The sequence below is a fragment of the Pseudomonas sp. CF161 genome, assembly GCF_000416215.1.
Classification (GTDB): Bacteria; Pseudomonadota; Gammaproteobacteria; order Pseudomonadales; family Pseudomonadaceae; genus Aquipseudomonas.
Genome location: NZ_ATLP01000038.1, coordinates 224,933 through 272,805 on the forward strand (window position 1 = coordinate 224,933; position 47,873 = coordinate 272,805).

A 47,873-nucleotide genomic window follows, 5' to 3' on the forward strand; every position below is an offset into this window, starting at 1 on the left:
CAAGATCCCCGAGGCTTATGCCCACCTGGGCTCCCTGGAGTTCGCCAAGAAACTGCTGGCCGAGGCCAAGGTCTGTGTCTCGCCAGGCGTAGGTTTCGGCGAATACGGCGATGACCATGTGCGCTTTGCCCTGATCGAGAACCAGGACCGTATCCGCCAGGCGGTACGCGGTATTCGCGGCATGTTCCGCGCCGATGGCCTGGTCGGTAAAAGCGCCTGAGGCCTGAACCCCAGCCACAAAAAAACCGCAGCGATGCGGTTTTTTTATGCCGGAGCAGCCACCACTCGGGGCAGTGGCTGCAAGCGTGGTTCAGACCACCAGCGACAGCAGCAGGATAAAGATCAGGCCCACCACCGAGAGGATGGTTTCCATCGCGGTCCAGGTCTTGAAGGTTTCGGCCACGGTCATGTTGAAGTACTGCTTGACCAGCCAGAACCCGGCGTCGTTGACGTGGGACAGGATCAACGAACCGGCACCGGTGGCCAGCACCAGCAGTTCACGGTTGACGCCCGGAATCATCCCCACCACCGGCACCACAATGCCCGCGCCGGTAATGGTGGCCACGGTCGCCGAACCGGTGGCAATGCGGATCACCGCCGCCACCAGCCAGGCCAGGAGGATCGGCGAAATCTGGGCGTTGACCGCCATATGCCCGATCACATCACCCACGCCGCTGGTCACCAGCATCTGCTTGAAGCCACCACCGGCACCGATGATCAAAATGATCGCAGCGGTGGGCGCAAGGCTCGCATCCAGCAGCTTGAGAATGCGCTTGGAGTCGATGCCCTGGCGCGCACCAAAGGTGTACAGCGACAGGAGCAAGGCCAGCAGCAGTGCCGAGATCGGGTGACCGATCATGTCCATCCAGGTGCGGAAGAAGTTGCCATCCGGCAGGGCGACGTCGGCGAAGGTTTTCAGCAGCATCAGGAACACCGGCAGCAGCACGGTCACCAAGGTGATGGCGAAGCTCGGCAACTCGGCCGAATCCGGCTCGCGGGCCAGTTGGTCGACCAGTTCCTGGTTGGCGTGGCCCGGAATGTACTTGGCAATAAAGGTGCCGTAGATCGGACCGGCAATGATCGCCGTCGGCAACGCCACGATCAGACCGTAGAGAATAGTTTTACCGATGTCGGCACCAAACACCCCGATCGCCAGCAACGGGCCAGGGTGCGGCGGCACCAGGCCGTGCACCGCGGACAGGCCGGCCAGCAGCGGGATGCCGATCTTGATGATCGATACACCGGTGCGCCGAGCGACGATAAACACCAGGGGTATCAGCAGCACAAAACCGATTTCAAAGAACAGCGGGATGCCCACCAGGAACGCGGCGAACATCATGGCCCACTGCACCTTGTCCTTGCCGAAGGCGCGGATCAGGGTCTGGGCGATCTGATCCGCCCCGCCCGATTCGGCCATCATTTTGCCGAGCATGGTGCCCAGGGCGAGGATGATGCCGACAAACCCGAGCACGCCACCGAAGCCGTCTTGGAACGCCTTGATGATGGTGCCGATGGGCATGCCGGAGGTCAGGCCGAGAAAGGCCGAGGCAATGATCAGGGCAATGAACGGGTGCAGCTTGAACTGGGTGATCAGGACGATCAGCCCGATCACCGTGACCACTGCATCGAGCAGCAGGAACGTCTCGTGGGACATGCCAAACATTAGGGGTGTCTCCTGATTGTTGTTGTTATTAAAGCGGGTAATTCGCCAGCCACCAGGACAGCGCTATCTATTGAGATCGAATTCATACCGCACGTTTCAAACCGTGTTCCAGCCACCAGAGGTGGGCTTGTTCGGCCAGCTCGTCGACGCTGTGGTGCGACGCATCCAGGGCCAGGGTCAGGGCCTCGCCTACCGGCGATTCGAGGGTGGCGAACTGGCTGTCGATCAGGGTCGAGGGCATGAAGTGGCCAGGGCGATGGGATACCCGGTCAGCCGCCACTTCGGGCGTCAGCTCGAGGAATACAAACCCCAGGCCCGGCGTGGCGCTGCGCAGGCGGTCGCGGTATTTGCGCTTGAGCGCCGAACAGGTCAGCACCGGCATCTGACCGGCGGCCAGGGCGCGGCGCAATTCATCGCACAGGCTGTCGAGCCAGCCGGCACGGTCGTCGTCGTCCAGGGGAATGCCGGCGCTCATCTTGGCGATGTTGGCGGCAGGGTGGAACGTATCGCCTTCAATGGCCGTGGCGCCGCTGTGTCGGCATAAGGCCTCACTGACACTGGACTTGCCGCAGCCGGCAACGCCCATGATGACCAGGGCGGTGATGGGTTGACTCATGTAACACCTCAACACGCAGACAGCGCTACCTTCGCTCTTGGAAACTCTAGTGCAAAAATAGTTTCTGCCGACGCCTTCTTGTCATTTTTGTGGGTTGCCGCGTATATAGGCCCCGAAACCAAAGAGCGCCGGTCAGGCAACCCGCGCTCACACATTTGCAGCTGTTTCGAGACAGCGCTACCTTAGTGACTTGAATTTTGTTTGGCAAGCCGTCTGATGACCACTCACAAGAACGATAAAAATACCCGTACCACGGGACGCCCTACCCTCAATGAGGTTGCACGCCTGGCCGGGGTCAGCCCGATCACCGCGTCGCGCGCCCTGCGTGGCATCAGCAGCGTGGCCGCTGAACTGGTGGAAAAAGTCCAGCAGGCCGCCCTGGAACTCAACTATGTGGTCAACTCCGCCGCCCGCGCCCTGGCCTCGGCCCAGGGCCACTCGGTGGTGGTGCTGGTGCCCTCGCTGTCCAACCTGTTGTTTATCGAAACCCTGGAAGCCATCCATCAGGTGCTGCGTCCCAAGGGCTTCGAAGTGCTGATCGGCAACTACCACTATTCCCGCGACGAAGAAGAAAACCTGCTGCGCAACTACCTGGCCTATCAGCCCCGAGGCCTGTTGCTGACCGGCTTCGACCGCACCGAGAGCGCTCGCCGGATGATCGAGGCGAACAATATTCCGTGCGTGTACATGATGGAACTGGACCCCGGCGCCGGCCTGAACTGCGTCGGTTTCTCGCAATTGAACGCAGGCGAAACCGCTGCCGAACATCTGCTGTCCCGTGGTCGCAAGCGCCTGGCCTATATCGGCGCCCAACTGGATCAACGCACCCTGCTGCGCGGCGAAGGCTTTCGTCGGGCCCTGCAAAAAGCCGGCTTGTATGACCCGGACCTCGAACTGCTGACCCCGCGCCCGTCCTCCGTGGGCCTGGGCGGCGAGCTGTTTATGCAGATGATGCACAGCCACCCCCAGGTGGACGCGATCTTCTTCGGCAACGACGACCTGGCCCAGGGCGCGCTGCTCGAAGCCCTGCGCCACGGGATCAAAGTGCCGCAACAGGTGGCGATCCTGGGGTTCAACGACCTGCCCTCTTCGGAGTACATGGTGCCGCGCCTGAGCAGCATCAGCACCCCGCGCGAAGCCATCGGCCGCCGCGCCGCGGAGCAGATGCTGACCCTGATGGCCGGCAATACCGTGGCCAAGCCGGTGGTGGACATGGGGTTCGAGCTGCGGGTGAGGGAAAGCACCTAGGCGCTGTCATCGCTCAGCGTGGCGAGTGGTCGAGCGCCGGATCCTCACCACTCATCAATTGCACAAACGCCAGGGCCGCCTTCTGCAGCGGCTGGTTTTTCAGCCACACCGCGTGCACCGGCAGCAGCAAGCCGTTCTCGATGTTCTTGAACCTCAGGCGCTTGAGCCGGCCGGACGCCAGCAGGGGTTCGATCACCGACAGCGCAAAATTGCCCCAGCCCAGGCCGGACTCGACCATATCCAGGGCCATGGCCAGGCTGTCGGTGCGCCAGAACGACTCGCCCACCAGCGCCCGACCATCGCTGATCGGCAAGTCCCGACTGGCCACCACCACCTGCCGCGACTTGATCAGTTCTTCCAGATACAGCGGCTCGTCCGGGCCGGCGAAGGGTGAATGCCGGGCCGAGACGCAGGCCGTCATTTGCTCGCTGCCGACGAACTGGAAAAACTGCCGCGCACTCACCCCCAACTCGGCGAACGCCACCGCGACGCTGACCCGCCCGCTGTGCAACAGCTGCAGCACGTCATCCTGGGGCGCGGTCAGCACTTCGACATCCAGCAACGGGTAGCGCTCGGCAATCAGCTTGATTGCCGCCAGCACCCGGCGCTTGTCCAGATCATCCACCACACCGATGGACAGCCGGCTTTCCAGCCCCAGGGACAGCTCGATGGCGTGCACCTGCAATTGCCTGAGCTGGTCGGCGATCAACCGCGCATGGGGTGCCAGCGTCAAGGCCAGGGAGGTGGGCACCGGCTCGCGGTGGCTGCGATCGAACAAGGCATAACCGAGCTCGGCCTCAAGGTTGGCAATGCCCATGCTCACGGCCGAAGGCACCTTGCCCAGGGACCGGGCAGCGGCGGAAAACGAGCCGCGCTCAAGCACGGCGAGGAATAACTGGATGCTGTCACTGGAGAAATTCATCGGCGCAACCTATCAGAAAACCTGAAAGCTACTGACTTTTTCTGTCAGTCACATTGAAGCTATCTTTTGCGCCCTTCGCCAGCCACCCGCAGCCAACAGGCTGGCCTGATGCATTTGAAACAGAGGAAAAACCATGCAAGGTGTGAAACGCAAACTGGTGTATGTGGCGTTGTTCGAAGTGTTCGGCATGACCTTCTCGGCCCTCGGCCTGGCCCTGCTGTCCGGCACATCGCCCCACAGTACCGGGCCGCTGGCGGTGGTCATCACCAGCATCGCCGTGACCTGGAACTTCATCTACACCAGCCTGTTCGAGCGCTGGGAAAGCCGCCAGCCCTCCCGCACGCGCACGGTGAAACGGCGCATTGCCCATGCCGTGGGGTTCCAACTGACGCTGATCGTGTTCCTGATCCCATTGATCGCCTGGTGGATGAACATCAGCCTGGCGCAGGCGTTCCTGCTCGACCTGGCGTTGATCCTGTTTATCCCGTGCTACGCCTTTGCCTTCAACTGGCTGTTCGACCGGGTGTTCGGCCTGCCCACCTCGGCCCTGCCGGACCCGACACCCCAGCAGGCCAGCTGAGGCGCAAGCGTTAGCAACAGACAGCAGCACGCCGACGCTGGTAGATTTCGCGAGCCACGCACAGCCAAGGACGCGTTATGGGAACCCGCAAGATTCTCGGTAAAGCTTCATCGATCAATGTCAGGAAAGTCCTGTGGACCTGCTCTGAACTGGATCTTTCATACGAACGTGAAGACTGGGGCAGCGGCTTTCAGTCGACCCACAGCCCACAGTTTCTCCAGCTCAACCCCAACGCCCAGGTGCCGGTGCTGATCGATGACGCCGGCGCGTTGTGGGAATCCAACACCATCTGCCGCTACCTGGCGCACCACAGCGACCTGCTGCCCAGCGAGCCACGCGCCCGGGCCAGGGTCGAGCAATGGATGGACTGGCAAGCCACCGAGCTCAATCCAGCCTGGAGCTACGCCTTCGTCGCCCTGGTGCGGCAGAACCCGGAATACCAGGATCCGCAGCGGATCGCCGACGGCATTCAAGGCTGGAACAGCAAGATGGCGATTCTTGAACAACAACTGGCGGCCACCGGGGCTTACGTCACGGGCGCGCACTTCAGCCTGGCCGATATCGTGCTCGGGCTGTCGGTCAATCGCTGGCTGATGACGCCCATGACCCGCCCCGACTACCCTGCGGTCATGGCGTATTACCAACGCCTCGAGCAACGCCCGGGTTTCCGCCTCCATGGCTGCAACGGCATCCCGTGAAGCGGCGCAGCCCCTCGCAAAACCACAAAAAGAGACTTTCATGAACGGACTCAACGTACTGCTGACAGGCGCCTGCGGCAGGATTGGCAAAACCTTTTTCCAGGCCTCCCACGAGCGCTACCGCTTCACCCTCACCGATCGCATCGAGGCGGATTTCGAGGTCACGGCGCCCCACCGTTTCCTGCGCCTGGACCTGACCGATCCCCAGGCCTTGGGGTCGCTGCTGGAGGGCATCGACGTGATCGTGCACCTGGCCGGCATCCCTCACGCCACGGCGTCCTTCGACGAGTTGCTGCCCAACAATATCCTGGCCACCACCTACCTGTTCGAAGCGGCGGTGGCCGCCGGCTGCAAACGCGTGGTGTTCGCCAGCAGTGCACAAACCATTGAAGGCTACCCGGTGGACCGCCAGATCACTCCGGGCATGCCGGTGATGCCGGCCAACCTGTATGGCGTCAGCAAATGCTACGGCGAAGCGCTGTGCGCCTTTTATTCAGCCAAACGCGGTTTGTCGAGCATTGCCCTGCGCATCGGCGCCTTCGAGTTCGCCGAACACCACGAGCTGACCACCACCCGTGACTTGAGCGCCTGGTTGAGCCCGCGGGACGCGGTACAGCTGCTGCAACGCTCGGTGGAAACTCCCGGGGTTCAGTACCTGATCGGCCATGGCATTTCCAACAACCGCTTCAAGCGCCTGGACCTCAGCGAGACCACCCGGGTCCTCGGTTATCAGCCGCAGGATGATGCCTTTGCCGAAGACTTCGGAATCGGCATCAGCTACTGACCACCCGCACGCGGCGGCCATTGCCCCTGGCAGCTGCCGCAAAGCGGCAAGGCTTGTCCGCCCTGGCCCTGACAAGGACCGCGAAAGTCACTCAAGCCCTTGATATATAAGGACCGGATTTATCGGTATGTAAATTGCTTGTTACCCCGCATAGCCATTACCACCAGGTGCCCAATCATGTTGGTCAACGCACAGAAAAACATCGCGGTGCAGCCCACCCAGCGATCCGATATGGACCCGACCACGGCTGCCGCCAGCGCCCTTTACAGCGGCATGATGCAAAACGTGCAGAACGCCGCGACGTTCCAGGCCGCCCAGGCCACGCAACAGGCCAGCAACACCGTGACCGACAATGTCGACGCGGCGTTCGCCAAGACCCGCGTACTGCTGCAGGCCACCCCGCCGACCACCAGCACGCCTGAAGCCACCACCGCGACCCAAAGCGCCGCGATGACCGACTTCAAGGACTACATGAGCAAAAGCCCCGAGCAGCGGATGCGCGACAGCGTCCTCAAGGAACTGGGCCTCACCGAAGACGACATAAAGAGCATGCCGCCGGAGCAGCAACTGGCCATCGGCAAGGAAATTGCCCAGCGTATCGAAGACAAGATGAAGCTGGCGCAGACCGAGAAAGCCGAGAACGTGACCACGCCGCAAGTCGCGGACACGTTTCTCGCTGCGCTGTAATCGTCACCGCATTGAAAAAGGGTTCCCTCGGGAACCCTTTTTTTGTGTGCCGCCGCGCGCTATTGCAGCTGCAAGGTCGAGTTGAACTGGCTGATGGCATCCACCACATGCCGCGAACCCTGCTGGATTTCCAGGATCACCGAACCGGCCTCGTTCGCCAGTTCCACCCCGAGCCCGGTGCGGCTCAGGCTTGATTGCATGCTGGTCACCGCGCTGAGGGACAGATCGTGGTTCTTGCGCACCACCTCGACAATCTCCAGGGTCGCCTGGCTGGTCCGCGCCGCCAGGCTGCGCACCTCATCCGCCACCACGGCAAAGCCCCGCCCGTGCTCGCCGGCCCGGGCCGCCTCGATCGCCGCGTTGAGCGCCAGCAGGTTGGTCTGGTCGGCAATGCCGCGGATGGTCTGGACGATGGTGCCGATGATGTCGGACTGCTTGCTCACCGCGTCAATGCTGCGCGCGGCTTCGTTGAGGTCGCGGGAGATCTCCTCGATGATCTGCACCGTCTGCTGCACCACCTTCGAGCCCTTCTGCGCGCAGGCGTCGTTCTGCACCGAGGTGCTGTGGGCGGAGTCGGCAGCGGTCTGCAAGGTGTTCATCTGCTGGGTAATGTCGCTGGCGAACTTGACCACCTTGTACAGGCGGCCCTTGGCATCGAACAGCGGGTTGTAGGACGCCTCGAGGAATACGGTCTGGCCGTATTTGTTTTCCCGTTCGAAACGGTGGGAGTGGTACTCGCCGCGATTGAGTGAAGCCCAGAACAACTTGTAGGCCTGGGACTCGGCTTCGGCGCGATGGCAAAACATGCTGTGGTGCTGCCCGACGATCTCGTTCAGCGAATAACCCATGGTCTTCAGGAAGTTTTCGTTGGCGGTGAGGATCTTGCCGTCCGGGGAAAACTCGATAACCGCCATGGACCGGCCGATGGCGTTGAGCAGGCTCTGGTTTTCATGTTCGGTGTGGATCCGTTGCGAGATGTCCGCCGCCACCTTGATCACGCTCTGCACCTGCCGATCGGGGCCCAGCACCGGCATGTAACTGGCTTCGAGCCAGATCTCGTGGCCGCGCTTGTCGAGGCGCAGAAAGGTCCCGCTGATGGGCTCGCCGCGCGCCAGATCGCGCCAGAGCTTGGCGTACTCCTCGCTGCGGTAGAACTCTTCTTCGCAAAAAATCCGATGGTGCTTGCCGCGAATCTCGTCAGCGGTATAGCCCATGGTCTGGCAAAAGTGTTCGTTGGCGTCGAGGACGATGCCATCGGGGGAGAACTCGATCATGGCCATGGAACGGCTGATCGCCGCCAACTTGGCTTTGGCCTCGGTCAGCGCACAGGTAAATCGTTCAATTTCAAGCAGGTCAGACTTGTGATGTAAATTAAACATGTTGTATCACCTTCAACGCTGTCTTTTGATTGACGGAAGTTCCAAGTCTTTCAATTGATCCACCACATTGTTTCCTTGAACATGGCAAGCGTCTCGCTCCACGGGAGAGAGTGTGTCAGGTGATAAATGATGTTTAATCGGAGTGTCCATAGAGCAACGCTCTTATCAAGCCATCCTTTTCTTGATGACCCGTTACCGGGCCCAACCCAACATTGCAAATAACTCCATTTAATAAAAACTCCGTCAGATCCCGGTGCCTTAGTTGCGCACTCTTGAGGCTGTTCACGTATTCAGGCGCGTTGTTTCATAAATGTTACATGCCGGTCGACACCTGAAAACAAGCGGTTGATATGGCGACCGACATAAACCATTAGCGCTGAGCATAGACAGGCATGGCATCTGCGCAAGGCCATTAGTCAGCCAGTATTGGCAACTTTCTCCAGGCTCTAAAACCCTTCGCAAACTAACTAAAGGCCAACCATTAGTGGCGGATCAGCCGTCGAGCATATCCAGCAATGCCTGTACCGCTAACGAAGGCGGCCGCCCGGGTGCCGGCACCAGGGCAAAGCGGCGATCGATCGGCACACTCAAGGGCAGTATCCGCAGGCCCTGGCGGTTGTCGGGCAAGGTGCTCTGGGGCACCAGGCTGACCCCGACCTGTTCGCGAACCAGGGTGAAGGCGCTGTTCCACTCACGGACCTCGACGCGCACATCCGCCAGCACGAGCCCGGCGTCCAGCGCCAGGCTCCGGGCGTTCACCGAGCAGCCGCCCGTGGCCAGCACAAAGGGTTGTGCCACCAGTTCCGCCAGGGCCAGGCCCTGTTCGTGCGAGCGCCGGGCCAGGGCATGGCCGACCGGCAGCACCGCCACCCAGCTGTCGAGCCCCAGCAATCGCGCCTGGCCGCCCGCAGGCGGATTGAGCACCACGCCCACATCCGTCAGGCCGGCAGCGAGCAGCGCCTCGACCTCATCATCACTGACCTCCAGCGCCAGCACCTGGATGCCCGGGTACAGCTGATTGAAGCGGCGCAGCAACGGCGGCAGAAACGTCGCCAGCACCATCGGGAAACTGGCCAGGCGGATACTGCCGCGCTGAATCGGCCGCGCCTGATCCGCGGTTTCACGGATGGCCTGCAATGCCGCGAGCATCAGCCGCGCCTGCTCCAGCACCTGGAAGCCGATCGCGGTGGGCAGGGTCTGGCGGTTTTCCCGGGTGAACAGCTGCACCCCGAGCGTATCTTCCACCAGCGCCAGGGCCTGGCTCGCGCCCGATTGCGTCATGCCCACCTGTTCCGCGGCGCGGGTGATATTGCCGCTGTCGGCGATCGCCACCAACAGCCGCCAATGCATCAGGTTCATCATGCCAGTAGCTGACCTTATGGGAGTTTGCTGAAAGATTAATTTTACCCAGAGCACCCAGGACTATGACACTGATTCAAACGCTCCCCTCCCCCCTGAGTGCACTCGATGAAGCTCTATTACGCCCCGCAAGCCTGCTCCCTCGCCGCTCATATCGTGCTGCGTGAACTGCAACTGCCATTTCACGCCATCCGTGTCGACAACCGCAGCAAGCTGACTGCCGACGGCGCGGACTTTCTCGCCATCAACCCCAAGGGTTACGTGGCCGCCCTGCAACTGGACAACGGACAGGTGCTGACCGAAGGGCCGGCGATCTTGCAGTACCTGGCCGACCTCAAGCCCGACGCCGGCCTGGCCCCGGCCAATGGCAGCTGGGAGCGGGTGCGCCTGCAGGAGGACCTGAATTTCATTTCCAGCGAGGTCCACGGTGGCCTGGGCTGGCTGTTCAGTACCCAGCTTGACGAAGAAGCCAAAGCGCTGCTGCGCCATAAGTTGTTCAAGCGCCTTGACCTGCTGAATCAGCGCCTGGAGCAGCAGGACTACTTGCTGGGCAGCCATTTCAGCGTAGCCGATGCCTATTTGTTTACCGTGCTGCGCTGGACCCTGGGATTCGCCATCGATCTGGGGCAATGGCCAGCACTGGCGCGGTTTCAGGCACGGATCGAGGTGCGCGACTCAGTCAAGGTCGCGTTGGCGGTGGAGTTGGCGTAACAGCGTGCACAGAAGGTTTTAGCGCGGGAGGGAAAGACTGGCAGAGAGGCAGTGGGTGAAAGGATATGAAGCCCGCCAGGCGGGCTTCATCAAGTGCAATCAATGACCGAAAACATTCACTTCGGTTTTTTTGGTTTTCTTGTCCGCGCGCTTTTCATCCGCTGTTTTAGCCGGCTTTTTCTTCACGCTTTTCTTTGAGTTCATACCTTTGGACATGATGCACACTCCACTGATGCGGGATAGACCTTGAGGTATACCACCTATAGTGCGAGCGAAGTCCTTTATAATTGCGCGCCCTCCTGCAACCCGACCCGAAAAGCCCATGCCCAGCGTTCAAATCAGCCCGTTAAGCGACGACCTGCGGCCGTTGCTGAACAAGTTTTACCGTGACCATGACTCGTCCATGCGCGCCAGCGATGGGGAGCTCTGGGTCGCACGAAGCGAAACCATAATCGGCGGGCTGAGTGTAAAAAAGGTGTCGAAGGGGTATTGGCTGACGGGGCTGTTTGTCGACCCGAATTACCGCGGGCAAGGCATCGCCAGGCAACTGGTGGCCGAGGCCAGGGCCCCCCTCGACGGGCCGCTGTGGCTGTTCTGTCATCCGGACCTGCAAGGCCTGTATGAGTCCATGGGGTTTGCCTGCACTTCGGTGCTGCCCCAAGCCATGGCCGAGCGCCTGGTTCGCTACCGGCGCAACAAGGCGATGATCGCTATGGGCATAGAACCGTTGGTTAGCAGCACTGAAGATTTGGTCACATAAGGCCGGAGGGACTGCGTGTTAGCCTCGGGGCAAACCGCCCCTCTCAGGACCCGACATGAAACCCACGCTTCTGGCCTTATCCCTCGCTGCCCTGCTGCTCCCCGCCGTCAGCCATGGCGCCGAAAACGCCCCGATGACCTCGCAACACTATGCCCAGGTCCTGGCCGGAAGCTGGCGCGCGCCGGCCAATTCGGCACGGGATGTCTATCGGCATCCGCAGCAGACCTTGCAGTTCTTCGGCCTGCGCCCGCAACAGACCCTGATCGAAATCACCCCCGGCGCTGGCTGGTACAGCGAGATCCTGGCCCCCTTGCTCAAGCAAAAGGGGCACTACATTGCGGCCCTGCAAGCGCCGGCCAGCGGTGAATACTTCAAGAAGGCGGCGGACAGCCTGCGGCAGAAATTCGCCGCCGATCCCGAGCACTATGCCCAGGCGCGCTTCGTCGAATTCGACCCCAAGGCCCCAGTACTGGGGCAACCCGGCTCGGCCGATACGGTGCTGACCTTTCGCAACGTGCACAACTGGGTCATGGCCGATACCGCACCCAGCATGTTCCAGGCGTTCTTCAAGGTATTGAAACCCGGCGGCGTGCTGGGGGTGGTCGATCACCGGGCTAAAGACGGGGCTTCCCTGGAAGACATCAAGCACAGCGGCTACCTGACCACGGCCTATGTGGTGCAACTGGCCACTGATGCCGGTTTTGTCCTGGATGGCCAGAGCGAAATCAACGCCAACCCCAAGGACACCAAGGATTACCCCGATGGGGTCTGGACCTTGCCCCCGTCACTCAAACTGGGTGAACAGGACAAGGCGCGCTACCTGGCGATCGGCGAGTCGGACCGCATGACTCTGCGCTTTATCAAACCGGCCAAGTAAGCGACACCGCCGGGGCCAGGAGATCCGGCACCGGCGGCACGAGGGAGGATTGAGCGGCCAAGGGGCATCCCCTTTTTTCAGCTCACTCGTCCGAACCGGGATCGAGGTCGGGGAACATCACCTCGGTGAAGCCGAACTTGCTGAAGTCATCGATCCGCGACGGGTACAACCGCCCGATCAGATGGTCGCATTCATGCTGCACCACCCGCGCATGAAAACCCGAGGCAATGCGCACCACTGGCTCGCCCTTGGGGTCGAAACCTTCATAACGAATGTGCTGATAACGCTGCACCGCGCCGCGCAAACCGGGTACCGACAGGCACCCTTCCCAGCCTTCTTCCAGGGTCGGGCCCAGTGGGGTGATCAACGGGTTGATCAGAATGGTCTGAGGCACCGCCTCGGCATCCGGGTAGCGCTCGCTGTGCTCGAAACCAAAGATCACCAGTTGCAGGTCGACCCCAATCTGTGGCGCCGCCAGGCCAACCCCGCCAACGCTTTCCATGGTCTGGAACATGTCGTCGATCAGTTGCCAGAGCTCGGCGCTGTCGAACATTTCGGGCGGTACCGGGGGGGCGATGCGCAGCAGGCGTTCATCGCCCATTTTGAGAATTTCACGAATCATGGTCAGGCTTCATCAGTGTCCGGCTTGAGCGAGTGGTCCCGACCCAGTCCCGAAACGTGTTGTTTTTGGGAGTCGTGCTCGTCGGCAACCTTTTCTCCAGGGTCTTTACCTTCGGCCGACATGTGTTCGATCACCGCGTTCATTTCCGCGCCCAGCAACAGCACTGCCGAGGAAATATAGAAATACAAAAGAAGGACGATAATCGCGCCGATACTGCCATACATGGCGTTGTAGTTGGCGAAGGTCTTTACGTAGAAGGCAAAGCCCAGAGACGCGACGATCCACACCACCACCGCCAGCACCGAGCCCGGGGTGATGAAGCGAAATTCCTGCTTCACGTCCGGCATCACGTAATAGATCAGGGCCACGGCGACCATCATCAGGATCACAATCACCGGCCAGCGCAGGATGGTCCATACGGTGACAATGAAATCCTCCAGCCCGACTTGCCCGGCAATCCAGGCCATGACCTGCGGCCCCAGCACCATCAGCGCTGCCGCGGCGAGGAGCATGCCGGCAATCCCGATGGTGTAGAAAACCGACAGCGGGAAGCGCTTCCAGATCGGTCGCCCCTCAACCACGTCATAGGCGGCGTTCATCGCGCTCATCATCAGCCGCACACCCGCCGAGGCGGTCCACAGGGCGATGACGATACCCACCGAGAGCAATCCGCCCTTAGATTGCTGCAATTGGTCGATCACCGGGTTGACCTGCTCCAGGGCCTGGGGCGGCAGCACCAGTTCCGACTGCAGGCGCAGCCAGCTGAAGAAGTCCGGAAGGTGCAGGAAACCGATCAGCGCGATCAGAAACAGAATGAAAGGGAACAGTGAAAACAGCATCTGGTAGGCCAGTGCCGAGGCGTAGGTCGACATTTCGTCGTCGACGAACTCTTTCACCGTGCGTACCAGCACACGCTGCAGGGACAGGCCTTTCAAATGGGGGAAAATCATAGCGTCTCCTTTCGCCGCAAAAAGTCAGGGTCGGTGGCGACTCAGAGGCCGTTTTCTACATCAAATTAGCCCAGTTGGCGACTTTGAACCATTTCGATTCATTGGCCCACGCGGCAGCCGACAAAAAAACGGCCATCCCTGGATGGCCGTCTTACTGCATCGAGCCGCCCGAAACATCAGGCCTTGTCGATGGTTTTCTTGACTGCATCCTTGGCTTTGCCCACGGCTTGCTGGGCTTCGCCTTTCTTCTCTTGCACCTTGCCTTCCACCTGCAGCTTGGTGTTATCGGTCGCTTTGCCGACACCTTGCTTGATGTTGCCGATGGCTTCGTTAGCCAAACCTTTTGCCTTATCCGCTGTGCTGCCCATGGTATTTCTCCGAAGAACAATAGTGGGTTTTGGTCATTACGTAAGGATTGACCCGCCAGTGTTGCGCAGAGTTTCAATTATTTTTTGCCGCCGCCAGCAGGCGTATTTTTCGCCGCTCGGGCAGGTAGCGCTTTATGTTTGCCGGCCAACCCACGAGAATGCGCAACGTATTCAGGCTGTGCGCTGAAGATCCAATCCCGTAGGAATGTTATGAAACTCGATAAAAAGCTGGCCATTGCGCGCAGAAACCAGGAACTGGGCGGTGCAGTACTGGGCGTCAACAACTGCCACTTCGCGGAGCTGAACCGCAACAAGAACATCTGGTGGTTCGATATCCCGGTCAGCCGCCTGGCCATCGGTCAGTACGAATGGGTGCACCTGCTGCTGCACAATCCTGGCACCGACCAACTGCTGCACCTGAAGGTGCCGACGGTGTTCCTGCGGGAAAAACTCGAAGGCCTGGTGATCCGCAACGAGGGCAAGCGCAAAGCGGCCCTGAGCCTTGAGCTGAGCGCGGACAAGGATTCGTTGCTCAAGGACGTGCGCCCGGCAGGCACCGGCGTGAGCTTCGCCCAGTTCCAGCTGTAAGCCTGGGCAGCGCCCACAAAAAAGCCCCGCCTCTGCGGGGCTTTTTCATGCAGCCTTCGGCTTACTTCTTCAGGCCGAGCTTCTTCAACTCTTCATCACGCAACTCGCGACGCAGGATCTTGCCCACGTTGGTGGTCGGCAACGCATCACGGAACTCCACGGCTTTGGGCACCTTGTAACCGGTGACGTTGGCGCGCATGTGGGTCATCACCTGCTCTTTGGTCAGGGTCACGCCCGGCTTGACGACGATGAAAATCTTGATGACTTCCCCGGATTTTTCATCCGGAATACCGATCGCCGCGCACTGCAACACGCCTGGCAACGCTGCCAGCACGTCTTCCAGCTCGTTGGGGTAGACGTTGAAACCGGAGACCAGAATCATGTCTTTCTTGCGGTCGACGATGCGGATATAGCCGTCTGGCTGGATCAGCGCGATGTCACCGGTTTTCAGCCAACCTTCGCTGCTCATGACTTCGTCGGTGGCGTCCTGGCGCTGCCAGTAGCCTTTCATCACCTGCGGGCCCTTGACGCACAGCTCGCCGATTTCCCCCAGGGGCAACTCTTCGCCCGCATCGTTGATCACGCAGCACAGGGTCGAAGGCACCGGAATGCCGATGGTGCCGACCTGGATATTCTGGCTCGGGTTGACCGTGGCCACCGGGCTGGTTTCGGTCATGCCGTAGCCTTCGCAGATTGGGCAGCCGGTTACCGCTTTCCAACGCTCGCCCGCCGCCAGCTGCAAGGCCATGCCGCCGGACAGGGTGACTTTCAAGGCCGAGAAGTCCAGTTTGCGGAACGCTTCGTTGTTGCACAGCGCCACGAACAGGGTGTTGAGGCCGACAAAACCGCTGAACTTCCACTTCGACAGTTCCTTGACCATCGCCGGCAGGTCGCGCGGGTTGCTGATCAGGATGTTGTGGCCGCCGATCAGCATCATCGCCATGCAATGGAAGGTGAAGGCATAGATGTGGTACAGCGGCAGCGGAGTGATCAGGATCTCGCAACCTTCATTCAGGTCCGAGCCCATCAGCGCCTTGCACTGCAGCATGTTGGCCACCAGGTTGCGGTGGGTCAGCATCGCCCCCTTGGCCACGCCGGTGGTACCGCCGGTGTATTGCAGCACGGCAACGTCGCTGCTGGCCGGGTTGGCTTCCTTCACCGGCTGGCCATGGCCCTTGCTCAGCACGTCATTGAACTTGACGGCCTTGGGCAGGTGATAGGCCGGGACCATCTTCTTCACGTATTTGATGACGCTGTTGATCAGCAGGCGCTTGAGCGGCGGCAGCAGGTCCGCCACTTCGGTGACGATCACATGCTTGACGCCGGTCTTGGGCACGACCGCTTCGGCCAGGTGCGCCATGTTGGCCAGGCAGACCAGGGCCTTGGCCCCGGAGTCATTGAACTGGTGTTCCATTTCCCGCGTGGTGTACAGCGGGTTGGTGTTGACCACGATCAGCCCGGCGCGGATGGCGCCGAATACCGCGACCGGATATTGCAGGACGTTGGGCAGTTGCACGGCAATTCGATCGCCGGGCTGCAAGTCGGTATGCTGCTGCAGATACGCGGCAAAGGCCCCAGACAATTCGTACAGCTCACCGTAGGTGAGTGTCTTGCCGAGGTTGCTAAAGGCCGGTTTGTTAGCGAAACGTTGGCAGGACTGCTGCAACACCGCTTGAATATTCGGGTACTCGTCTGGATTGATCTCGGCAGCAATTCCAGCTGGGTACTTATCCTTCCAAAAGTCTTCGATCATGGAAGCCCACTCCTCAGCAACGCGAATTCATCACCGCATTTGATGCGATTATTATTTGTCTGGGTTTTTTACAGGTGTCTTTTGTTGGTGAGTCTGGCTTTTACCTAGGCCGAGAAGTCACAAAGCGCGCCGAGAGTAGCAGCTTTGCCAAAGGCCGACTAGAGCCAAGCAAGGCATCACCAGTCACATTGGTGACCAATAAAAACCGAACGGTCATTTTTAGAGCAAAGATTCTATAAGTCGAGAATCCGCTCTGGCTCGCGGCTTTGCGCCTGGCATAATGCACTGCGGGCAAGCCAGCCTCTACCGTGGTGCGGGTAGAAGCGGGCTTGCCCGCAGAGAATGACGAACAGCTGTATCAGGCGATATCGCGCAACTCGCGCCGCAGGATCTTGCCCACCGGGGTCATCGGCAGTGAATCACGCAGCACGATGTGCTTGGGCACCTTGTAGCCGGTGAAGTTTTCCTTGCAGTAGGCCTTGAGTTCTTCAAGGCTGACCCCCTCCTCGCGCGCCACCACAAACAGTTTCACCGCTTCCCCCGAGCGCTCGTCGGGCACCCCGATGACCGCGCAGTTGGCGACTTTCGGGTGGGCCATGACCACGTCTTCGATTTCATTGGGGTACACGTTGAAACCGGAGACGATGATCATGTCCTTCTTGCGATCGACAATGCGCACGAAACCGTCCGGGTCGATCACCCCGATGTCGCCGGACTTGAACCAGCCCTCGGCGTCCAGCACTTCGGCGGTGGCTTCAGGCTTTTGCCAATAGCCCTTCATGACCTGCGGGCCCTTGATGCATAGCTCGCCGCGCTCGCCCAGGGGCTGTTCGACGCCTTCGTCGTTGATCACCTTCAAGGTGCTGCCCGGCACGGGCATCCCCACGGTGCCCAGGCGCGACTTGTCGCCGTAGGGGTTGGTGCAGGCCACCGGCGAGGTTTCAGTCAGCCCGTAGCCTTCGGTGATGCGGCAGCCGGTCAGGGTCTGCCAGCGCTCGGCCGTGGCCTTGACCAGAGCAGTGCCACCGGAATTGGTGAGTTTGAGGCTGGAGAAATCCAGGGTCTTGAAGTCTGGGTGCTCCATCAGCGCGACGAACAGGGTGTTGAGCCCAAGTAGCGCGGAAAACCGCCAGTTTTTCAGCTCCTTGATAAAGCCGCCGATGTCCCGCGGGTTGGTGATCAGTACGTTGTGGTTGCCGGTCACCATCATGCACATGCAGTTCGCGGTGAAGGCATAGATGTGGTACAGCGGCAGCGGCGCGATCATCACTTCCTGACCTTCGCGCAGCAGCGGGTGACCATCGGGCCCGAGCTGGCCGAGGCAGGCCCGGGCCTGCTGCATGTTGGCCACCAGGTTGCCGTGGCTGAGCATCGCGCCCTTGGCCAGGCCGGTGGTGCCGCCGGTGTACTGCAGCACGGCAATATCGTCGAGGCTGACGTGCAGCGGCCGGATCGGCTGGCCACGTCCCAGGCGCAGCGCACTCTTGAAGGAAATGGCCTGGGGCAGGTGATAGGCCGGGACCATCTTCTTCACCTTGTCGACCACGGTATTGATCAACCAGCCCTTGGCGCTGGGCATCAGGTCGCCCATCCGGGCTTCGATCAGGTACTGGATCTCGGTATCGGCCAGCACCTCCTGGACCTTCTGCCCGAACATGTTCAGGTACACCAGGGCCCGGGCGCCGGAGTCCTTGAACTGATGGCGCATCTCGCGCGTGGTGTACAGCGGATTGGTGTTGACCACCACCAGCCCGGCGCGCAAGGCACCGAACACCGCAATCGGGTAATGCAGGACGTTGGGCATCTGCACTGCGATCCGGTCGCCAGGGGCCAGGTCGGTATTGGCTTGCAGGTAGCCGGCGAAGGCTGCGCTGTAGCGCTCCAGCTCGGCGTAGGTCAGGGTGATTCCCATGTTGCTGAAGGCCGGGCGGTCGGCGAACTTCTTGCAGGAACGTTCGAACACCTCGATCACCGACTTGTAGGCACCCAGATCGATATCCTGGGGAACGCCGGTGGGGCGTTTATCATTCCAGAAATCAGCTTGCATTATTCTTGTCCTCTTTACTTGAGCTGACCGGACCGCATCTCTGACGCTATCAAAGGCGGAGCTCATCGGACGTTAGCAGCAATGGCGATTCAGGCAAATATGCGCAAAGGCGTCATAGATCCCGTGAATCTTGCCTCCAAGGCGGCCACTGATCAGCCGGCAGCGCGCCGATGAGCTATACAATGCAGCGTCTTCGTGCAAAGGAACCGCCATGACCCACGATACCTTCTGGCTGACTGCAAGCGATCACAGCCGCCTCTTCGTCAACCTGTGGCTGCCCGAGAGGCCGCTCAAGGCCTTGATCCTGCTGGCCCACGGCATGGCCGAGCACAGCGCGCGCTACGAGCGACTGGCAAGCGCCCTGTGCGCCGAGGGTTATGGCGTGTACGCCCCCGACCTGCGGGGCCATGGCAAGACCGCCGAGCAAGGCGTGCTGGGCCATTACGCGGATCAGGACGGCTGGAACAAAGTGGTCGGCGACCTGGCCAACCTCCAGCAGCATATCGGCCAGTTGCACCCCGACCTGCCCATCATCCTGCTTGGCCACAGCATGGGCAGCTACATCGCCCAGGCCTATCTGCTGCACCACAGCGCCAGCCTGCACGGGGCAATTCTCAGCGGCTCGAATTTCCAACCGGTGGCGCTGTACCGCGTCGCTCGCCTGATTGCCCGCTTCGAACGCTGGCGCCAGGGCGGCCAAGGTCGCAGCGCGCTGATCGACTGGCTGTCGTTCGGCTCATTCAATAAAGCCTTCAAGCCCAATCGCACCGCGTTCGACTGGCTCAGCCGCGACCCCGCCGAGGTCGATAAATACGTCGCCGACCCGCTGTGCGGCTATCGCTGCAGCAACCAGCTCTGGATCGACCTCCTGGGCGGGTTGCAGCAAATCAGTAAAGCGTCCAATCTCGCCCAGATCGATCCGGGCCTGCCGTTGCTGGTGATGGGCGGCGAATGTGATCCGGTGAGCAATGGCACGCGTCTGACGGATCTGGCCGACGCATTGCGCGCCGCCGGCAACCAGTGCCTGCAACTGACCCTTTACCCCGAAGCTCGTCACGAGCTGTTCAATGAAACCAATCGTGACGAAGTGACCGCCGATCTGCTGGCCTGGCTCGACCAGGCCCTGCAACACCGCAGGCCGGCCAAGACCGAATGACCTTGAAGCCACACGCTACCCCACTTTTTCCACAGGACTTGATACAGATGACCCAGGTGACCAACACCCCTTACGAAGCCCTCGAAGTCGGCCAGACCGCCAGCTACAGCAAAACCGTGGAAGAGCGTGATATCCAGCTGTTCGCCGCCATGTCCGGCGACCACAACCCGGTGCACCTGGACGCCGAATTCGCTGCCGCCACCATGTTCAAGGAGCGCATCGCCCACGGCATGTTCAGTGGCGCCCTGATCAGCGCCGCCGTGGCCTGCGAGCTGCCTGGGCCGGGCACCATTTATATCGGCCAGCAGATGAGCTTCCAGAAGCCGGTGAAGATTGGCGACACCCTGACCGTACGCCTGGAAATTCTCGAAAAACTGCCGAAATTCCGCGTGCGCATCGCCACCCGTGTGTTCAACCAGCGCGATGAGCTGGTGGTCGATGGCGAAGCCGAAATCCTCGCCCCGCGCAAACAGCAAACCGTGACCCTGCCCACCCTGCCGGCCATCAGCATCGGCTGAGAACCCGTTCACCATCGGCTGCGCTTGGCTCATGCCGCGCCAGCCGGTTCTGCGGCCGGTTGCAGCGCGCCCCGTCGGGGGCGTGCGCAACTCGCGATGACGGCTGCCCCCTGCCCCGCCCTATTGACCCTCCTGCACCTGCACGCTGGCGGTCATGCCCGCGCTCAGATTGAGGCCTTCGGGAACCTTGTCGAGCTGGATCCGCACCGGGATCCGCTGCGCCAGGCGCACCCAGTTGAAGGTCGGCTGCACCTCGGCCAGCAATTGCCCATCGGGCGTGGTGTTACTGTCGGTGATGCCGCGGCTGATGCTCTGCACATGGCCTTCCAGGGCGTCCCCCGCACTCATCAGCCAGACTTTGACCGGGTCCCCGACCTTGATCCGCGGCAGTTTGGTCTCCTCGAAATACGCTTGCACGTAGAAGGTCGAGTCGTCGATCAAGGCCATGACCGGCTGCCCGGCATTGACATAGTTGCCCTCCGCCAGCCGCAGGTTGGTGATGTGCCCGTCACGCGGCGCATGCACCTGGCTGCGGGCCAGGTTGAGCTCGGCGACCTTGGCTTCAGCCTGGGCCTGGCGCAACTCGCCCCGGGCAATGCCGGCGTTGATCTGCGCGTTTTCCCGCAGCTCGGCGCTGATCGCCTGCGGGCCGAGGCTGGCGCGGCGGCTGGCTTCGTGTTCACGCAGGCTCAGTTGCTGCTGACGGGTCTGAACCACCGCCTGGGCCTTTTCCAGCGCCGCCTCAAAACGCTCGCGGTCGATGCTCAGCAACAGCTCGCCGGCCTTGACCTGCTGGTTGTCTTGGACCTTGAGCTGGCGCACCCAGCCCGAAACATCGGGGGCGATCACCACCACGTCGGCGCGAATCCGTGCATCACGGGTCCAGGGGGTCAGCATGTAGTACTGCCACAGGTGAAAGCCGGCGAACAACGCCACAGCCACCAGGGTCAGGGTAACGGCGACACGTACGGAAGTACGCATGGGCAACTCCTTATAAGGGTCCGAGGACGACGGTGATCAGGGTCAATACACAGACGTACAGGGCACAGTCGAACAGTGCTTCGTGCCAGATCCAGCGTCCCAGCGGCGTGATGCGCAACAGCATGCGCAATGCCCCGGTCAGCAGCAGCGCCAACACGACATAAATCAGAAACGGACTGAGCAGAATCCCGCCCAGCGACCACTCACGCAGCCCCATGGTGTTCCTCCTGCTGCCGGCACCAGGTGCGCCAGCTGTTTTGCAATTGCACCACCGCGCCCTGGGCCAGCTTCAAGGCATCGCTGGGCGGTTGTTGTTGCAGGGCCTGCAACAGGGCCGCGCTGGGTTCGACCAGGGCCTCGCTGCGACTGCCGGCCGGCCCTTGCTGCAAGACCTTTTCCAGGTGTTCGAGGTACGCGCGCTGCTGCGCACCAAGTGGCACCTGGGCCACCGCCAGGCTCAGGCGCAGGTGCAGCAACTCGTCACCGATATCCAGCGCCAGCAAACCATCGTCCCAGCGGCTGCGGGCCTGTTGCGGCAACTCCGGGTAATGCCGCGCCAATTGCAGCAGGCGGTCGGCCATGCGCCCACCGAACCAGCTTTCCGCGCCGCGCAGGTTGCGCCGGGTCAAGCGCACCAGATCATGCAGGGTCGCCGCCAGCAGGCGCCGGCCATGCCAGGCCGGGTTGCGCAAAATCAGCAGGTGGAACGCCAGCACTGCCGCGCCGACGCCGATCACCATGGCCTGGGCGCTGTTGAAGAAGGTCGCGACATCGAACTGCATTCGGTTCAAGGGGGAAATCAGCACCACAAAATGCAGGCAGAAAGAGGTCGCCGTGGCGCCGATCTGGGGTTTGGCCATACCCAGCGCCCCCAGGAACAAAGGCACGCCCATGGCCATGCACAGCATGGGGAAACCGCTCCATTGCGGCAGGAGAATTTCCCCGACCACAAAGGCCACGGGGATCGCCAGAAAAATCCCGCGCATAAAGCTCATGCCGATCTGTGCGCCGTTTTCGCGGCTGGCGAACAGGCTGCAGACCACGCACGTCAGCAACATCGCACCGGAGGCGGCCGGCCAGGCAGTGGCCAGCCAGAACGTCGCCACGGCCAGAAATGCCAGGGCACTGCGCGCACCGAAGACCAGGGCCAGGGACAGGTCGCGGTGCGGCGTCAGCGAGGCCGGTTGCTCCACGGGCGCCCGCCCCTGCTCCACCGCTTGCAGGGCGACCCCGGCGGCCAGGGCGGTGTCCAGCAACAGCGCGAACCGCGCCAGGCAGTAACTTTGCGCCGAACTGACCTGCGGATCGTGGGAAGCATCCAACAGTTGCGGCCGCAACGCCTGCAGCGTGGCCGCGTCCGCCGCGGTCAAGGCTGCCTGGACTTGATCCATCCAGGGTTGCAATTGGCCGGCCTCGGGCGCGTCGAGCTGCTGCCACTGGCGGCGCACTGACCGCGAAATGCGCAGCAGCATCAGCAATTTCTGGCTCAGGCCGCTGATGGCGCGGGCCCGCTGGCGCCCCAGGCGGCCTTCGAACCAGGCGTGCTCACGCTGAGAATCCACGGCGACGATACGCCCGAGAATTTCCAGCAACCCCTTGCGCGCCAGGGCATCCCCGGCCAGGGTCGCGCGGGCCGCGTGCAACCCGCTGTGCCAGGCGGCCCGGGCCTGATCGGCCAATTGCCGTTCGACCCGCATCGGCCACAGCAGCGCACTGCTGGCCGTGGCGCAGATAATCCCCAGGGATATTTCCGTGCAGCGCGCCACGGCCTGGTCGAATACCCCCAACGGGTGGCTGAGGGCCGGCAAGGCGATGATCGCCACGGTGTAGCCGGCCAGCACAAAGGAGTAGGACCAGGCACTGCGCAGCAGGGTCGAACTGGCGGTACACAACCCCAGCCACAAGGCCAGGGCCAGCAGAAAGAGCCAGGGCGTCTGGGCAAACAGCCCCATGAACAGCACCGACATGATCGTCCCCACCAGGGTTCCCAGCAGCCGGGCGAGACCTTTCTGCAGGACCATGCCGGACAGGGGCTGGGCCACGATGATCGAGGTCATCAGGGCCCAGGCCGGCTGCTCCAGCCCCCAACGCAACGCCAGCCACAGCGCCATGCCGCCACCGAGCACGGTTTTGATCGCGAACTGCAACGCGGGAAGGTCGGGAGCAAGCAACGCCTGCAGAGTGGTACGCACGCAAGGAACCTCGGGATGGATCGATTAACCATAGACGGGATCAGCCGGAAGTCGGCCGGAAGCAATTATTAGCTAGCTAACTAATGAGGGTCCAGCATTAAATTTCAGGCATAAAAAAACGCCAGACTGGCTGGCGTTTTTGACAGGTTTCGACGCTTACGAGCGAGCGCGAGCCTGGTTGCGAAGCGCTTTTACCTGGTCGTGGTTGCGTTGCACGCCGTGGTACTGGCGTTCAACCAGGTCACGGATACCCACCAGGTTGTGCTTGTTGATTTTTTCCAGGGCTTCTTTGTAAGCCTTCAGGGCATGGTCTTCACCGCGCTCAGCTTCGTTGAGCACCGCTTCTTCGTCCTTGCCGGTCACCAGCGCCTTGAGGTCGACCCAACGGCGATGCAGGTCGCCACTGACACTGGTCGAAGTTTCCGGATCGCCGCCCAGGGCGCGCACTGCACTTTGCAGTTCAGCGGCAGCGGTGGCGCAATCGGTGGAGCGTTTGGCGAACAACGCTTTGAGCTCGGGATGCTTGATGTCTTCGGCGCAGGTCTTGAACCCTTCTTGACCGTCCTTGCTGGTCTCGATCAGGTCGTTGAGCACCGAAATGGATTCTTTGTTCAAGTCAGTCATTTTCAATTCCTTCCAGGTTGGGGGAGAGTTGCAATAGGTATTGCACCCGCCGTGCCAGACTTGAACATGGAATTTATTTGTTATTTTTCAACAAGTTAACTTTTTATCAAAAATCTGTATCCGCGTTATTTGCATGATCTGTCATTTGGCCTGCATGCAGAATGCCTGTATTTTCCAGGGTGTTTGAATCACCCACAGACCCCATCGTCATGAATCCTGAAAAACTCGAGCTGCTGATCACCCGTGAAATGCCCTACGGCAAATACAAGGGCCGCATCCTGGCCGACCTGCCCGGCCAATACCTGAACTGGTTCGCCCGCGAGGGTTTCCCCCACGGCGAACTCGGTGGCCTGCTGGCCCTGATGCAGGAAATCGATCACAACGGCCTCTCCGATCTGCTGGACCCGCTACGCGCCAAACACGGCAAACCCAAGCCCCGCCACTGACAGAGCGCCCTATGCCGCCGATTGCCGAACTCTTTTGCGATGAACACCATTGGCAGGCGATCGCCGCACGCTATGAAGTCGAACCCGGACCGATCAATCTGGAAAATGGCTATTTCGGGCGCATGACCCGGCGCGTGCTCGACGACTACCAAGCCAATATCGCCTTCGTCAATCGCAGCAATTCGGTGTACGTGCGCCAGCAGTTCGAGCGCACCCAGGCCCAGCAGATCCGCCGCCAACTGGCGCAATTGCTGGAGGTGGACGAGCACGCCGTGGCCTTCACCCGCTGCGCCACCGATGCCCTGCAATCGTTGATCCGCAACTACAACCAGCTGCAACCCGGTGATCAACTGCTGCTGTGCGACCTGGAGTACGACACGGTCAAAAGCGCCATGCGCTGGCTGGCTCGCCAGCGGGGCGCGCAAGTGATCGAAATCGAGCACGCCCTGCCATCCAGCTTCGATGGCCTGCTGCACAGCTACCGCCAGGCCTTCGAGCGCTACCCACGGTTGAAGTTGATGGCACTGACCCACGTCACCCATCGCAGCGGACTGGTGATGCCGGTCCAGGCGATTGCGGCGCTGGCCCGGGAGCATGGAATCGACGTAATCCTCGACGGCGCCCACGCCCTGGGGCAGATCGACTTCAATCTGGCTGAGCTGGGCATCGCCTTCGCCGGTTTCAACCTGCACAAATGGATCGGCGCGCCGCTGAGCCTGGGCTTCCTCTATATCGACCCCTCGCGCCTGGATGCCATCGATCCGGACATGGACGAGTTTCACTACCCGCCCAGCGACGTCCGTTCACGCACGCCGTACAGCACGCCGAACATTCCGGCGCTGATGACTTTGCCCGTGGCATTCGATGAGCATCGGGCCATGGGCGGTGCGGCGCTCAAGGGTGCGCGCCTGAATTACCTGCGCGACCTGTGGGTACGCGAGGCCCGAGCGCTGCCGGGAATCGAGATCCTGACCCCGGATGATCCGCGGCTTTACTGCGCCATCACCTCCCTGCGCTTCACGCACACGCAGGACCAGCAACCGCTGGTCGATCGCCTGCTGTGCGATTACAACCTGTTCACCACCCTGCGCCAGGGCGCCGCCTTTGGCTCCTGCATCCGCATCACCCCGGGCTTTACCACGCCGCTTGCGCATATTCAGTTGCTGAGCAACGCCCTGGGTGAATTGGCGCAACCCTAGCTGCTGGCGTAGGCCAAAACGGACGCCGGAGTGCCCAGGGCAGTGCCTGGCATTTGTCCGAACTCACCTACCCCGCCCCCGCTCACTCGCACTTTTCCCCGGGCAAAAAAAACGGTGCACCGACCAAGCGCACCGTAAAGCCGTAGAACACCAACGAATCTGTAAAACCAATCAGTCCAGCAGGGCCAGGGCCTCGGCCGTGCACTCCTGGATCCGCGCCCAGTCGCCGTTCTTGATCCACTCGGGGTCAAGCATCCAGCTACCGCCGACGCACATCACGTTTTTCAACGCCATGTAGCTCTTGATATTGGCCGGGCTGACGCCACCGGTCGGGCAGAATTTCACTTCACCGAACGGGCCGCCCAAGGCCTTGATCGCTGCCACGCCGCCGCTGACTTCCGCCGGGAACAGCTTGAAGCGGCGATAGCCCAGGCCGTAGCCCTCCATGATGCCCGAGGCATTGCTGATGCCCGGCAACAGCGGGATGTCGCTGTCGACACTGGCTTCCAGCAGGTCGCGGGTAATGCCCGGGGTGACGATGAACTGCGAACCCGCGGCTTCGGCCGCCGCCAGCATGTTGCGATCGAGCACGGTACCGGCACCGGTCACCAGCTCCGGACGCTGCTCGCGCAGGATCTGGATCGCCTTGAGGCCGAACTGGGAACGCAGGGTCACTTCCAGCGCGGTCAAGCCACCCGCGGCCAGGGCGTCGGCCAGAGGCAGGACGTCCTGTTCGCGAGCGATGGTGATCACCGGCAGAATTCGCGCCTGGGCGCAAAGACTGTCGATCAGGGCAACTTTGTCCGCCATGGAAACGGTTGGACGTGGGTTTTTCATAGCGGCTGATCCTTGGCTCATGGGCACCAGTAAATCTCTAACGGAGGTTGCAGGAAGGCGCGAATCGGCATTTCGGCGACCAGGTCGCCGGCCAGTGCGGCACTCAGGGTGGTCAATTTGGATTGACCGGAAATCGACAACACGATGGACCGCGCCGACGCCAGCAACGCGCGACTCATGGTCAGGCGTTGATGGGGCACGGTCGGCGCCAGCATCGGCCAGCAGCGACGGCTGCCATCGGCTTGCAGCGCTTCGGCGAGGTTCGGGCTGTTGGGAAACAGCGACGCGGTGTGCCCGTCATCGCCCATGCCGAGAATCAGCACGTCGATGGGCGGCAACTCGGCCAGCACGCCTTCGGCTTGCTCGGCCGCCAGCTCCAGGCTCGGCGCGGGGCTGTACAGGCTGACGAACCTGGCCTCGGCCGCGGCGCCCTGCAACAGGTAGCGCTTGAGCAGCCCGGCATTGCTGTCGGCGTGTTCAACCGGTACCCAGCGCTCGTCCGCCAGGCTCACCACCACCTTCGACCACTCCAGCGCCTGCTTGGCCAGGTGCTGGAAAAACGCCACCGGGCTGCGGCCACCGGACACCACCAGGGTCGCCACGCCGCGAGCGGCAATCGCCGTGCGCAGCTGTTCGGCCACCTTCAGCGCCAGGCCTTCGGCCAGTAGCGTCGGGCTTTGAAACGCGTGGGCGCGCACGCCCTCGGGCAGTTTGAATTCAGATATCGCCATACCACGACCTCCCATCCCGCGTGATCAGTGCAATGGAGCTCATCGGCCCCCATGAACCCGCCGCATACGGCTTGGGCGCATCGCCGGACTTCTTCCAGCCGGCAATCAGCTGGTCGCACCACTTCCACGCGGCTTCGATTTCATCTTTACGGACAAACAGGTTCTGATTGCCGCGCATCACTTCCAGCAACAACCGCTCGTAGGCATCGGGAATCCGTGCGCTGCGATAGGTGTCGGAAAAATTCAGCTGCAACGGGCCGCTGCGCAGTTGCATGCCTTTGTCCAGGCCCTGCTCCTTGGTCATCACGCGCAAGGAGATGCCTTCGTCCGGTTGCAGGCGGATAATCAGCTTGTTGCTGATCTGCAGGCGCTGCTCGGGAGCGAAGATGTAATGCGACGGCTCTTTGAAATGGATCACGATCTGCGACAGCTTGTCCGGCATGCGCTTGCCGGTGCGCAGGTAGAACGGCACCCCGGCCCAACGCCAATTGCGGATATCGGCCCGCAGGGCGACGAAGGTTTCGGTGTCGCTCTGGGTGTTGGAATTCTCTTCTTCCAGATAGCCGGGCACCGGCTTGCCAGCGCTGTAGCCGGCGATGTACTGGCCGCGCACCACCTGGGTGGTCAGGCCTTCCGGGCTGATGGGCGCCAGGGCCTTGAGCACTTTGACCTTCTCGTCGCGGATGCTGTCGGCCGAAAGGTCGGCCGGCGGGTCCATGGCGATCAGGCACAGCAGCTGCAGCAGGTGATTCTGGATCATGTCCCGCAGTTGACCGGCCTTGTCGAAGTAACCCCAGCGGCCTTCGATGCCGACCTTCTCGGCCACGGTGATTTCCACGTGGGAGATGTAGTTCTGGTTCCACTGGGTTTCGAACAGGCTGTTGGCAAAACGCAGGGCGATCAGGTTCTGCACCGTCTCTTTGCCCAGGTAGTGGTCGATCCGATAGATGCGCGTCTCCGGGAAGAACTGCGCCACCGCATCGTTGACCTTGCGCGAGGACTCCAGGTCCGAGCCGATGGGTTTTTCCAGGACCACCCGAGTGTTTTCCGCCAGGCCGGCGCGGGACAGGTTCTCGCAGATCGCGCCGTAGACCGCGGCCGGAGTGGCGAAGTAGGCGATCAGGCGTTGTTCGCGACCGGCCCGCTCGGCCAGGGCCAGGTAATCGTCGGCCTTGAGGAAGTCCACATGCAGGTAGCTCAGACGCGCCAGGAAGCGCTCCAGCACCACGGCATCGATGTCCTTGTCGCCCAGGTAGCGGCGCAGCTCGGCTTCAATGAACGCCAGGTGCTGCTGCTCGCTGCCCGGCTCGCGGGCCAGGGCCAGGATGCGCGTGTCGTCATGCAGCAAACCGGCGCCATCGAGTTGGTAAAGGGCAGGAAACAATTTGCGAAGCGCCAGATCACCCAGCGCGCCAAACAAGGCAAAGGTGCACGGTTCAACCGTTATCGAAGGCATGATGTTTGTTCTTTTATCAAGTTAAGCTACAAATACCTTTTTTCAAGGCATCACTCAAGGGAAAATGTAGTAATAACCACAACATTTTCGCAAAATACAGAATCCGAGTGGTGGTCGGCACAGGCCATCAGTAGGATAGGCCACCGCCGAAGCCCGGTTAATCCCGGCTTCCTTGCATTGCCGACCTAGGAAACCTTAATGGACCGCATGCGCAATCTTCTGGAACACATCCAGAACCGCCTTGAAGAATTGAACAAGGCCGAACGTAAAGTCGCTGAAGTGATCCTGCTCAACCCACAGCAGGCGACGCGCTTCAGCATTGCCGCCCTGGCCCAGGCCGCCTCGGTCAGCGAGCCTACGGTCAATCGTTTCTGCCGCTCGTTCGGCGTCAGCGGTTACCCGGAACTCAAACTGCAACTGGCCCAGAGCCTGGCCAGCGGCGCGGCCTATGTCAGCCGCGCGGTCGAAGCCGATGATAACCCCGAAGCCTATACGCAAAAGATCTTCGGCAGCGCCATTGCGTCCCTCGACAGCGCCTGCCAGGCCCTGGACCCGAACCTGATCAGCCGCGCCGTCGACCTGTTGATCCAGGCGCGGCAGATCCACTTCTTCGGCCTCGGCGCCTCGGCCCCGGTGGCGCTGGATGCGCAGCACAAGTTCTTCCGCTTCAACCTCGCGGTGACCGCCCACGCCGACGTGCTGATGCAGCGCATGATTGCCTCGGTGGCCCATACCGGCGAGCTGTTCGTGATTATTTCCTACACCGGGCGTACCCGTGAACTGGTGGAAGTGGCGCGCATCGCCCGGGAAAACGGCGCCTCGGTCCTGGGCCTGACCGCCGCCGGCTCGCCCCTGGCCAAGGCCAGCACCCTGAGCCTGAATATTCCGTTGCCGGAAGACACCGACATTTACATGCCGATGACCTCGCGCATCATCCAGCTGACTGTGCTCGATGTCCTCGCCACCGGCATGACCCTGCGCCGCGGCGTCGACTTCCAGCCGCACCTGCGCAAAATCAAGGAAAGCCTCAACGCCAGCCGCTATCCGGTGGGTGACGAGTTCAACTGAGGGCTGCGCTGGCCCTCATCGCAACACCAATACACCTGATACGCCAAGGCGCCCATGCCGGCCTGGCTCAGGCGACGGCTCGGGCTTGCAGGCTCAGGTGGGCGCGTTCGCCGGGGGCCAGGCAGACGCTGCCGGTGCCGCCGCTGGCGGCTTCGACGCAGACGAAGCCTGACACTTCATTCCAGCTCACCCCCAGCAACGGCCGCGTGCCCGGGTGCCAGACCACGGTGTCGGCGCTGTCACCGGTGTCGATGCACAGTTGGCGCTGCCAGGCGCTGTCCTTGAGCTGCAATTCGCCTTCGTGCTGGAACACCCGCTGGCATCCACCCTGCACCCGCAACTCGCCCTTCTGTTGGCAGGCCTGGCGGTTCAGCTGGTCATAACCTTCCACGCCATCCAGCCCAGACAGCGCTACCTCACCAACATCACCAATACGCCAATAGGCGTGCAACGCCTGGCTCAATTGGCAGGGTTCACTGTCTTGATGCTCGGTGCCCAGGCGCAGTTCCAGGGCTTCCCCGAGGTGCGCGTGCAGGTCCACTTGCCAATCGCACAGCTGCAATTGCCAATGCAGACGCACGCCATCGTCGTCACTGCTGCTGTCCAGCAGCTTCCAGTCGATCAAGCGCGCCCAGCCATGGGACGGCCAGGCGTTCTCGCTCGGATGCCGACCGTACCAGGGCCAGCACACCGGCACCCCGCCCCGAATCGCCCCCACCTGCGGCCACTTGGCGGCGCACCACAGCCAGGGCTTTTGCCCGGTCGGCTGAAAATGCAGCAACTGCGCGCCCTGGCGACTGAACACCGCCTGGCACAAGGGGTGGTCGATTACCAGCACATCACGCAGCTGGTAGCGCTCCCAGGCAAAGGTCGGACGCTCGCGCAGGGATTTGAAAAAGCGTTGCAGCGGATGCTCATGCATGTGCCACGGTCCTGAAAATCATTGCTGTCTCGATACTCATGAGGGCTGCGCAAAACGCTGTAACTGCCGCGAGCTACAGTTCCCACAAAAAAAAGCGGACAGCCTTGGCCATCCGCGAAATGCGCACAAAGAGAAGGAGCTTATCGCAAGCGCGTCAGAACACCGACTGAATTTTCAGACCCGCCACCAACGCGTTATCGACTTCATCCACACCACCCGGGTGCGTGATGTACTGCAGGTTGGGACGCACGGTGAGCCAGTTGGTGACATGGAAGCCGTAGTTGATTTCATAGTTGTATTCAGTGTTGCGCAGCGGCGCATACAGCGCGTCGTTGTAGTCACTGATACCGTTGTCGGCGTTGACCAGCTCGGCGTTTTTCTTCACGTCGTCGTTGACATGGATCCGGGCGAAACCGATGCCGACGTCATCCTTGGGACGCGCGTCGAACGGGCCCTTGTACACGAACATCAGCGACTGGTAGTTGTCGACGACGTTGGTGTCCTTGTCGTGGAAGGTGGCGTTGGCCGCGATATTCAGGCCGCGCGAAGCATCGCCATTGTGGGTGGTGAGTTGCTGCTGCCCAACGAACCAGTAGCCATGCTTGCTGTTGTGCACGCGATAGCCTTCGCCGCTGTTCGCTGCATCCTGGCCATTGCTGTCTTCGCGCACGTCATTGGCATCGGCCGTGCTCTTGTAGTAACCGACCCGGTACTCGCCCGGCAGGCTGTTGAGCTTCGGCGACCAGACCACTTCGACCGGCAGCACCGTGCCCTTGGTCCCGCTGCCGCTGAGCTTGAAGCCGTTGCCGTGCTCCAGTTGCGACGGGTTCTGGTTGTAGGCGCCGATCTGCGCATACAGCTCGGGGGTGATGTTGTACTTGATCCGCAGCGCGGCCTGGCTGACCGGCCAGTTGTACCAGATGCCTGTGGCCCAGTTGCCCACCTGGGAGCCGCAGAACGCCAGGTTCTGGAATTCGCAGGGGAAGGTGTTGAAGTCTTCGCCTTCGCCGAAATAGCCGGCCTTGACGTCGAGCTTGCCATCCAGGAACTGATGCTGGACCCACAACTGGGTCAACCGGACCATATGGCCGCGGCCGTAGACTTCCTGGGAGGAACTCAGGGTGCCGGCACGCGGGTCGCCGATACGGTCATTGGAAATGTTCTGGCCGTTACGGTTGGTGAGCTGGACCTTGGCCTGGGTGTTATCCCAGCCCAACAGCTTTTGCAGGTCCAGGGCCACGCCCAGGCCGAACTGATCGCTGTAACGCGCAGTCTTGTCGTTGTTGTAGCCACCGTGCAGGTTACCGCCGACTTCACCGACGTAGTCCGCCTTGATGTCGATACCCTGCTCGATGAGCTTGGTCCGCTCGCCACCCCAGTCGCCCGTCATCCACTTGGAATCGGCGCCGAACGCCTCATCCGCCATCGCATTGCCGGACAGGACCAGTGCCGCCACCGCTGACATCTGGCAGAGCAGCCGGGTATTGGTGTGTTTCTTTTTCATCCCTACATCCTCGTCTTTATTGTTATTAACTGTTTTTATCTAACGCGGTTTACAGCGATTGCGACGAATGACAGGCCATCCGTCACGGATTCAGCGGCCCTTGAACTGCGCCACGTTGCCCGCCGGGGCCTGCGCCGCCGGCACACCGGCCACGCCCAGGCGCTCGCCGCTCTTGGCATCGAACAGCAGCACCTTGCTCGGATCGAACTGCAGGGTCAGGGTCTCGCCCACCTGCGGCGCCACGTCCGGCGCCAGGCGGCAGCAGACCTTGGTCCCGTTGAGGCTGACGAACACCAGGGTGTCGGGGCCGGTAGGCTCGGTGACCTGGACCTCGGCGCGAATACTCGGCAGGCCATTGGCCTCGGCACCGGCGAGGACGATCTGCTCCGGGCGCATGCCAAGAATCACCTCACGGTCTTCAAGCCCGGCATCCTGCATGCCCAGGGGCAGCTCGCAGCGCGCCTGGCCACTGTCGAGCAGGGCCAGCAGGCGGCCGTCCTTGCGTTGCAGGCGCAGGGGGATGAAGTTCATCGGCGGCGAGCCGATAAAGCTCGCCACAAACAGGTTGGCCGGGTCGTTGTAGATCTGCTTCGGGGTGCCGAACTGCTGGATGATCCCGTCCTTCATCACCGCCACTTTGTCGCCCAGGGTCATGGCTTCGATCTGGTCGTGGGTGACGTAGACCGTGGTGGTCTTCAGGCGCTGGTGCATCAGCTTCATTTCGGTACGCATCTCGACCCGCAGCTTGGCGTCGAGGTTGGACAGCGGTTCGTCGAACAGGTAGATCTTCGGCCGCCGCGCCAGCGCCCGGCCCATGGCCACGCGCTGCTGCTGGCCGCCCGACAGCTGGCCGGGCTTGCGGCTGAGCAGGTGTTCGATCTGCAGTAGCTTGGCGACACGGGCCACCTCTTCGTCGATCTCGGCACGGGGCATCTTGCGGATCTTCAAACCGAAGGCGATGTTGTCGCGCACGCTCATGGTCGGGTACAGCGCATAGGACTGGAACACCATGGCGATGTCCCGATCCTTGGGGCTCATGCCGCTGATGTCGGCGTCGTCCACCAGGATCGCGCCGCCGCTGATGTTCTCCAGGCCCGCGATGCAGTTCATCAAGGTCGATTTACCGCAGCCCGAAGGCCCGACCAGGATCAGGAACTCGCCGTCATCGATCTTCAGTTCGATGTTCTTCAGGGTGTCCGGCAAGCCCGCGCCGTAGGTCTTGTTGACGTTGCGTAATTCGAGAGTTGCCATCTGTTACCCCTTGACCGCGCCGGACGTCAGCCCACGCAGGAAATACTTGCCAGCGAATATGTAAACCAACAGGGTCGGCAGCCCGGCGATCATCGCCGCCGCCATATCAACGTTGTATTCCTTGGCCCCGGTGCTGGTGTTGACCAGGTTGTTCAAGGCCACGGTGATCGGCTGCGCATCGCCACTGGCAAACACCACCCCAAACAGAAAGTCGTTCCAGATCTGGGTGAACTGCCAGATCAGGCAGACCATGACGATCGGGATCGACATCGGCAGCAGGATCTTGCCGAAGATGGTGAAGAACCCGGCGCCATCCAGGCGCGCCGCCTTGACCAGCGCATCGGGAATGCTCACGTAGTAATTGCGGAAGAACAGCGTGGTGAAGGCCAGGCCGTACACCACGTGCACCAGCACCAGGCCGGTGGTGGTGTTGGCCAGGCCGAACTTGCCGAGGGTGAACGAGGCCGGCAGCAGCACGGTCTGGAACGGCAGGAAGCAGCCGAATAGCAGCAGGCCGAAGAACAGCTGCGAACCACGGAAGCGCCACATCGACAGCACGTAGCCGTTCATCGCGCCGATAAAGGTCGAGATCAATACTGCCGGCACGGTGATTTTCACCGAGTTCCAGAAGTAGCCGCCGACGCTGTCCCAGGCCTTGATCCAGCCAATGCCATCGATCACGGCGGGCCAGCTCAGGAGGTTGCCGGTGCGGATGTCTTCCGGGGTCTTGAAGCTGGTCAGCAGCATCACCACCAGCGGGATCAGGTACACCGCGGCCGCCAGCAGCAAGGTGGCGTAAATGGCGATGCGGCTGAAGTTCAGGGTCGGTTTCCCGAGCGCGTTAGTCATGGCGTTTGCCCCGCAGTTCGGAATACAGGTACGGCACCAGGATGGTCAGCACCGCGCCCAGCATCAGCATGGCGCTGGCCGAACCGATGCCCATCTGGCCACGGCTGAAGGTGAAGGAGTACATGAACATCGCCGGCAGGTCCGAGGAGTAGCCCGGGCCGCCCGCCGTCATCGCCGCCACCAGGTCGAAGCTCTTGATCGCGATGTGGGCGAGGATCATGAAGGCGCTGAAAAACACCGGGCGCAGGCTCGGCAGCACGATCTTCAGGTAGATGGTCGGCAGGCTCGCGCCGTCGACCTGGGCAGCACGGATGATCGACTGGTCGACACCGCGCAGGCCGGCCAGAAACATGGCCATGACAAAACCCGAAGCCTGCCACACGGCGGCGATCACCAGGCAGTACACCACCCGGTCCTGATCCACCAGCCAGTCCAGGCGAAAGCCTTCCCAGCCCCAGTCGCGCAGCATCTTGTCCAGGCCCAGGCCCGGGTTGAGCAGCCACTTCCAGGCAGTACCGGTGACGATCATCGACAGCGCCATCGGGTACAGGTACACAGTGCGGATAAAGCCTTCCTTGCGGATCCGCTGGTCCAGCAGCACGGCCAGGAACACCCCGAGCACCAGGCTGATGCCGATGAACATGCCGCCGAACAGCGCCAGGTTCTTGCTCGCGACCCACCAGCGGTCGTTGTCCAGCAGGCGGGTGTATTGCTGCAAACCGACCCATTTGTAGGTCGGCATGAAGCTGGAATTGGTGAAGGACAGAATGAACGTCCAGATGATGTAACCGTAAAAACCAACCAACACGATCAGCATGCTCGGCGCCAGCACCAACTTGGGCAGCCAGCGTTGCAGCGCATCGAACGGTGAGGCTTTGCTGAAAACCGCCACAGAGCTCATCGGGATAATCCAGGTGTGAAGTAGGGATCAGAAGGTGGTGCCCTGTGGGAGCGAGCGCCCACAGGGATAGACCCTTCAAGTAACGGCCACGGGCGTACCCGTGGCATCCGGGGTTACTGGGCGGCCTTGACGGCCGATGCCAGCTGCGCACTGGCCTTGGCCGGGTCCGCATCCTTGTCGTTCATGAAGTTGGTGACCACGTCGAAGATCGCGCCCTGCACGGCCAGGGAAGTGGCCATGTTGTGCGCCATGCTCGGTTGCAGGCCGCCGGTCTTCTCGTCAGCCAGGAAGTCCTTGGCTGACGCCTGGGCGCAGGAGTCGAAACCCAGGCCGCTCATGTCGTTGAGCATGTCGGTGCGCACCGGGATCGAACCCTTGTTGATGCTGAAGACCTTCTGGAAGTCCTTGCCCAGTGCAACCTTGGCCAGGTCCTGCTGAGCGGCGATGTCGCCCTTGCGATCAGCCTTGAGCTTGAACACCGCCAGGGAGTCGATGTTGTAGGTGAAGGCTTTTTCAGTGCCCGGGAACGGCACGCACTGGTAGTCCTTGCCGGCGATTTTCTTCGCCGCGGTCCACTCGCTCTTGGCCCAGTCACCCATCATCTGCATGCCGGCCTTGCCATTGATCACGTCGGCGGCAGCGATGTTCCAGTCACGCCCGGCGCGGTTGGGGTCCATGTAGCCGGTGAGTTTTTTCAGCTCGGTGAAGGCTTTGGTCATCTCCGGGCCGGACAGGGTTTTCTGGTCCAGGTCGACCAGGGCCTTCTGGTAGCCCTCGGCGCCCATCACCGACAGCACCACGTCTTCGAACACGGTGCTGTCCTGCCACGGCTGGCCGCCGTGGGCCAGGGCGATGAAGCCGGCGGCCTTGAGTTTGTCACCGGCGGCATAGAATTCGGCGAGGGTGGTCGGGGCTTTTTCGATCCCGGCTTTCTTGAATACTTCCGGGTTGATCCACAGCCAGTTGACCCGATGGATGTTCACCGGTACGGCGACGTAGTCACCTTCGAACTTGACGGTGTCGGAGACTTTTTTCGACAGCAGGCCGTCCCAGTTTTCCGACTTGGCGACGTCTTTCAGGGTGTCGGTGCTGAGCAGGCCAGTGCTGCCCCACTCCTGGATATCCGGCCCCTTGATCTGTGCCACACCCGGCGGGTTACCGGCGACGGCGCGGCTTTTCAATACGGTCATGGCAGTCGAACCGCCGCCACCGGCAACCGCACCGTCCTTCCAGGTAAAGCCGTCTTTCTCGACTTGGGCCTTTAGAACATCGACCGCGGCTTTTTCACCACCCGACGTCCACCAGTGCACGACTTCCACTGAACCTTTGGAATCGGCGGCAAGTGCGTTCAAGGGAAACAACGAGGCGAGAGAAATGACAGTGGCGAGGCGAGAAATCGCATTCATCTGAAGTACCTTTCTTGTTGTTATGCATGCAAGTCTGGTGCTTGCGCTGCACGGGATTTTAAACAGCGCATCGAACCTCGCAGGTAACGAAGGGACGCGCGAATGTCACTGCATGGTTACATAACCTGCGGGCCAGACACCTGCGCCAGGGCAGACGCGAGGCTCGGGGCCAACCCCAGGCGCGGAATCAGCACCGCCTGCCAGGCGTGATAGAGGTCGGGTTTGCCGGCCCAGATCTCGGCGCTGGGGGTGTTGTCCAGCCCCAGCTCGTGGTGCCAGCTGCCCTGCACGCGGTCGATGAAATGGGTTTCGCAAAACTCCCAGAAGCAGCGGTACCAGGTTTCGTACCGAGCCTCGCCGGTGCGCTGGAGCAAGGCACTGGCGGCGGCGCTGGCCTCGGCGTGGGTCCAGTGCAGGCGCTGGCGCACCACGGGCCGATGGTGCCAGTCCAGGGTGTAGACGATGCCGGGCGCACCGTCGACCGCCCAGCCGTGGCGGCAGTTGCTCTCGAACAGCTTTTGCGCGTCCAGCACCAGCCAGCCCGGGGTCAACATCCCGGCACGCACCCGCGAAGCCTCCAGGTGCAACAGCAAGCGCGCCCACTCGAAACCATGCCCGGGGGTGGTGCCATAGGGGCGAAAGCCGTCTGCCGGATGTGCCGAGTTGTAGTCGGGCAAGGCGTGCCACTGGCGGTCGAAATGCTCGATCACCATAAAGTCGTTGCCCGCCGCGTGCTGGTGGATCACCCGCTCGACAATTCGCAGGGCGCGGTTCAGCCAGCGCGGGTCCTGGGTGACATCGGCCAGGGCGAGGAAGGCTTCGGTGGCGTGCATGTTGCTGTTGGCGCCACGGTAGCTTTCCTCTTCGCTCCAGTCGCGGTTGAACGACTCGCGCAGTGCGCCCTCCTCCTCGCTCCAGAAATGGCTGTCGATAACCTCGATCGCCTGCTCCAGCAAGGCCTGGGCACCGGGGCGCCCGGCGACCACTGCGGAACTGGCGGCCAGGGCGACAAAGGCATGCAGGTAGGCCGCCTTGCCGGTGTTGCCATCCGCTGCTGCCGGCACCGCGAACCAGCCACCGTACTCGGCATCGCGCAATGGTCCGGCCAGGGCGGCGACGCCGTGGTCGACCAGCGCCGCGTAACCGGGCAAACCCTGGATATGGGCCATGGCAAAGCTGTGGGTCATGCGCGCGGTGTTCATGGTTTCGGCCCGGGCGTCGGCCGGCAGGCGGCCCTGGGCGTCCAGATTGCCGAAGCCGTCGGCGAGCCGTGCCGCCTTGGCGAAATCCAGCAGGCGCAGGCCTTCGGCAGCGAGCCAGGCATGATGGGCGGGAGCGTTCAGCCAACTGCTGAACGACAGCGAAAGAGAGTCCATGGGCGACCTGTTGTTGTTTTTATCGAAGGCCTGAGTCTAATCAAGCCTCGATCCACCGCAGGTAACGAAGCACACGGCAAATGTCACCAAGCGGTGACATAACCACCGCGCTGTGCAGATGGTGCTTATGTGATCAGGAGAGATTGCTGGACAACGAAGCTCTTTGTGGCGAGGGAGCTTGTTCCCGCTCGACGGCGCAGCCGGCGCAAAATCGCTGACGGCGGTGAATTGGGCAAACCCCGCAACCCCGGTTCAAGGTTGAAACCTTCGGTGCAGCGGCTGGCCCTCGCCACAGAGGGCGTGGGCTACTCAACCGGCCGATCCAACCCGCGCTCGACAGGCTCTCAATCAAACGAACGCGGCAGATACAGCGTCACCCGCAGCCCGCCTTCGCGCAGGTTCTGCAGGCTGACTTCGCCGCCGTGGCTGTGGGCGATATTGCGCGCAATCCCCAGCCCCAGGCCGTAGCCCTGCTGCTGGCCGGCCAGGCGAAAATGCGGCTCGAACACTTGTTCCAGGCGCTGTTCCGGCACCCCGGGGCCCTCGTCATCCACGTGCAGCATGAAGGCGTTTTCATCGTCGTCGATGTGCAGGTGGGCGTTCTGCCCGTACTTCAGCGCGTTGTCGATCAGGTTGCCCATGCAGCGCTTGAGCGCCAGGGGCTTGCCCGGGTAACCGGCCAGGGCCCGGCCCTGCTGGGTGACCCGACCGTTGCCATTGGGCGCGAGGTAGGGTTCCACCAGGCAATCGAGAACCTGATTGAGGTCCACCAATTCGATGTTCTCGTGGATGTCGGTGTCTTTCACACATTGCAGGGCGCCCTTGACCAGCAACTCCAGCTCGTCGAGGTCGCGGCCGAATTTGTTTTGCAGCTGTTCGTCTTCCAGCAGTTCGACCCGCAGCCGCAAGCGCGTGATGGGCGTGCGCAAGTCGTGGGAAATGGCGCTGAACAATTGGCTGCGTTCGGTCAGGTAGCGGCTGATGCGCTCGCGCATGGCATTGAAGGCGCGGCCGACTTCCACCACTTCGCTGCCACCGCCTTCGGCCACCGGCTCCACGTCCGCCCCCAGGGACATGTCCCGCGCGGCCCGCGCCAGACGCTTGAGCGGACGGCTCTGCCAGTGCACCAGCAGGCCGATAAACAACAGCAGGAAGCCGCTGGTGAGCACGATAAACCACACCTGCTGGGCCGGCAGACCCTGCTCCTCAAGGCTGGTATAGGGCTCGGGCAGCAAGGAAGCGATGTACAGCCATTCGCCGGGGGCCATCTGGATCTGAGTCACCAGCACCGGCGGGTTGACTGGCTCCAGGGTCAGCGCGTAGTGGGCCCAGGAGCGCGGCAATTCATCGAGCTTCAGGCCGCCGTTGAAGATCCGCAGGTCTTCGGGGCTGACAAAGGTCACCGAGATATCGGCCTCGTTGCCCAGGGACTGGCGCAGCACCTCGTCCACCGCCTTGAGCACCGCCTGCTTGCGCGGTGTCGGCGGCAGCACCTCCATGCCCAGGGGCTTGTCGTTGAGGGTCACCACAAACCGCGTGCCACCCATGCTGCGCAACTGGTCGAGCACCAGGGGCCGATAGGCCACCGGCAACGAACGCAGGTAACTGACGCTGGCGGTCATCGAATGGGCCAGGCTGCGGGCGCTGGTGACCAGGCCCTCAAGCTGGGTGGCGCGCAACTGCGAGACCCAGATCACGCTGGACAGGGCCTGGGCGAACAGCACCGCCAACAGCGTCAGGAGCAGCATCCGCCCCAGCAACGAACGCGGCACCGGGACCCGGGCCGCGAGACGCCGCAGGCCGTCAGTGAGCATTGCCGGCCACCACGTTGGCGGCCAACTGATAGCCACTGCCCCGCACGGTGCGGATCAAGCGCGGTGGCTTTTCGGTATCACGCAGGCGTTGGCGCAGGCGGCTGACCGCCATGTCGACGATCCGATCCAGGGGCATCAGGTCGCGGCCACGGGTGGCGTTGCCGATGGTGTCGCGATCGAGGATTTCCTGGGGATGGTCGAGGAACAGTTTGAGCAGGGCAAAGTCGGCGCCGGACAGGATCACTTCCTCGCCGTCGGTATGGAACAGTCGATGGCTGACCATATCCAGCCGCCAGTCGTCGAAGCACAGCACCTCGCCGCCGGCGCGCTCCTGGCCAAATTGCGCACGCCGCAACAGGGCCTTGATGCGCGCCTGCAGTTCCCGGGGGCTGAAGGGTTTGCCCAGGTAGTCGTCGGCCCCCAGCTCCAGGCCGATGACCCGGTCGGCTTCGTCGGAGCTGGCAGTGAGCATGATGATCGGCACCTGGCCCACCCGTGGGTGCTGGCGAATCCAGCGGCACAGGCTGAAGCCGTCTTCGTCGGGCAGCATCACATCGAGAATCACCAGGTCGCTCGGGGCCTCGTTCAGGGCCTGGCGAAAGCCGGCGCCATCGGCCGTGCTGCGCACCTGAAATCCGGCGCGGCTGAGGTAGGTCTCCAGCAGTTCGCGTATTTCCTGATCATCGTCAACCAACAAAATCGACTTACTGACTAAGCTCACTTGGTCGTCCTTGTTGTTAGGGTCTGCACGAAAACTACCTGCGCTTCGATCATGCTGCGTTAAAAACAGGTTCGGAATGCTCATGTAGGTCCCTACACTCCGCTTCCTCGCCTGTTTTTGCCTTGCCTGATCTTTGCTCGGCAAGCTTTCGTACAGACCTAAAGAGGGGAACGCGATTATGGCCTAAACGGCCCACCACAGGAGACCCTCGACATCCTCAGATCGCCGCCTGTTCCAACGCCACCCCGGCTCCGGTCAGGCCTGAATACGGCGCCGTCACCAGCCACACCGGGATGCCCTTGAAGTAATCGCTCATGCACCCCTTGTCGGCGAAACAGCGGGCAAAACCGCTTTGGATGAAAAAGTCGGCAAACCGCGGAATCACCCCGCCAACGATGTACACCCCACCGCGCGCGCCAGTGGTCAGCACGTTGTTACCGGCCACCCGGCCCAGCCAGCAGCAGAATTGCTCCAAAACTTCGACGGCTATCGGGTCGCCAGCCAACCCGGCAGCGGTGATCGCCTCCGGGGTGTCGAGCACGGCCGGATGCCCGTCCACCGCGCAGATCGCCCGGTACACCCGCGGCAAACCGCCGCCGCTAAGGGCGGTCTCGGCGCTGACGTGGCCGATCTCGTTGAAGATGTGCTGCCAGAGCTGGGTCTCCCGAGGGCTGCTCAATGGCAGGTCGACATGGCCGCCCTCGCCGGGCAAGGCCATCCAGCGCTGGTCACCGAGGTCGAGCAGGGTGCCGACCCCAAGCCCGGTGCCCGGGCCGATCACCACGGCCGGGCGCAACGGCTCGGGCGTGCCCGGGCAGACCTGACGAAACTCGTCGGGTTGCAGCCGGGTCATGCCCAGGGCCATGGCCGAAAAGTCATTGACCAACAGCAATTGGTCGACCTGCAAGGTCTGGCAGAACGCCTGACGGCTCAGGCGCCAGTGGTTGTTGGTAAAGCGGAACTCGTCGCCGCCCACCGGCCCGGCCACCGACAGGCACACCGAGCCGATCGAACCCGGGGCCAGGCCCAGGTCCTTCAGGTAGGCGCTGATGGCCTGTTCCGGGCTGCTGTAGTCCGCCGTCGCATGCACCTGGATCGAGTCCAGTTGCTGGTCTTTCCACAACGCGAACCGCGCGTTGGTCCCACCGATATCACCGACCAGGGACAGTTTCACTTAAGCGTCTCCAGGGCAGAGGTAAAGGCGCTGGCGCCCTGCTCTGCCGAGCTGAAGGCCATGCGCATGAAGCCGAACAATTCACGACCGCTGCCGACATTGTTGCCCAGCAGGCCCTTGGCCGGCTCGCGGGCCGCGAATTCAGCGGCGTCTACCTTAAGCTCCAGCGTGCCCTTGACGCCATCCACGCGAATGATGTCGCCATCCAGCACCCGCGCCAGCGCACCGCCGACCTGGGCCTCGGGGCTGACATGAATCGCCGCCGGGATCTTGCCCGAAGCGCCGGACATGCGCCCGTCGGTAACCAGGGCCACCTTGAAGCCACGGTCCTGCAGCACGCCAAGGAACGGGGTCATCTTGTGCAATTCCGGCATGCCGTTGGAGCGCGGGCCCTGGAAGCGCATGACGGCGACAAAATCTTTTTCCAACAGGCCGGCCTTGAACGCATCGGCCAGGTCCTGCTGGTCCTGGAACACCACCGCCGGAGCTTCGACGATCTGATGCTCAAGGGCCACGGCCGAGACTTTCATCACCCCACGCCCGAGGTTGCCTTCCATCACCCGCAGGCCGCCTTCCGGCGAGAACGCGCGGGCTACGGGGCGCAGGATGTTTTCATCGAGGCTTTCGATCGGGCCGTCGCGCCACACCAGCTTGCCGTTATCCAGGAACGGCTCCTGGGTGTAACGGCTCAGGCCACGGCCAGCCACGGTGTTCACGTCTTCGTGGAGCAGGCCGGCTTCCAGCAGTTCGCGGATCAGGAACGACATGCCGCCCGCCGCCTGGAAGTGGTTGATATCGGCTTTGCCGTTTGGATAGACGTGGGACAGGGTCGGCACCACCTCGGAGAGGTCGGCCATGTCCTGCCAGGTCAGCTGAATCCCGGCGGCCTGGGCGATGGCCGGCATGTGCAGGGTGTGGTTGGTCGAGCCGCCAGTGGCGTGCAGGGCGACGATGGAGTTGACCAGGGAGCGTTCGTCGACGATTTCACCAATCGGGGTGAACTGGCCGCTCTGCTTGGTCAGGCGCGTCACTTGTTGCGCCGCCTCATGGGTCAGGGCATCGCGCAACGGCGTGTTGGGGTTGACGAAGGACGAGCCCGGCAAGTGCAGGCCCATGACTTCCATCAGCAACTGGTTGGTGTTGGCGGTGCCGTAGAAGGTGCAGGTACCGGGGCTGTGGTAGGACTTCATTTCCGACTCCAGCAGCTCTTCGCGGCTGGCCTTGCCTTCGGCGTAGCGCTGGCGCACGTCGGCTTTCTGCTTGTTGGAAATACCCGAGACCATCGGCCCACCCGGGACGAAGATCATCGGCAGGTGGCCGAAGCGCAAGGCGCCCATCATCAGCCCCGGGACGATCTTGTCGCAGATGCCGAGCATCAGCGCCGCGTCGAACATGTTGTGCGACAGCGCCACGGCGGTGGACAACGCGATCACTTCGCGGCTGGGCAGGCTCAGTTCCATGCCCGGCTCGCCCTGGGTCACGCCGTCGCACATGGCCGGGGTGCCGCCGGCAAACTGGCCGACCGAGCCGATTTCGCGCAGGGCTTTTTTGATCTGTTCCGGAAAGTGCTCGTACGGCTGATGCGCCGAGAGCATGTCGTTATATGACGAAACAATTGCCACGTTGGCCGCGTTCATCATCCGCAGGCTGTTTTTATCGTCGGTGCCGCAACCGGCCACGCCGTGGGCAAAGTTCGCACACTGCAACCTGCCCCGTTGCGGGCCGTCGCTGGCGGCGTCGCGAATCAGAGCGAGGTAGGCCTCGCGAGTGCCGCGACTGCGGGCGATAAGCCGTTCGGTGACCTCAAGAACGCGGGGATGCATGTGTAGAACTCCAGGCTAACGGATGTGGCGACCTGTTTGTCTATGCTGATCAAAACGCCGTCAGGCCAGGAAGGCGCAGCGGTTTCTTGACCATTTGGACCAGTTGATTCAGGTCACTCGTTGTAGATAAGACAAAATATTGCCACTAAAAAGGCTTGTTTTCTATTTTTTTGCGAATAATCTTGTAATTCCAACAACAAAACCACGGCAGGCACTTTTCCAATGACTCTACGAATCGCAATCAATGGTTTTGGCCGTATCGGCCGTAATGTCCTGCGCGCACTTTATACCCAAGGCTACCGTCAGGACCTGCAGATCGTCGCCATCAACGACTTGGGCGACAGTTCGATCAATGCCCACCTGCTCAAATACGACACCGTGCACGGCACTTTTGATGCAGACGTGCAGCACGATCAGGAAAGCCTGACCGTCAACGGTGACCGAATTGCCGTCAGCGCCATCCGCAATCCGGCCGAGCTGCCCTGGGCCGCCGAGAAGATCGACGTGGTGTTTGAATGCACCGGCCTGTTCACCGACCGAGCCAAGGCCGCCGCCCATATCAGCGCCGGCGCCCGCAAAGTAATTATCTCGGCCCCAGCCAAAGGCGCCGATGCCACCGTGGTCTATGGCGTCAACCACGACCTGCTGCGCCAATCGCACCAGATCATCTCCAACGCCTCCTGCACCACCAACTGCCTGGCGCCCGTGGCCCAGGTGCTGCACCGCGAACTGGGCATCGAAAGCGGCCTGATGACCACCATTCACGCCTACACCAACGACCAGAACCTGACCGACGTCTACCACACCGACCCGTACCGCGCGCGCTCGGCGACCCAGAACATGATTCCAAGCAAGACCGGCGCCGCAGAAGCGGTGGGCCTGGTGCTGCCGGAACTGGCAGGCAAATTGACCGGCATGGCCGTACGGGTACCGGTGATCAACGTATCGCTGGTGGACCTGACCCTGTACCTCAAGCGCGAAACCACTGCCGACGAGGTCAACGCCCTGCTCAAGGAAGCCAGCCAGCACTCGAAGATCCTCGGCTACAACACCCTGCCCCTGGTCTCCAGCGACTTCAACCACAACCCGCTGTCATCGATCTTCGACGCCAACCACACCAAGGTCAGCGGCGGTCGACTGCTCAAGGTACTGGCCTGGTACGACAACGAATGGGGTTTCTCCAACCGCATGCTGGATAACTGCCTGGCCCTGTGCAACGCCGAATAAACACGGCACGGGAATAACCGACGTAGCGTGGAACAGCAACCGATGATCGGTATCAGCTTCACCGAAAAGACCATGGCGGCGCGCAAGCGCATCGCCCTGGTCGCCCATGACCACTGCAAAGTATTCCTCCTGGACTGGGCCGAACGGCACAAGGACACCCTCGCCGAACACGACCTGGTGGCCACCGGCACCACCGGCCTGCTGCTGACCAAACGCCTCGGCCTGCCGGTGCAAAGCATGATCAGCGGGCCCCTGGGCGGCGACCAGCAGCTCGGCGCACAAATCGCCGAACAGCGGGTCGACCTGCTGGTGTTCTTCTGGGACCCCTTCGAACCCCAACCCCACGACCCGGACATCAAGGCCCTGCTGCGAGTCGCGGCCGTGTGGAATATCCCGGTGGCCTGCAACGAGTGCAGCGCCGACTACCTGCTCAGCAGCCCGCTGATGAGCCAGGCGCATACCCATCGAATTCCCGATTACCAGGCGTACCTGGCTGGGCGTGGGTAAGTTGCTCGGTGATTAATGCGGCTTGAAGACGTGGGTACGGATAGGCAAACAGAAGAGTGCGATGTTCGAGTTACAAGATGAAGTACGAACATCAACAGCTGAAGTGATGGTGTTGATTGTATTGAAATAAAGATGGGCGATTTCGAAATCGCCCATCTTTAAAGGGACAAGTAGTTATCCCAATTACATTTGACTCCCCTGTCATTTTCCTTCCGCAAATAACCTGCACCTGCCGGATACAGCACCTGACTCATTAGAAGCTTAGGCGGCATATAGCTAATCACCCGACCATCCTCGGCCTGCAAGGCCGGATCGATATTTAACTTACGCAACAATATACCAGAGCTTGCTATACAGGCCTCAAGCAAAACCCAGCTCCCTTCATAGCTTCGCCATGAGGAAATATGATCCAGCCTTCTTATCAACTCACCCTCAACATCATATTCCGCCATACTAGCCACAAGCTCCTCTCCATCACCCTCCTCACTAAAATAGCTTACCCTAATAAATAGCACATAATAACTACCACCCATAAAGTATACATAAATCGGCTTAAAATCGTGATTACTGCCCTTTCTTAAATTGGCTCCGTCATGCATTTCAAACTCATACATCCCAAGCTGAAGGCATTGATTAGACAGTGACAACGAACTCGCACCCTTATAGAAAAAATCCATTTCAGTATGACTGGATTCGCTCTGGGGGCCGATAAGAGGATAGCTCTTGAACAGCCCAAAAGTGTTAATTGAAAACCCATCCTCAGCAACCGTTATTGCAGAACGCCGCAGACTGGCCTTACACGACTCGGCGTTTCCAGCTTCATTTATAGAGGGCGCGGTGGCTGAACAAGCCTGCATTCCGCATCCAGACGCTATTAAAAAAGAAGACACCATCAATAAAAACTTAGCGCTCATTGCATGACATCCTTCTACTTTTCGATCTGATGCACACGACGGCATCCCTCTATAAAATTAACTCGAAGCTATTGCTTGAACATATCGAGCGGAATTTGGCTTTGCTTTAGTTCGGGAACAATCAATATACAAGTTAAATCCAATGCCTGCTCGGCATTACAGCTAGCAGTTCGAATAGTCGTGGGAATTGCTATTTTTTCCGCCAACACACAGGTGAGGGCTTGAGCAGGAGAACTACACGTAGAGTTGAACCCCATAAGCGCGGCTTGAGCCCATCTTGCCGCGAAAGGATAGTAACTGTCCGCGTCATGCTGATCCCTCACAAACAAAATTATTTCCGGTCCTTTCATATAAACAGCCCGCTGCTCAAGCCGCCTTCTATATTCAGACATAGTCGTCACCCCATACTTTGAACTCCAAGAGTAGAGCGTGGGTATATTGGATGCCGCTCCGATCAGTTTAATCTCGTTATCACTGTCAAAAATGGCAATAGATTTGATCTCGGCCTGCCCCTCTTGTTTCCCCCAGAATATCTGGACACCACTTTCAGTTTTTAAATATCTTGGTGGATCTTGCTGAAAACCCACTATAATTCGCTCTGCAACAGATAGACTTTCCACCGTATCGGGACCGACTATACGGTAGCGATCTTCTCTGGAAAACCGCTCAATAGATAAAATCAAGTAAGAAAAATTTATATCAGAAACCTTACGACTGACATCTGCCGTCTCACTGAATGACTGAGTTTTACTCTCACTTATGTCCTTATCAGCTAGTACGGCGCCATCCGCATAAAGCTCGCAGCAGTTCAAAAGGAGTAACAGCGGGGCAATTGAAGCCAATTTATGCATACTCATTTCGTCATCTCAAATAATTTTCAGGAGCAGGGATTACCTTCCTCGGGGAGTTCGCCCGCATCGATAGCCTCCCTTAGAAGAGCCCCCTCTCTTTTTCTTCGGCTCAAGTATGGATCGGGACCAGATAGCAGCCAATCCGAAAGTATTCTCCATTTCCCGTCATACAACCCCCCCAAAATCTCTGACGAATAGGTCCCACACTATCATTAATGTAATATTGATATGCGAAGTCCAAAATTACGGTCTGAGCCTGAGAAGGGAGTTGTAGATACTTCATTTCGAGCCTGTTTTTAGCATCGAACAAGTTTGCAGTTTTGACTCTAAAATCAAATTTAAAAGCTTCAGCCATAATACTGGCTTGCGCTTCTGTGATGATCAGAGGGAGTTCGCTCAGCTTATTAACGGCCTGTATTTTTTTCAATGTAAAGTATGGAAAAATCTTACTTAACAGCAATGCTATGTCAACACCATTCACATTCCCGTACTGTGCAACGTAATTATTTAGGATATTTCTCGTCCCTATTAAAGACTGTTGGCCCAAGTCAATACCGGCACTTATCGTAACACCGCTTTGGCCGATGACTACGCCCGCACTGTTTCTAGGGACATATCCATTTAGTTCAAGTGCTCCTTCACTCTCCTCTAGGAAAGCGGTATTAATCCTCCATTCTTCTGTACATAAGCAGGCAAAATAGGCACTTAAACCTATCGGATGAAAGTGATAAACCTTCGCCCCCTCCGGCAATCCAATATCCGCCGCCACCTCCCCCCACCAACGCAATTTCATTACACAGTTCTTTTCCGCTT

At 61.1% G+C, this 47,873-nt stretch carries 48 protein-coding genes and 1 pseudogene (1 of these 49 cut by a window edge); 17 read left to right on the forward strand and 32 right to left on the reverse strand.

Going from position 1 to position 47,873, the window contains the following annotated elements:
- A protein-coding gene (alaC, locus tag CF161_RS06370) for an alanine transaminase (RefSeq protein WP_020295740.1) crosses the window boundary here: on the forward strand, positions 1 to 220 show its 3' end. The gene continues 995 nt to the left of window position 1, outside the view; 220 of the gene's 1,215 nt are visible here — the last part of the coding sequence; its start codon lies beyond the left edge, outside the window; its stop codon occupies positions 218 to 220.
- A gap of 90 nt (positions 221 to 310) precedes the next feature.
- Here the strand turns inward: alaC and CF161_RS06375 are convergent, their stop codons facing one another.
- Both CF161_RS06375 and CF161_RS06380 read right to left on the reverse strand, forming a co-directional pair.
- Complete coding sequence (locus tag CF161_RS06375; RefSeq protein ID WP_020295741.1) at positions 311 to 1,663, reverse strand: GntP family permease; 1,353 nt, start codon at positions 1,661 to 1,663, stop codon at positions 311 to 313.
- 82 nt (positions 1,664 to 1,745) lie between these two features.
- Positions 1,746 to 2,279 (reverse strand): gluconokinase, encoded by a 534-nt coding sequence (locus tag CF161_RS06380; RefSeq protein WP_020295742.1) that lies wholly within the window; start codon positions 2,277 to 2,279, stop codon positions 1,746 to 1,748.
- A gap of 216 nt (positions 2,280 to 2,495) precedes the next feature.
- Between CF161_RS06380 and CF161_RS06385 the strand changes: the two genes are divergently transcribed.
- Complete coding sequence (locus tag CF161_RS06385; protein WP_020295743.1) at positions 2,496 to 3,527, forward strand: LacI family DNA-binding transcriptional regulator; 1,032 nt, start codon at positions 2,496 to 2,498, stop codon at positions 3,525 to 3,527.
- Positions 3,528 to 3,540: 13 nt separating this feature from the next.
- On the opposite strand, the gene CF161_RS06390 is transcribed toward CF161_RS06385, so the two are convergent.
- Positions 3,541 to 4,449, reverse strand: a complete 909-nt coding sequence (locus CF161_RS06390; protein ID WP_020295744.1) for a LysR family transcriptional regulator — start codon at positions 4,447 to 4,449, stop codon at positions 3,541 to 3,543.
- A gap of 133 nt (positions 4,450 to 4,582) precedes the next feature.
- On the opposite strand from CF161_RS06390, the gene CF161_RS06395 reads away from it, so the two are divergent.
- The 4 genes from CF161_RS06395 to CF161_RS06410 all read left to right on the forward strand — a co-directional run bounded on the left by CF161_RS06395 (position 4,583) and on the right by CF161_RS06410 (position 7,198).
- A complete protein-coding gene (locus CF161_RS06395; RefSeq protein WP_020295745.1) occupies positions 4,583 to 5,029 on the forward strand; it encodes a PACE efflux transporter in 447 nt (148 codons plus the stop codon).
- A 77-nt stretch (positions 5,030 to 5,106) separates the two neighbouring features.
- Positions 5,107 to 5,727, forward strand: coding sequence for a glutathione S-transferase family protein (locus CF161_RS06400; RefSeq protein WP_020295746.1), 621 nt, complete (start codon positions 5,107 to 5,109; stop codon positions 5,725 to 5,727).
- Positions 5,728 to 5,767: 40 nt separating this feature from the next.
- Complete coding sequence (locus tag CF161_RS06405; RefSeq protein ID WP_020295747.1) at positions 5,768 to 6,511, forward strand: NAD(P)-dependent oxidoreductase; 744 nt, start codon at positions 5,768 to 5,770, stop codon at positions 6,509 to 6,511.
- A gap of 177 nt (positions 6,512 to 6,688) precedes the next feature.
- The gene (locus tag CF161_RS06410) at positions 6,689 to 7,198 is read left to right on the forward strand and encodes a hypothetical protein (protein ID WP_020295748.1); all 510 of its coding nucleotides are present in this window, start codon (positions 6,689 to 6,691) and stop codon (positions 7,196 to 7,198) included.
- A gap of 59 nt (positions 7,199 to 7,257) precedes the next feature.
- Here the strand turns inward: CF161_RS06410 and CF161_RS33595 are convergent, their stop codons facing one another.
- The 3 genes and pseudogenes from CF161_RS33595 to CF161_RS06420 form a co-directional block, all read right to left on the reverse strand.
- Positions 7,258 to 7,797 (reverse strand): methyl-accepting chemotaxis protein, encoded by a 540-nt coding sequence (locus CF161_RS33595; RefSeq protein ID WP_371106516.1) that lies wholly within the window; start codon positions 7,795 to 7,797, stop codon positions 7,258 to 7,260.
- Positions 7,798 to 7,803: 6 nt separating this feature from the next.
- A pseudogene (locus CF161_RS33600) lies at positions 7,804 to 8,577 on the reverse strand (PAS domain-containing protein); the annotation flags it as partial.
- Positions 8,578 to 9,069: 492 nt separating this feature from the next.
- The gene (locus CF161_RS06420) at positions 9,070 to 9,939 is read right to left on the reverse strand and encodes a LysR family transcriptional regulator (protein ID WP_020295750.1); all 870 of its coding nucleotides are present in this window, start codon (positions 9,937 to 9,939) and stop codon (positions 9,070 to 9,072) included.
- Positions 9,940 to 10,044: 105 nt separating this feature from the next.
- Here CF161_RS06420 and gstA point away from each other — a divergent pair, with 105 nt between their 5' ends.
- The 3 genes from gstA to CF161_RS06435 all read left to right on the forward strand — a co-directional run bounded on the left by gstA (position 10,045) and on the right by CF161_RS06435 (position 12,284).
- Positions 10,045 to 10,647: a glutathione transferase GstA gene (gene gstA / locus CF161_RS06425; RefSeq protein ID WP_020295751.1), complete on the forward strand. Its 603-nt coding sequence runs from the start codon at positions 10,045 to 10,047 to the stop codon at positions 10,645 to 10,647.
- A gap of 322 nt (positions 10,648 to 10,969) precedes the next feature.
- Positions 10,970 to 11,407, forward strand: coding sequence for a GNAT family N-acetyltransferase (locus tag CF161_RS06430; RefSeq protein WP_020295753.1), 438 nt, complete (start codon positions 10,970 to 10,972; stop codon positions 11,405 to 11,407).
- Positions 11,408 to 11,462: 55 nt separating this feature from the next.
- Positions 11,463 to 12,284 (forward strand): class I SAM-dependent methyltransferase, encoded by an 822-nt coding sequence (locus tag CF161_RS06435; protein WP_020295754.1) that lies wholly within the window; start codon positions 11,463 to 11,465, stop codon positions 12,282 to 12,284.
- An 82-nt stretch (positions 12,285 to 12,366) separates the two neighbouring features.
- On the opposite strand, the gene def is transcribed toward CF161_RS06435, so the two are convergent.
- From def to CF161_RS06450, 3 genes are all read right to left on the reverse strand, one after another.
- Positions 12,367 to 12,906: a peptide deformylase gene (gene def / locus CF161_RS06440; protein ID WP_020295755.1), complete on the reverse strand. Its 540-nt coding sequence runs from the start codon at positions 12,904 to 12,906 to the stop codon at positions 12,367 to 12,369.
- A gap of 2 nt (positions 12,907 to 12,908) precedes the next feature.
- Complete coding sequence (locus tag CF161_RS06445) at positions 12,909 to 13,856, reverse strand: YihY/virulence factor BrkB family protein (RefSeq protein ID WP_020295756.1); 948 nt, start codon at positions 13,854 to 13,856, stop codon at positions 12,909 to 12,911.
- Positions 13,857 to 14,032: 176 nt separating this feature from the next.
- A complete protein-coding gene (locus tag CF161_RS06450) occupies positions 14,033 to 14,224 on the reverse strand; it encodes a CsbD family protein (protein WP_020295757.1) in 192 nt (63 codons plus the stop codon).
- Between the two features lie 210 nt (positions 14,225 to 14,434).
- Here CF161_RS06450 and CF161_RS06455 point away from each other — a divergent pair, with 210 nt between their 5' ends.
- A complete protein-coding gene (locus tag CF161_RS06455) occupies positions 14,435 to 14,812 on the forward strand; it encodes a hypothetical protein (RefSeq protein WP_020295758.1) in 378 nt (125 codons plus the stop codon).
- 61 nt (positions 14,813 to 14,873) lie between these two features.
- Here CF161_RS06455 and fadD1 read toward each other — a convergent pair whose 3' ends face one another.
- Entirely contained in the window at positions 14,874 to 16,565 is a 1,692-nt protein-coding gene (gene fadD1, locus CF161_RS06460) for a long-chain-fatty-acid--CoA ligase FadD1 (RefSeq protein WP_020295759.1), read from the reverse strand.
- Between the two features lie 358 nt (positions 16,566 to 16,923).
- Complete coding sequence (gene fadD2, locus CF161_RS06465; protein WP_020295760.1) at positions 16,924 to 18,612, reverse strand: long-chain-fatty-acid--CoA ligase FadD2; 1,689 nt, start codon at positions 18,610 to 18,612, stop codon at positions 16,924 to 16,926.
- A gap of 211 nt (positions 18,613 to 18,823) precedes the next feature.
- Between fadD2 and CF161_RS06470 the strand changes: the two genes are divergently transcribed.
- Together CF161_RS06470 and CF161_RS06475 are read left to right on the forward strand one after the other, a co-directional pair.
- Positions 18,824 to 19,768 (forward strand): alpha/beta hydrolase, encoded by a 945-nt coding sequence (locus tag CF161_RS06470; RefSeq protein ID WP_020295761.1) that lies wholly within the window; start codon positions 18,824 to 18,826, stop codon positions 19,766 to 19,768.
- Positions 19,769 to 19,815: 47 nt separating this feature from the next.
- Positions 19,816 to 20,286 (forward strand): MaoC family dehydratase, encoded by a 471-nt coding sequence (locus CF161_RS06475; RefSeq protein ID WP_020295762.1) that lies wholly within the window; start codon positions 19,816 to 19,818, stop codon positions 20,284 to 20,286.
- Positions 20,287 to 20,406: 120 nt separating this feature from the next.
- On the opposite strand, the gene CF161_RS06480 is transcribed toward CF161_RS06475, so the two are convergent.
- The 4 genes from CF161_RS06480 to CF161_RS06495 form a co-directional block, all read right to left on the reverse strand.
- Positions 20,407 to 21,267, reverse strand: coding sequence for an HlyD family secretion protein (locus CF161_RS06480; RefSeq protein WP_020295763.1), 861 nt, complete (start codon positions 21,265 to 21,267; stop codon positions 20,407 to 20,409).
- Positions 21,268 to 21,277: 10 nt separating this feature from the next.
- Positions 21,278 to 21,484, reverse strand: coding sequence for a DUF1656 domain-containing protein (locus CF161_RS06485; protein WP_020295764.1), 207 nt, complete (start codon positions 21,482 to 21,484; stop codon positions 21,278 to 21,280).
- On the reverse strand, positions 21,471 to 23,459 hold the full coding sequence (locus CF161_RS06490) for an FUSC family protein (RefSeq protein ID WP_043228734.1): 1,989 nt from the start codon (positions 23,457 to 23,459) through the stop codon (positions 21,471 to 21,473). The genes CF161_RS06485 and CF161_RS06490 overlap by 14 nt, the downstream gene beginning before the upstream one ends.
- Before the next feature lie 156 nt (positions 23,460 to 23,615).
- The gene (locus tag CF161_RS06495) at positions 23,616 to 24,083 is read right to left on the reverse strand and encodes a PA2169 family four-helix-bundle protein (RefSeq protein ID WP_020295766.1); all 468 of its coding nucleotides are present in this window, start codon (positions 24,081 to 24,083) and stop codon (positions 23,616 to 23,618) included.
- A 209-nt stretch (positions 24,084 to 24,292) separates the two neighbouring features.
- Here CF161_RS06495 and CF161_RS06500 point away from each other — a divergent pair, with 209 nt between their 5' ends.
- On the forward strand, positions 24,293 to 24,529 hold the full coding sequence (locus CF161_RS06500; RefSeq protein WP_020295767.1) for a DUF3820 family protein: 237 nt from the start codon (positions 24,293 to 24,295) through the stop codon (positions 24,527 to 24,529).
- Between the two features lie 11 nt (positions 24,530 to 24,540).
- Positions 24,541 to 25,728 carry an aminotransferase class V-fold PLP-dependent enzyme gene (locus CF161_RS06505; protein ID WP_020295768.1) on the forward strand — a complete coding sequence of 396 codons (1,188 nt, stop codon included), beginning with the start codon at positions 24,541 to 24,543 and terminating at the stop codon, positions 25,726 to 25,728.
- Positions 25,729 to 25,899: 171 nt separating this feature from the next.
- Here CF161_RS06505 and CF161_RS06510 read toward each other — a convergent pair whose 3' ends face one another.
- The 3 genes from CF161_RS06510 to zwf are packed head-to-tail and all read right to left on the reverse strand — an operon-like array spanning position 25,900 to position 28,752.
- Positions 25,900 to 26,565 (reverse strand): bifunctional 4-hydroxy-2-oxoglutarate aldolase/2-dehydro-3-deoxy-phosphogluconate aldolase, encoded by a 666-nt coding sequence (locus CF161_RS06510; RefSeq protein WP_020295769.1) that lies wholly within the window; start codon positions 26,563 to 26,565, stop codon positions 25,900 to 25,902.
- A 17-nt stretch (positions 26,566 to 26,582) separates the two neighbouring features.
- Positions 26,583 to 27,296 carry a 6-phosphogluconolactonase gene (gene pgl, locus CF161_RS06515; RefSeq protein WP_020295770.1) on the reverse strand — a complete coding sequence of 238 codons (714 nt, stop codon included), beginning with the start codon at positions 27,294 to 27,296 and terminating at the stop codon, positions 26,583 to 26,585.
- Positions 27,283 to 28,752 (reverse strand): glucose-6-phosphate dehydrogenase, encoded by a 1,470-nt coding sequence (gene zwf, locus CF161_RS06520; protein ID WP_020295771.1) that lies wholly within the window; start codon positions 28,750 to 28,752, stop codon positions 27,283 to 27,285. The genes pgl and zwf overlap by 14 nt, the downstream gene beginning before the upstream one ends.
- A gap of 207 nt (positions 28,753 to 28,959) precedes the next feature.
- Between zwf and CF161_RS06525 the strand changes: the two genes are divergently transcribed.
- The gene (locus CF161_RS06525) at positions 28,960 to 29,820 is read left to right on the forward strand and encodes a MurR/RpiR family transcriptional regulator (RefSeq protein ID WP_177326756.1); all 861 of its coding nucleotides are present in this window, start codon (positions 28,960 to 28,962) and stop codon (positions 29,818 to 29,820) included.
- Positions 29,821 to 29,887: 67 nt separating this feature from the next.
- On the opposite strand, the gene CF161_RS06530 is transcribed toward CF161_RS06525, so the two are convergent.
- From CF161_RS06530 to edd, 11 genes are all read right to left on the reverse strand, one after another.
- Positions 29,888 to 30,742, reverse strand: a complete 855-nt coding sequence (locus CF161_RS06530) for a D-hexose-6-phosphate mutarotase (protein ID WP_020295773.1) — start codon at positions 30,740 to 30,742, stop codon at positions 29,888 to 29,890.
- Between the two features lie 154 nt (positions 30,743 to 30,896).
- Positions 30,897 to 32,246, reverse strand: coding sequence for a carbohydrate porin (locus tag CF161_RS06535; protein ID WP_020295774.1), 1,350 nt, complete (start codon positions 32,244 to 32,246; stop codon positions 30,897 to 30,899).
- 90 nt (positions 32,247 to 32,336) lie between these two features.
- On the reverse strand, positions 32,337 to 33,497 hold the full coding sequence (locus tag CF161_RS06540) for an ABC transporter ATP-binding protein (RefSeq protein WP_020295775.1): 1,161 nt from the start codon (positions 33,495 to 33,497) through the stop codon (positions 32,337 to 32,339).
- Between the two features lie 3 nt (positions 33,498 to 33,500).
- Entirely contained in the window at positions 33,501 to 34,346 is an 846-nt protein-coding gene (locus CF161_RS06545) for a carbohydrate ABC transporter permease (protein ID WP_020295776.1), read from the reverse strand.
- On the reverse strand, positions 34,339 to 35,247 hold the full coding sequence (locus CF161_RS06550) for a carbohydrate ABC transporter permease (RefSeq protein ID WP_020295777.1): 909 nt from the start codon (positions 35,245 to 35,247) through the stop codon (positions 34,339 to 34,341). Before CF161_RS06550 ends, CF161_RS06545 begins: the two co-directional genes overlap by 8 nt.
- A gap of 113 nt (positions 35,248 to 35,360) precedes the next feature.
- Entirely contained in the window at positions 35,361 to 36,653 is a 1,293-nt protein-coding gene (locus CF161_RS06555) for an ABC transporter substrate-binding protein (protein ID WP_020295778.1), read from the reverse strand.
- Between the two features lie 116 nt (positions 36,654 to 36,769).
- Positions 36,770 to 38,029 carry an AGE family epimerase/isomerase gene (locus CF161_RS06560; RefSeq protein WP_020295779.1) on the reverse strand — a complete coding sequence of 420 codons (1,260 nt, stop codon included), beginning with the start codon at positions 38,027 to 38,029 and terminating at the stop codon, positions 36,770 to 36,772.
- A 344-nt stretch (positions 38,030 to 38,373) separates the two neighbouring features.
- The gene (locus CF161_RS06565; RefSeq protein WP_020295780.1) at positions 38,374 to 39,843 is read right to left on the reverse strand and encodes an ATP-binding protein; all 1,470 of its coding nucleotides are present in this window, start codon (positions 39,841 to 39,843) and stop codon (positions 38,374 to 38,376) included.
- Complete coding sequence (locus CF161_RS06570; RefSeq protein ID WP_020295781.1) at positions 39,833 to 40,564, reverse strand: response regulator; 732 nt, start codon at positions 40,562 to 40,564, stop codon at positions 39,833 to 39,835. The genes CF161_RS06565 and CF161_RS06570 overlap by 11 nt, the downstream gene beginning before the upstream one ends.
- A 217-nt stretch (positions 40,565 to 40,781) precedes the next feature.
- Positions 40,782 to 41,738, reverse strand: a complete 957-nt coding sequence (locus CF161_RS06575; RefSeq protein ID WP_020295782.1) for a glucokinase — start codon at positions 41,736 to 41,738, stop codon at positions 40,782 to 40,784.
- The gene (gene edd / locus CF161_RS06580; protein WP_020295783.1) at positions 41,735 to 43,561 is read right to left on the reverse strand and encodes a phosphogluconate dehydratase; all 1,827 of its coding nucleotides are present in this window, start codon (positions 43,559 to 43,561) and stop codon (positions 41,735 to 41,737) included. Before edd ends, CF161_RS06575 begins: the two co-directional genes overlap by 4 nt.
- Before the next feature lie 222 nt (positions 43,562 to 43,783).
- On the opposite strand from edd, the gene gap reads away from it, so the two are divergent.
- Positions 43,784 to 44,788, forward strand: a complete 1,005-nt coding sequence (gap, locus tag CF161_RS06585; RefSeq protein ID WP_020295784.1) for a type I glyceraldehyde-3-phosphate dehydrogenase — start codon at positions 43,784 to 43,786, stop codon at positions 44,786 to 44,788.
- Between the two features lie 42 nt (positions 44,789 to 44,830).
- Positions 44,831 to 45,295 (forward strand): methylglyoxal synthase, encoded by a 465-nt coding sequence (locus CF161_RS06590; protein ID WP_020295785.1) that lies wholly within the window; start codon positions 44,831 to 44,833, stop codon positions 45,293 to 45,295.
- A 158-nt stretch (positions 45,296 to 45,453) separates the two neighbouring features.
- Here CF161_RS06590 and CF161_RS06595 read toward each other — a convergent pair whose 3' ends face one another.
- The 3 genes from CF161_RS06595 to CF161_RS06605 form a co-directional block, all read right to left on the reverse strand.
- Positions 45,454 to 46,209 carry a hypothetical protein gene (locus CF161_RS06595; RefSeq protein ID WP_020295786.1) on the reverse strand — a complete coding sequence of 252 codons (756 nt, stop codon included), beginning with the start codon at positions 46,207 to 46,209 and terminating at the stop codon, positions 45,454 to 45,456.
- Positions 46,210 to 46,277: 68 nt separating this feature from the next.
- The gene (locus tag CF161_RS06600; RefSeq protein WP_043228737.1) at positions 46,278 to 47,066 is read right to left on the reverse strand and encodes a hypothetical protein; all 789 of its coding nucleotides are present in this window, start codon (positions 47,064 to 47,066) and stop codon (positions 46,278 to 46,280) included.
- A 103-nt stretch (positions 47,067 to 47,169) separates the two neighbouring features.
- Positions 47,170 to 47,873: pesticin C-terminus-like muramidase (locus CF161_RS06605; protein WP_020295787.1), on the reverse strand; the 704-nt coding region annotated here is incomplete at its 5' end.

What these genes read in the sequence shown, in the direction of transcription:
- CF161_RS06450 (WP_020295757.1), bottom strand. Translation starts at nt 14,224, where the DNA reads ATGGGCAGCACAGCGGATAAGGCAAAAGGTTTGGCTAACGAAGCCATC.
- CF161_RS06600 (WP_043228737.1), bottom strand. Translation starts at nt 47,066, where the DNA reads ATGAGTATGCATAAATTGGCTTCAATTGCCCCGCTGTTACTCCTTTTG.
- CF161_RS06385 (WP_020295743.1), top strand. Translation starts at nt 2,496, where the DNA reads ATGACCACTCACAAGAACGATAAAAATACCCGTACCACGGGACGCCCT.
- CF161_RS06505 (WP_020295768.1), top strand. Translation starts at nt 24,541, where the DNA reads ATGCCGCCGATTGCCGAACTCTTTTGCGATGAACACCATTGGCAGGCG.
- CF161_RS06500 (WP_020295767.1), top strand. Translation starts at nt 24,293, where the DNA reads ATGAATCCTGAAAAACTCGAGCTGCTGATCACCCGTGAAATGCCCTAC.
- fadD1 (WP_020295759.1), bottom strand. Translation starts at nt 16,565, where the DNA reads ATGATCGAAGACTTTTGGAAGGATAAGTACCCAGCTGGAATTGCTGCC.
- CF161_RS06540 (WP_020295775.1), bottom strand. Translation starts at nt 33,497, where the DNA reads ATGGCAACTCTCGAATTACGCAACGTCAACAAGACCTACGGCGCGGGC.
- CF161_RS06560 (WP_020295779.1), bottom strand. Translation starts at nt 38,029, where the DNA reads ATGGACTCTCTTTCGCTGTCGTTCAGCAGTTGGCTGAACGCTCCCGCC.
- CF161_RS06390 (WP_020295744.1), bottom strand. Translation starts at nt 4,449, where the DNA reads ATGAATTTCTCCAGTGACAGCATCCAGTTATTCCTCGCCGTGCTTGAG.
- fadD2 (WP_020295760.1), bottom strand. Translation starts at nt 18,612, where the DNA reads ATGCAAGCTGATTTCTGGAATGATAAACGCCCCACCGGCGTTCCCCAG.
- CF161_RS06430 (WP_020295753.1), top strand. Translation starts at nt 10,970, where the DNA reads ATGCCCAGCGTTCAAATCAGCCCGTTAAGCGACGACCTGCGGCCGTTG.
- pgl (WP_020295770.1), bottom strand. Translation starts at nt 27,296, where the DNA reads ATGGCGATATCTGAATTCAAACTGCCCGAGGGCGTGCGCGCCCACGCG.
- CF161_RS06565 (WP_020295780.1), bottom strand. Translation starts at nt 39,843, where the DNA reads ATGCTCACTGACGGCCTGCGGCGTCTCGCGGCCCGGGTCCCGGTGCCG.
- CF161_RS33595 (WP_371106516.1), bottom strand. Translation starts at nt 7,797, where the DNA reads ATGAACACCTTGCAGACCGCTGCCGACTCCGCCCACAGCACCTCGGTG.
- CF161_RS06395 (WP_020295745.1), top strand. Translation starts at nt 4,583, where the DNA reads ATGCAAGGTGTGAAACGCAAACTGGTGTATGTGGCGTTGTTCGAAGTG.
- CF161_RS06420 (WP_020295750.1), bottom strand. Translation starts at nt 9,939, where the DNA reads ATGATGAACCTGATGCATTGGCGGCTGTTGGTGGCGATCGCCGACAGC.
- CF161_RS06485 (WP_020295764.1), bottom strand. Translation starts at nt 21,484, where the DNA reads ATGGGGCTGCGTGAGTGGTCGCTGGGCGGGATTCTGCTCAGTCCGTTT.
- CF161_RS06400 (WP_020295746.1), top strand. Translation starts at nt 5,107, where the DNA reads ATGGGAACCCGCAAGATTCTCGGTAAAGCTTCATCGATCAATGTCAGG.
- CF161_RS06410 (WP_020295748.1), top strand. Translation starts at nt 6,689, where the DNA reads ATGTTGGTCAACGCACAGAAAAACATCGCGGTGCAGCCCACCCAGCGA.
- CF161_RS06595 (WP_020295786.1), bottom strand. Translation starts at nt 46,209, where the DNA reads ATGAGCGCTAAGTTTTTATTGATGGTGTCTTCTTTTTTAATAGCGTCT.
- def (WP_020295755.1), bottom strand. Translation starts at nt 12,906, where the DNA reads ATGATTCGTGAAATTCTCAAAATGGGCGATGAACGCCTGCTGCGCATC.
- CF161_RS06510 (WP_020295769.1), bottom strand. Translation starts at nt 26,565, where the DNA reads ATGAAAAACCCACGTCCAACCGTTTCCATGGCGGACAAAGTTGCCCTG.
- CF161_RS06375 (WP_020295741.1), bottom strand. Translation starts at nt 1,663, where the DNA reads ATGTTTGGCATGTCCCACGAGACGTTCCTGCTGCTCGATGCAGTGGTC.
- CF161_RS06380 (WP_020295742.1), bottom strand. Translation starts at nt 2,279, where the DNA reads ATGAGTCAACCCATCACCGCCCTGGTCATCATGGGCGTTGCCGGCTGC.
- CF161_RS06475 (WP_020295762.1), top strand. Translation starts at nt 19,816, where the DNA reads ATGACCCAGGTGACCAACACCCCTTACGAAGCCCTCGAAGTCGGCCAG.
- CF161_RS06455 (WP_020295758.1), top strand. Translation starts at nt 14,435, where the DNA reads ATGAAACTCGATAAAAAGCTGGCCATTGCGCGCAGAAACCAGGAACTG.
- CF161_RS06525 (WP_177326756.1), top strand. Translation starts at nt 28,960, where the DNA reads ATGCGCAATCTTCTGGAACACATCCAGAACCGCCTTGAAGAATTGAAC.
- CF161_RS06470 (WP_020295761.1), top strand. Translation starts at nt 18,824, where the DNA reads ATGACCCACGATACCTTCTGGCTGACTGCAAGCGATCACAGCCGCCTC.
- CF161_RS06435 (WP_020295754.1), top strand. Translation starts at nt 11,463, where the DNA reads ATGAAACCCACGCTTCTGGCCTTATCCCTCGCTGCCCTGCTGCTCCCC.
- edd (WP_020295783.1), bottom strand. Translation starts at nt 43,561, where the DNA reads ATGCATCCCCGCGTTCTTGAGGTCACCGAACGGCTTATCGCCCGCAGT.
- CF161_RS06445 (WP_020295756.1), bottom strand. Translation starts at nt 13,856, where the DNA reads ATGATTTTCCCCCATTTGAAAGGCCTGTCCCTGCAGCGTGTGCTGGTA.
- zwf (WP_020295771.1), bottom strand. Translation starts at nt 28,752, where the DNA reads ATGCCTTCGATAACGGTTGAACCGTGCACCTTTGCCTTGTTTGGCGCG.
- gap (WP_020295784.1), top strand. Translation starts at nt 43,784, where the DNA reads ATGACTCTACGAATCGCAATCAATGGTTTTGGCCGTATCGGCCGTAAT.
- CF161_RS06550 (WP_020295777.1), bottom strand. Translation starts at nt 35,247, where the DNA reads ATGAGCTCTGTGGCGGTTTTCAGCAAAGCCTCACCGTTCGATGCGCTG.
- CF161_RS06495 (WP_020295766.1), bottom strand. Translation starts at nt 24,083, where the DNA reads ATGACTGACTTGAACAAAGAATCCATTTCGGTGCTCAACGACCTGATC.
- CF161_RS06555 (WP_020295778.1), bottom strand. Translation starts at nt 36,653, where the DNA reads ATGAATGCGATTTCTCGCCTCGCCACTGTCATTTCTCTCGCCTCGTTG.
- CF161_RS06590 (WP_020295785.1), top strand. Translation starts at nt 44,831, where the DNA reads ATGATCGGTATCAGCTTCACCGAAAAGACCATGGCGGCGCGCAAGCGC.
- CF161_RS06480 (WP_020295763.1), bottom strand. Translation starts at nt 21,267, where the DNA reads ATGCGTACTTCCGTACGTGTCGCCGTTACCCTGACCCTGGTGGCTGTG.
- gstA (WP_020295751.1), top strand. Translation starts at nt 10,045, where the DNA reads ATGAAGCTCTATTACGCCCCGCAAGCCTGCTCCCTCGCCGCTCATATC.
- CF161_RS06535 (WP_020295774.1), bottom strand. Translation starts at nt 32,246, where the DNA reads ATGAAAAAGAAACACACCAATACCCGGCTGCTCTGCCAGATGTCAGCG.
- CF161_RS06545 (WP_020295776.1), bottom strand. Translation starts at nt 34,346, where the DNA reads ATGACTAACGCGCTCGGGAAACCGACCCTGAACTTCAGCCGCATCGCC.
- CF161_RS06405 (WP_020295747.1), top strand. Translation starts at nt 5,768, where the DNA reads ATGAACGGACTCAACGTACTGCTGACAGGCGCCTGCGGCAGGATTGGC.
- CF161_RS06530 (WP_020295773.1), bottom strand. Translation starts at nt 30,742, where the DNA reads ATGCATGAGCATCCGCTGCAACGCTTTTTCAAATCCCTGCGCGAGCGT.